At 59.5% G+C, this 56,398-nt stretch carries 56 protein-coding genes and 2 pseudogenes (2 of these 58 running past the window's edge); 27 read left to right on the top strand and 31 right to left on the bottom strand.

Annotated features, from left to right (window positions below; genetic code table 11):
• From nuoF to LVD08_RS15960, 15 genes are all read right to left on the bottom strand, one after another.
• On the bottom strand, window positions 1-843 hold the 5' portion of the coding sequence (gene nuoF, locus LVD08_RS15895) for an NADH-quinone oxidoreductase subunit NuoF (RefSeq protein ID WP_041073222.1). It extends 513 nt beyond the left edge of the window; only the first 843 of its 1,356 coding nucleotides appear in the window; its start codon is at window positions 841-843; the stop codon falls past the left edge of the window.
• Window positions 840-1,337, bottom strand: a complete 498-nt coding sequence (gene nuoE / locus LVD08_RS15900; RefSeq protein WP_003223804.1) for an NADH-quinone oxidoreductase subunit NuoE — start codon at window positions 1,335-1,337, stop codon at window positions 840-842. The genes nuoF and nuoE overlap by 4 nt, the downstream gene beginning before the upstream one ends.
• Window positions 1,338-1,339: 2 nt before the next feature.
• Entirely contained in the window at window positions 1,340-3,124 is a 1,785-nt protein-coding gene (gene nuoC, locus LVD08_RS15905; protein WP_247268612.1) for an NADH-quinone oxidoreductase subunit C/D, read from the bottom strand.
• Between the two features lie 69 nt (window positions 3,125-3,193).
• Window positions 3,194-3,868, bottom strand: a complete 675-nt coding sequence (locus tag LVD08_RS15910; protein WP_003223809.1) for a NuoB/complex I 20 kDa subunit family protein — start codon at window positions 3,866-3,868, stop codon at window positions 3,194-3,196.
• A 10-nt stretch (window positions 3,869-3,878) separates the two neighbouring features.
• The gene (locus LVD08_RS15915; protein ID WP_003223812.1) at window positions 3,879-4,292 is read right to left on the bottom strand and encodes an NADH-quinone oxidoreductase subunit A; all 414 of its coding nucleotides are present in this window, start codon (window positions 4,290-4,292) and stop codon (window positions 3,879-3,881) included.
• 645 nt (window positions 4,293-4,937) lie between these two features.
• Complete coding sequence (gene aceA / locus LVD08_RS15920) at window positions 4,938-6,263, bottom strand: isocitrate lyase (RefSeq protein WP_003223815.1); 1,326 nt, start codon at window positions 6,261-6,263, stop codon at window positions 4,938-4,940.
• A 473-nt stretch (window positions 6,264-6,736) separates the two neighbouring features.
• Complete coding sequence (locus LVD08_RS15925) at window positions 6,737-7,498, bottom strand: secretin N-terminal domain-containing protein (RefSeq protein WP_247268613.1); 762 nt, start codon at window positions 7,496-7,498, stop codon at window positions 6,737-6,739.
• Window positions 7,499-7,760: 262 nt separating this feature from the next.
• Window positions 7,761-8,186: a GNAT family N-acetyltransferase gene (locus LVD08_RS15930; RefSeq protein WP_003223818.1), complete on the bottom strand. Its 426-nt coding sequence runs from the start codon at window positions 8,184-8,186 to the stop codon at window positions 7,761-7,763.
• On the bottom strand, window positions 8,179-9,351 hold the full coding sequence (locus tag LVD08_RS15935; protein WP_003223820.1) for a ribosomal protein uL16 3-hydroxylase: 1,173 nt from the start codon (window positions 9,349-9,351) through the stop codon (window positions 8,179-8,181). The genes LVD08_RS15930 and LVD08_RS15935 overlap by 8 nt, the downstream gene beginning before the upstream one ends.
• A gap of 86 nt (window positions 9,352-9,437) precedes the next feature.
• Complete coding sequence (purB, locus tag LVD08_RS15940; protein ID WP_027614666.1) at window positions 9,438-10,808, bottom strand: adenylosuccinate lyase; 1,371 nt, start codon at window positions 10,806-10,808, stop codon at window positions 9,438-9,440.
• 127 nt (window positions 10,809-10,935) lie between these two features.
• Window positions 10,936-11,559, bottom strand: a complete 624-nt coding sequence (hflD, locus tag LVD08_RS15945) for a high frequency lysogenization protein HflD (RefSeq protein ID WP_003223824.1) — start codon at window positions 11,557-11,559, stop codon at window positions 10,936-10,938.
• Window positions 11,556-12,680, bottom strand: a complete 1,125-nt coding sequence (gene mnmA, locus LVD08_RS15950) for a tRNA 2-thiouridine(34) synthase MnmA (protein WP_027614667.1) — start codon at window positions 12,678-12,680, stop codon at window positions 11,556-11,558. The genes hflD and mnmA overlap by 4 nt, the downstream gene beginning before the upstream one ends.
• 59 nt (window positions 12,681-12,739) lie before the next feature.
• Window positions 12,740-13,186 (bottom strand): NUDIX hydrolase, encoded by a 447-nt coding sequence (locus tag LVD08_RS15955; RefSeq protein ID WP_007964846.1) that lies wholly within the window; start codon window positions 13,184-13,186, stop codon window positions 12,740-12,742.
• Window positions 13,187-13,255: 69 nt separating this feature from the next.
• Window positions 13,256-13,375, bottom strand: a complete 120-nt coding sequence (locus LVD08_RS28280) for a hypothetical protein (RefSeq protein WP_139054570.1) — start codon at window positions 13,373-13,375, stop codon at window positions 13,256-13,258.
• Between the two features lie 7 nt (window positions 13,376-13,382).
• Window positions 13,383-15,608 (bottom strand): NADP-dependent isocitrate dehydrogenase, encoded by a 2,226-nt coding sequence (locus LVD08_RS15960; protein ID WP_007964845.1) that lies wholly within the window; start codon window positions 15,606-15,608, stop codon window positions 13,383-13,385.
• Between the two features lie 481 nt (window positions 15,609-16,089).
• Here LVD08_RS15960 and icd point away from each other — a divergent pair, with 481 nt between their 5' ends.
• Window positions 16,090-17,346, top strand: coding sequence for an NADP-dependent isocitrate dehydrogenase (gene icd / locus LVD08_RS15965; protein ID WP_003223831.1), 1,257 nt, complete (start codon window positions 16,090-16,092; stop codon window positions 17,344-17,346).
• Between the two features lie 61 nt (window positions 17,347-17,407).
• On the opposite strand, the gene LVD08_RS15970 is transcribed toward icd, so the two are convergent.
• Window positions 17,408-17,689: a cold shock domain-containing protein gene (locus LVD08_RS15970; protein ID WP_247268614.1), complete on the bottom strand. Its 282-nt coding sequence runs from the start codon at window positions 17,687-17,689 to the stop codon at window positions 17,408-17,410.
• A 224-nt stretch (window positions 17,690-17,913) separates the two neighbouring features.
• Between LVD08_RS15970 and clpS the strand changes: the two genes are divergently transcribed.
• Complete coding sequence (gene clpS, locus LVD08_RS15975; RefSeq protein ID WP_027614670.1) at window positions 17,914-18,297, top strand: ATP-dependent Clp protease adapter ClpS; 384 nt, start codon at window positions 17,914-17,916, stop codon at window positions 18,295-18,297.
• Between the two features lie 30 nt (window positions 18,298-18,327).
• Window positions 18,328-20,598, top strand: a complete 2,271-nt coding sequence (gene clpA / locus LVD08_RS15980; RefSeq protein ID WP_097088113.1) for an ATP-dependent Clp protease ATP-binding subunit ClpA — start codon at window positions 18,328-18,330, stop codon at window positions 20,596-20,598.
• Window positions 20,599-21,684: 1,086 nt separating this feature from the next.
• On the opposite strand, the gene infA is transcribed toward clpA, so the two are convergent.
• The 4 genes from infA to trxB form a co-directional block, all read right to left on the bottom strand.
• Window positions 21,685-21,903 (bottom strand): translation initiation factor IF-1, encoded by a 219-nt coding sequence (gene infA / locus LVD08_RS15985; protein WP_002553999.1) that lies wholly within the window; start codon window positions 21,901-21,903, stop codon window positions 21,685-21,687.
• Between the two features lie 112 nt (window positions 21,904-22,015).
• Window positions 22,016-22,723 carry an arginyltransferase gene (locus LVD08_RS15990; RefSeq protein WP_027614671.1) on the bottom strand — a complete coding sequence of 236 codons (708 nt, stop codon included), beginning with the start codon at window positions 22,721-22,723 and terminating at the stop codon, window positions 22,016-22,018.
• Window positions 22,724-22,780: 57 nt separating this feature from the next.
• A complete protein-coding gene (aat, locus tag LVD08_RS15995) occupies window positions 22,781-23,461 on the bottom strand; it encodes a leucyl/phenylalanyl-tRNA--protein transferase (protein WP_247268615.1) in 681 nt (226 codons plus the stop codon).
• 62 nt (window positions 23,462-23,523) lie between these two features.
• Window positions 23,524-24,483, bottom strand: a complete 960-nt coding sequence (trxB, locus tag LVD08_RS16000) for a thioredoxin-disulfide reductase (RefSeq protein WP_247268616.1) — start codon at window positions 24,481-24,483, stop codon at window positions 23,524-23,526.
• A gap of 309 nt (window positions 24,484-24,792) precedes the next feature.
• Between trxB and LVD08_RS16005 the strand changes: the two genes are divergently transcribed.
• From LVD08_RS16005 to cysG, 6 genes are all read left to right on the top strand, one after another.
• On the top strand, window positions 24,793-27,201 hold the full coding sequence (locus tag LVD08_RS16005) for a DNA translocase FtsK (protein ID WP_095138945.1): 2,409 nt from the start codon (window positions 24,793-24,795) through the stop codon (window positions 27,199-27,201).
• Between the two features lie 67 nt (window positions 27,202-27,268).
• On the top strand, window positions 27,269-27,889 hold the full coding sequence (gene lolA / locus LVD08_RS16010) for an outer membrane lipoprotein chaperone LolA (protein ID WP_098968157.1): 621 nt from the start codon (window positions 27,269-27,271) through the stop codon (window positions 27,887-27,889).
• A gap of 150 nt (window positions 27,890-28,039) precedes the next feature.
• The gene (locus LVD08_RS16015; protein WP_003223849.1) at window positions 28,040-29,362 is read left to right on the top strand and encodes a replication-associated recombination protein A; all 1,323 of its coding nucleotides are present in this window, start codon (window positions 28,040-28,042) and stop codon (window positions 29,360-29,362) included.
• Window positions 29,362-29,736, top strand: a complete 375-nt coding sequence (crcB, locus tag LVD08_RS16020; protein ID WP_027614675.1) for a fluoride efflux transporter CrcB — start codon at window positions 29,362-29,364, stop codon at window positions 29,734-29,736. Before LVD08_RS16015 ends, crcB begins: the two co-directional genes overlap by 1 nt.
• 15 nt (window positions 29,737-29,751) lie before the next feature.
• The gene (gene serS, locus LVD08_RS16025) at window positions 29,752-31,032 is read left to right on the top strand and encodes a serine--tRNA ligase (protein ID WP_003223852.1); all 1,281 of its coding nucleotides are present in this window, start codon (window positions 29,752-29,754) and stop codon (window positions 31,030-31,032) included.
• Window positions 31,033-32,427, top strand: a complete 1,395-nt coding sequence (gene cysG / locus LVD08_RS16030; RefSeq protein ID WP_027614676.1) for a siroheme synthase CysG — start codon at window positions 31,033-31,035, stop codon at window positions 32,425-32,427.
• 118 nt (window positions 32,428-32,545) lie between these two features.
• Here cysG and LVD08_RS16035 read toward each other — a convergent pair whose 3' ends face one another.
• The 6 genes from LVD08_RS16035 to tusD all read right to left on the bottom strand — a co-directional run bounded on the left by LVD08_RS16035 (window position 32,546) and on the right by tusD (window position 36,011).
• On the bottom strand, window positions 32,546-33,547 hold the full coding sequence (locus tag LVD08_RS16035) for a glutathione S-transferase family protein (RefSeq protein ID WP_247268617.1): 1,002 nt from the start codon (window positions 33,545-33,547) through the stop codon (window positions 32,546-32,548).
• A 90-nt stretch (window positions 33,548-33,637) separates the two neighbouring features.
• Window positions 33,638-34,639, bottom strand: coding sequence for a glycosyl transferase family protein (locus LVD08_RS16040; protein ID WP_247268618.1), 1,002 nt, complete (start codon window positions 34,637-34,639; stop codon window positions 33,638-33,640).
• Entirely contained in the window at window positions 34,636-34,971 is a 336-nt protein-coding gene (locus LVD08_RS16045; protein WP_247268619.1) for a TusE/DsrC/DsvC family sulfur relay protein, read from the bottom strand. The genes LVD08_RS16040 and LVD08_RS16045 overlap by 4 nt, the downstream gene beginning before the upstream one ends.
• A complete protein-coding gene (gene tusB, locus LVD08_RS16050) occupies window positions 34,968-35,261 on the bottom strand; it encodes a sulfurtransferase complex subunit TusB (RefSeq protein WP_027614680.1) in 294 nt (97 codons plus the stop codon). The genes LVD08_RS16045 and tusB overlap by 4 nt, the downstream gene beginning before the upstream one ends.
• On the bottom strand, window positions 35,261-35,617 hold the full coding sequence (tusC, locus tag LVD08_RS16055) for a sulfurtransferase complex subunit TusC (protein ID WP_047295096.1): 357 nt from the start codon (window positions 35,615-35,617) through the stop codon (window positions 35,261-35,263). The genes tusB and tusC overlap by 1 nt, the downstream gene beginning before the upstream one ends.
• Before the next feature lies 1 nt (window position 35,618).
• Window positions 35,619-36,011, bottom strand: coding sequence for a sulfurtransferase complex subunit TusD (gene tusD / locus LVD08_RS16060; protein WP_027614682.1), 393 nt, complete (start codon window positions 36,009-36,011; stop codon window positions 35,619-35,621).
• Between tusD and LVD08_RS28065 the strand changes: the two genes are divergently transcribed.
• Window positions 36,010-36,144, top strand: coding sequence for a hypothetical protein (locus tag LVD08_RS28065; RefSeq protein WP_274621207.1), 135 nt, complete (start codon window positions 36,010-36,012; stop codon window positions 36,142-36,144). The genes tusD and LVD08_RS28065 overlap by 2 nt on opposite strands.
• A gap of 47 nt (window positions 36,145-36,191) precedes the next feature.
• On the opposite strand, the gene LVD08_RS16065 is transcribed toward LVD08_RS28065, so the two are convergent.
• Complete coding sequence (locus tag LVD08_RS16065; RefSeq protein ID WP_247268620.1) at window positions 36,192-36,896, bottom strand: YoaK family protein; 705 nt, start codon at window positions 36,894-36,896, stop codon at window positions 36,192-36,194.
• Window positions 36,897-36,921: 25 nt separating this feature from the next.
• Complete coding sequence (locus LVD08_RS16070; protein ID WP_027614684.1) at window positions 36,922-37,251, bottom strand: DUF6388 family protein; 330 nt, start codon at window positions 37,249-37,251, stop codon at window positions 36,922-36,924.
• A gap of 134 nt (window positions 37,252-37,385) precedes the next feature.
• Here LVD08_RS16070 and LVD08_RS16075 point away from each other — a divergent pair, with 134 nt between their 5' ends.
• Window positions 37,386-37,736 carry a hypothetical protein gene (locus LVD08_RS16075; protein ID WP_247268621.1) on the top strand — a complete coding sequence of 117 codons (351 nt, stop codon included), beginning with the start codon at window positions 37,386-37,388 and terminating at the stop codon, window positions 37,734-37,736.
• Window positions 37,737-37,846: 110 nt separating this feature from the next.
• Here LVD08_RS16075 and LVD08_RS16080 read toward each other — a convergent pair whose 3' ends face one another.
• Window positions 37,847-38,272, bottom strand: a complete 426-nt coding sequence (locus tag LVD08_RS16080) for a GNAT family N-acetyltransferase (protein WP_098968166.1) — start codon at window positions 38,270-38,272, stop codon at window positions 37,847-37,849.
• 147 nt (window positions 38,273-38,419) lie between these two features.
• Here LVD08_RS16080 and LVD08_RS16085 point away from each other — a divergent pair, with 147 nt between their 5' ends.
• The 3 genes and pseudogenes from LVD08_RS16085 to LVD08_RS16095 all read left to right on the top strand — a co-directional run.
• Complete coding sequence (locus tag LVD08_RS16085) at window positions 38,420-38,857, top strand: hemerythrin domain-containing protein (RefSeq protein ID WP_027614687.1); 438 nt, start codon at window positions 38,420-38,422, stop codon at window positions 38,855-38,857.
• Between the two features lie 222 nt (window positions 38,858-39,079).
• Complete coding sequence (locus tag LVD08_RS16090; RefSeq protein WP_027614688.1) at window positions 39,080-39,715, top strand: lytic polysaccharide monooxygenase auxiliary activity family 9 protein; 636 nt, start codon at window positions 39,080-39,082, stop codon at window positions 39,713-39,715.
• Window positions 39,716-39,755: 40 nt separating this feature from the next.
• Window positions 39,756-40,778: pseudogene (locus tag LVD08_RS16095) on the top strand (chitinase); the annotation flags it as partial.
• 127 nt (window positions 40,779-40,905) lie between these two features.
• On the opposite strand, the gene pdxR reads toward LVD08_RS16095, so the two are convergent.
• Window positions 40,906-42,351 carry a MocR-like pyridoxine biosynthesis transcription factor PdxR gene (pdxR, locus tag LVD08_RS16100; RefSeq protein ID WP_247268622.1) on the bottom strand — a complete coding sequence of 482 codons (1,446 nt, stop codon included), beginning with the start codon at window positions 42,349-42,351 and terminating at the stop codon, window positions 40,906-40,908.
• Window positions 42,352-42,539: 188 nt separating this feature from the next.
• On the opposite strand from pdxR, the gene LVD08_RS16105 reads away from it, so the two are divergent.
• The 11 genes and pseudogenes from LVD08_RS16105 to LVD08_RS16155 all read left to right on the top strand — a co-directional run bounded on the left by LVD08_RS16105 (window position 42,540) and on the right by LVD08_RS16155 (window position 53,749).
• Window positions 42,540-44,081, top strand: a complete 1,542-nt coding sequence (locus tag LVD08_RS16105; protein ID WP_115985548.1) for an FAD/NAD(P)-binding protein — start codon at window positions 42,540-42,542, stop codon at window positions 44,079-44,081.
• Window positions 44,078-45,289, top strand: a complete 1,212-nt coding sequence (locus tag LVD08_RS16110) for an MFS transporter (RefSeq protein ID WP_247268623.1) — start codon at window positions 44,078-44,080, stop codon at window positions 45,287-45,289. The genes LVD08_RS16105 and LVD08_RS16110 overlap by 4 nt, the downstream gene beginning before the upstream one ends.
• A 47-nt stretch (window positions 45,290-45,336) precedes the next feature.
• Window positions 45,337-46,530 (top strand): annotated as a pseudogene (locus LVD08_RS16115) (pyridoxal phosphate-dependent aminotransferase); the annotation flags it as partial.
• A 209-nt stretch (window positions 46,531-46,739) separates the two neighbouring features.
• A complete protein-coding gene (locus LVD08_RS16120; RefSeq protein ID WP_139054586.1) occupies window positions 46,740-47,519 on the top strand; it encodes a YqcI/YcgG family protein in 780 nt (259 codons plus the stop codon).
• On the top strand, window positions 47,519-48,358 hold the full coding sequence (locus LVD08_RS16125; protein WP_049827968.1) for an arginase family protein: 840 nt from the start codon (window positions 47,519-47,521) through the stop codon (window positions 48,356-48,358). The genes LVD08_RS16120 and LVD08_RS16125 overlap by 1 nt, the downstream gene beginning before the upstream one ends.
• Window positions 48,351-49,208, top strand: a complete 858-nt coding sequence (gene dapF, locus LVD08_RS16130; protein ID WP_247268625.1) for a diaminopimelate epimerase — start codon at window positions 48,351-48,353, stop codon at window positions 49,206-49,208. Before LVD08_RS16125 ends, dapF begins: the two co-directional genes overlap by 8 nt.
• Entirely contained in the window at window positions 49,195-50,157 is a 963-nt protein-coding gene (gene cysK, locus LVD08_RS16135) for a cysteine synthase A (RefSeq protein ID WP_247268626.1), read from the top strand. The genes dapF and cysK overlap by 14 nt, the downstream gene beginning before the upstream one ends.
• A 48-nt stretch (window positions 50,158-50,205) precedes the next feature.
• On the top strand, window positions 50,206-51,357 hold the full coding sequence (gene metX / locus LVD08_RS16140; protein WP_247268627.1) for a homoserine O-acetyltransferase MetX: 1,152 nt from the start codon (window positions 50,206-50,208) through the stop codon (window positions 51,355-51,357).
• Window positions 51,344-52,087 carry an SDR family oxidoreductase gene (locus tag LVD08_RS16145; protein WP_247268628.1) on the top strand — a complete coding sequence of 248 codons (744 nt, stop codon included), beginning with the start codon at window positions 51,344-51,346 and terminating at the stop codon, window positions 52,085-52,087. The genes metX and LVD08_RS16145 overlap by 14 nt, the downstream gene beginning before the upstream one ends.
• Window positions 52,088-52,135: 48 nt before the next feature.
• Window positions 52,136-53,050 carry an ATP-grasp domain-containing protein gene (locus tag LVD08_RS16150; protein ID WP_096795625.1) on the top strand — a complete coding sequence of 305 codons (915 nt, stop codon included), beginning with the start codon at window positions 52,136-52,138 and terminating at the stop codon, window positions 53,048-53,050.
• A 108-nt stretch (window positions 53,051-53,158) separates the two neighbouring features.
• Complete coding sequence (locus LVD08_RS16155) at window positions 53,159-53,749, top strand: NUDIX domain-containing protein (protein WP_096795624.1); 591 nt, start codon at window positions 53,159-53,161, stop codon at window positions 53,747-53,749.
• 128 nt (window positions 53,750-53,877) lie between these two features.
• Here the strand turns inward: LVD08_RS16155 and LVD08_RS16160 are convergent, their stop codons facing one another.
• Complete coding sequence (locus tag LVD08_RS16160; RefSeq protein ID WP_135295455.1) at window positions 53,878-54,393, bottom strand: methylated-DNA--[protein]-cysteine S-methyltransferase; 516 nt, start codon at window positions 54,391-54,393, stop codon at window positions 53,878-53,880.
• A gap of 150 nt (window positions 54,394-54,543) precedes the next feature.
• On the opposite strand from LVD08_RS16160, the gene ggt reads away from it, so the two are divergent.
• Together ggt and LVD08_RS16170 are read left to right on the top strand one after the other, a co-directional pair.
• Window positions 54,544-56,271, top strand: a complete 1,728-nt coding sequence (ggt, locus tag LVD08_RS16165; protein WP_097088076.1) for a gamma-glutamyltransferase — start codon at window positions 54,544-54,546, stop codon at window positions 56,269-56,271.
• Between the two features lie 69 nt (window positions 56,272-56,340).
• Window positions 56,341-56,398 carry the beginning of a cysteine hydrolase family protein gene (locus LVD08_RS16170; RefSeq protein WP_247268629.1) on the top strand. 476 nt of this gene lie beyond the right edge of the window, so the window shows 58 of its 534 coding nt (coding positions 1-58); it begins with the start codon at window positions 56,341-56,343; its stop codon lies beyond the right edge, outside the window.

Here is a 56,398-nt window from a genome sequence, read left to right on the forward strand (position 1 = left end):
GCGACCGGTGACGCCGAATGGCAGTTCCCACAGGCCCGGATTCTTGACCTTGCCGGAGAAGCCCATGAGCTTGGTGCCCATGTCTTCGCTGCCTTCGCGGGCCAACGATTTGTACCAGTCAACGCCGTCGGCAATGATCGCCGGCACGTTGCACAGGGTTTCGACGTTGTTCACGCAGGTCGGCTTGCCCCACACGCCGACGGCGGCAGGGAAGGGCGGCTTGGAGCGCGGGTTGGCGCGGCGGCCTTCGAGGGAGTTGATCAGTGCGGTTTCTTCACCGCAGATGTAACGCCCGGCGCCGGTGTGGACGAACAGTTCGAAATCGAAACCGCTGCCCAGAATGTTTTTACCCAGCAGGCCTGCAGCCTTGGCTTCTTCCACGGCACGATTCAAGTGCTTGGCGGCGGTGGTGTACTCGCCACGCAGGAAGATGTAGCCACGGTAGGTTTTCAGTGCGCGGGCACTGATCAGCATGCCTTCGATCAGCAGATGGGGCAGTTGCTCCATCAGCATGCGGTCTTTCCAGGTGTTCGGCTCCATCTCGTCCGCGTTGCACAGCAGGTAGCGGATGTTGATGGATTCGTCCTTGGGCATCAGGCCCCACTTCACGCCAGTGGGGAAGCCTGCACCGCCGCGGCCTTTGAGGCCGGCGTCTTTCACGGTCTGGACGATGTCGTCCTGAGCCATGTCGGCGAAGGCCTTGCGCGCAGCGGCGTAACCGTTCTTGGCCTGGTATTCGTCGAGCCACACGGCTTCGCCGTCGTCACGCAGACGCCAGGTCAGCGGGTGAGTCTCGGCCGAACGCTTGATGCGGTTGGCAGGACCGAAAGATGTCAGGGTCATACGTAGCCCTCGAGCAGTTTGGCCACGCCGGCAGGCTGCACGTCGCCAAAGGTGTCGTCGTCGATCATCAGCGCCGGTGCCTTGTCGCAGTTGCCGAGGCAGCAGACAGGCAGCAGGGTGAAACGACCGTCGGCGGTGGTCTGACCCAGGCCGATGCCCAGATTGTTCTGGATTTCGCTGACCACCGACTCGTGGCCACCGATGTAGCAGACCATGCTGTCGCAGACGCGAATGATGTGACGGCCGACCGGCTGACGGAAGATCTGGCTGTAGAACGTCGCCACGCCTTCAACGTCGCTGGCCGGGATGCCGAGGATCTCGCCGATTGCGTACAGGGCGCCATCCGGCACCCAGCCGCGTTCCTTCTGAACGATCTTCAGGGCTTCGATCGACGCCGCGCGCGGGTCTTCGTAGTGATGCAGCTCGTGCTCGATGGCCGAGCGCTCGGTTTCACTCAAGGTGAAACGGTCTGTCTGGATAAGCGTGCTGTTCATGCTTAGCGGTCCACGTCGGCCATAACGAAGTCGATACTACCCAGGTACGCAATCAAGTCCGCGACCATGCTGCCTTTGATCACCGAAGGGATCTGTTGCAGGTGCGGGAAGCTCGGAGTACGGATCCGGGTACGGTAGCTCATGGTGCCGCCGTCGCTCGTCAGGTAATAACTGTTGATGCCCTTGGTCGCTTCGATCATCTGGAAGGATTCGTTGGCCGGCATGACCGGGCCCCACGAAACCTGCAGGAAGTGCGTAATCAGGGTTTCGATGTGCTGCAGCGTGCGCTCTTTCGGCGGCGGCGTGGTCAGCGGGTGATCCGCCTTGTACGGGCCTTCCGGCATGTTGCGCATGCACTGGTCGATGATCTTGATGCTCTGGCGCATCTCCTCGACGCGGACCATGCAGCGATCGTAGGCATCGCCGTTGGTGGCCAGCGGTACTTCGAATTCGAAGTTCTCGTAGCCGGAGTATGGACGCGCTTTACGCAGGTCGAAGTCGCAACCGGTCGAACGCAGGCCGGCACCGGTGACGCCCCATTCCAGGGCCTCTTTGGTGTTGTACTGGGCGACGCCGATGGTCCGACCTTTGAGGATGCTGTTCTGCAGGGCCGCCTTGGTGTACTCGTCGAGGCGTTTTGGCAGCCATTCAACGAAGTCTTTCACCAGTTTGTCCCAGCCGCGCGGCAGGTCGTGGGCGACGCCACCGATGCGGTACCAGGCCGGGTGCAGACGGAAACCGGTGATGGCTTCGATCACTGTGTACGCCTTCTGGCGGTCGGTGAAGGTGAAGAACACCGGGGTCATGGCGCCGACGTCCTGGATGTAGGTACCCAGGAACAGCAGGTGGCTGGTGATCCGGAAGAACTCGGCCATCATGATGCGGATGACGTCGACCTTCTCCGGCACCTTGATGCCGGCCAGCTTTTCGACCGAGAGCACGTACGGCAGGTTGTTCATCACGCCGCCGAGGTAGTCGATACGGTCGGTGTACGGGATGAAGCTGTGCCAGGACTGACGCTCGGCCATCTTCTCGGCACCACGGTGGTGGTAACCGATGTCTGGTACGCAGTCGACGATCTCTTCGCCATCGAGTTGCAGAATGATGCGGAACGCACCGTGCGCCGAAGGGTGGTTCGGGCCCAGGTTGAGGAACATGTAGTCCTCGTTAGCCCCGGAACGCTTCATGCCCCAGTCTTCAGGACGGAAGCGCGCGGCTTCTTCCTCAAGCTGTTGCTTGGCGAGGTTGAGGCTGAACGGATCGAATTCGGTGGCGCGCGCCGGGAAATCCTTGCGCAGCGGGTGACCTTCCCAGGTCGGCGGCATCATGATGCGCGACAGGTGCGGGTGGCCTTTGAAGTCGATGCCGTACATGTCCCAGACTTCACGCTCGTACCAGTTGGCGTTTGGCCAGATGCTGGTGACGGTCGGCAAGCTCAGGTCGCTTTCGGACAAGGCGACTTTGATCATCACGTCACTATTACGCTCAAGCGACATGAGGTGATAGAACACGGTGAAGTCGGCGCCCGATGGCAGCCCTTGACGCTTGGTGCGCAGGCGCTCGTCCACGCCGTGCAGGTCATAGAGCATGACGTACGGCTTGGGCAGGTTGCGCAGGAAGGTCAGGACTTCGACGAGTCTGGCGCGCGCCACCCACAGCACCGGCATGCCGGTGCGGGTCGACTGAGCGGTGAACGCTTCGGCGCCAAAACGGTTGTTCAATTCGACGACCACATCCTGGTCGTCTGCCTTATAAGGCGGGATGTACAGAGCGCTGCCTGTAGTCATGGTTATTTTTTCGCTTTCGGTCAACGTAAAGAATGAAGCCAGCTTCTCGTTTCTTTGAAACAGACTGGATCAGACTTCGTCAGGGCTGCGCAGATTGGTGACTGCGATTCGCTGTTCGCGGCGCTGTTCCTTTTGCGAAGGCATGTCGGCGCGATAAACGCCTTGGTCGCCAACGACCCAGGAAAGCGGACGACGCTCCTGTCCAATCGATTCCTGCAACAGCATCAAGCCTTGCAGGAATGCTTCTGGACGAGGCGGGCAGCCAGGTACGTAGACGTCCACGGGCAGGAACTTGTCCACCCCTTGAACCACGGAGTAGATGTCGTACATGCCACCGGAGTTGGCGCACGAACCCATGGAGATAACCCACTTAGGCTCGAGCATCTGCTCGTAGAGACGCTGAATGATCGGCGCCATCTTGATGAAGCAGGTACCGGCGATAACCATGAAGTCGGCCTGACGCGGTGATGCCCGGATAACTTCGGCGCCAAAGCGCGCGATGTCGTGGGGCGCCGTGAAGGCGGTGGTCATTTCCACGTAGCAGCACGAAAGGCCGAAGTTGTACGGCCACAGGGAGTTTTTACGCCCCCAGTTGACCGCGCCACTCAGCACGTCTTCGAGCTTGCCCATGAAAATGTTTTTGTGAACTTGATCCTCTAACGGATCGGAAACGGTTTCCCGTTCGCCGATCGGATACTGCTCGTTAGGAGCATCGGGGTCGATTCTGGTGAGATTGTATTGCATTGCCAAAGCCTCATTGTTTCAGCTTCGCCTGCCGCTTGCGACGAGCTTCCGGAGCCCAGTCAAGGGCGCCCACTCGGAACAGGTAGACAAGACCTGCCAACAGAATTGCTATGAAAACGAGAGCTTCGACGAATCCGGTCCAGCCGCTTTCGCGGACGGACACAGACCATGCAAAGAGAAAGAGGGCTTCGATATCGAAGATCACGAACAGCATCGCGACCAGATAGAATTTGGCTGAGAGCCGCAAACGGGCGCCACCTGTAGGTAGCATGCCGGACTCGAACGGTTCGTTTTTGCTGCGGCCCCAGGCTTTTGACCCGAGGAGGCTGGAGACGCCAAGCATGAAGGCACACAGGCCGACGACACCCAGAAGGAAAATGGCAAAGCCCCAGTTGTGGGCCATGAGTCCTGTCGCTTCGGGCATGCTGGTAATCCTTAACAGAGAGCAAAGGTCTCTGAGCTTGATAAAGAAATAGGCAGTGACGATATGTCGCAGCAATCAATCGCGCTGATTTTATGGCTAAACACCCGGCAAGTAAAATTCCTATAGCGAAATTATTTATTGGAATAAGGACATAGCGTACCTCCAATGCCCTGCAGCCCATGCGTTGCGGGCATTAGCCGGGTTTATGCAAATAATGTTTTGTAGGGAATGTAACGAACATAGTTGCAGCTAAATGATAATTGATATCGTTTGGAGTGGTTTTGTAACTGTTTAGCGGTGCAGTAAACAGAAAGTTGTCTTATATGCCCGTTACTGCAAGTAGCGGTGGCGCCCGTTTTAGCTGATTTTTCTGACCTGAGTACTGGTCTGGATCAATGTTTTGTCGCACGGCCGGCGCTGAACCTTTGGGAGCGGGCTTGCTCGCGAATGCGGTGGGTCAGTCGCGCATGTGCAGGCTGACACTACGCTTTCGCGAGCAAGCCCGCTCCCACAAGGGGGGGCTGTGGTGTTTGGGGAATCAACGCGCAAAAAAAAACGCCCCGAACCAGTCGGGGCGTCAGTTTTGCGGCTTTGCGGTTAGCTTTCTATACGATCCGCAAAGGCCGTTTGCTCAGCGAAGCCGAATCAGTGGAACTGTTCTTCTTCGGTCGAACCGGTCAGCGCGGTCACCGAGGACGAGCCACCCTGAATCACGGTGGTCATGTCGTCGAAGTAGCCGGTGCCCACTTCCTGCTGGTGAGCCACGAAGGTGTAACCCTTGGCGGCGTCAGCGAATTCCTGCTCCTGCAGCTTCACGTAGGCAGTCATGTCGTTGCGGGCGTAGTCGTGCGCCAGGTTGAACATGCTGTGCCACATGTTGTGAATGCCGGCCAGGGTGATGAACTGGTGCTTGTAGCCCATGGCGGACAGTTCGCGCTGGAACTTGGCGATGGTCGCGTCGTCCAGGTTTTTCTTCCAGTTGAAGGAAGGCGAGCAGTTGTACGACAGCAGTTGATCCGGGTATTCCTTCTTGATCGCTTCAGCGAAGCGACGGGCTTCTTCCAGATCCGGTTTGGCGGTTTCGCACCAGATCAGGTCGGCGTACGGTGCGTAGGCCAGGCCACGGGCGATGGCTTGATCCAGGCCGGCACGAACCTTGTAGAAACCTTCCTGAGTACGCTCGCCAGTCACGAACGGCTGGTCGTACGGATCGCAGTCCGAAGTCAGCAGGTCAGCCGCGTTGGCGTCGGTACGCGCCAGGATGATGGTCGGCGTGCCGGCAACGTCAGCCGCCAGACGAGCAGCGGTCAGCTTCTGTACCGCTTCCTGAGTTGGAACCAGGACCTTGCCGCCCATGTGGCCGCATTTTTTCACGGAAGCCAGTTGGTCTTCGAAGTGCACGCCGGCGGCGCCAGCTTCGATCATGCTCTTCATCAGCTCGTAGGCGTTCAGTACGCCGCCGAAACCGGCTTCAGCGTCAGCCACGATTGGCGCGAAGTAGTCGATGTAGCCTTCGTCGCCCGGGTTCTTGCCGGCCTTCCACTGGATCTGGTCAGCACGACGGAACGAGTTGTTGATGCGCTTGACCACGGTTGGCACCGAGTCCACCGGGTACAGCGACTGGTCCGGGTACATGGATTCTGCGGAGTTGTTGTCCGCAGCCACCTGCCAGCCCGACAGGTAGATCGCCTGGATACCGGCCTTGACCTGCTGAACAGCCTGGCCGCCGGTCAGGGCGCCCATGCAGTTGACGAAATCTTTCTCTGGGCGGAAGGACGGCTTGGCACCCTGGGTCACCAGGTTCCACAGCTTCTCGGCACCCATTTTCGCAAAGGTGTGCTCAGGTTGAACCGAGCCACGCAGACGGACGACGTCAGCAGCGGAATAAGTGCGAGTCACGCCTTTCCAGCGCGGGTTTTCAGCCCAGTCTTTTTCGAGGGCTGCAATTTGCTGTTCGCGTGTCAGTGCCATGGAGATAAACCTCGTCGCGTCTTTATGAAAAGTTGTTCTGCGGTGGAAAATTCCTGCGCTCGCTGACCAGAAGCTTAGGTGGTCAAGTCGGATTCGGCGGGGGAGGCGACGGGATGAACGATGGGCTCGAGGGGAAGTGAGCAGGTAGTGGCGGACTGCGGGCGCATTCGGGCGTCGTGGGCCTTTATACGGACTACAGCGTGAAGCCGGGTTACCTAATTACGCTTCCGTCCCTCGGGACAACTTCGTTCCAGTCGGCAACCTCGTCAAACACACCTTGTGGGCGGTACAGACACGAAGCGGTTCGCGGGGTAGGTGCGAACGTCGCTTCGAAGGCCCTTGCCAGGGCCTCTGATTAGCGGGAGCGAGGCCATCATGCCTTCGCTTTTTTGGCTCGTCAAACGTTTTGTAGTGCTTTTTTTCAAGCACTACATCTTTCGTCTAATACGACTAATCAGTCAGTTTTCGGTGCTTTAGTCCAGGGCGTCGACTTTGACCCGTAAAGTCATGTCATCCCGGCCTTGAGTCGAGTAGCTGCGGGTCAGGCCCTGTTTGTCTGCCTGAGTCTGGCGATTTACGCCGGCGAGGGTGATCCATTCGCCCAGGCGTCCGCTGACCGTTGTGTCGGTACTTTGCACGTTCACTACATCGGCGCGTTCCTGGCTCATGCGGTCACGGTTGGTACTGATTGCCAGGTGAACGATGTCGCCGGTGACGCTGGCGGTGACGTAGAAGCCTTGAGTGACGTTGCGGTATTGGGTCTGGCTACTGTAGTCGCCGTAGGAGTTGGTCTGGCTGCTGGTGATCGGCACACTTTGGCCGACCTGAATCAGCGCCGGCATGCCGTCGGTGGCCTGTACTTGCTGCACGCCGCCGTCACGGCTGGCGGTGCTGCGGCTGATAATGCGGGTCTGATTCGGCTGCGCGCCGTTGACCGAGTAGCCTTCATCGCCGCGACCGTTGTTTTCATTGGTATCAACCGTGATCAACAGGCGTTTGGGCGCAGTATCGAGCTGGGTAATCAGCGCCTTGAGTTCCTGAATCTTGTCCGGCTCGGCCTTGATGATCAGTTGATTGCCATAGGCGCTGACCTGACCGTCCTTGCCGATAAAGTCTTGCGCCATCGGCAGCATGTCGGCGCTGGTGCGGTAGTTGAGGGGCACGATTTCTGTGGCTGCCATCACCGAAAAACTGCAACCGAGCAGCAGGGTGGTGAGCAGGGTGCGTAGGGACATGTCCGTTATCTCCGCTTTCGAAAGGCTTGATATTGCCAGTTTGTCGGCCCGGGGTGGGGCAAGTTGAATCGTAGACAGCAAAACGCCCCGGCATCTGAAGATGGCGGGGCGTTTTGAGGGTGCTCACATACCGCTTTTTGTGGCGAGGGAGCTTGCTCCCGCTGGGCTGCGCAGCAGACCCCAAATTTTCAGGGCCGCTTCGCGCCCCAGCGGGAGCAAGCTCCCTCGCCACAGGGTTTCACAGGTATGGGATCTCTGTTGGTCAAGCCGAATGCCGAACCATATCGACGTGCGGAATCCCCGCTTCAAGGAATTCCTCGCTGACCAGACTGAAGCCCAGGCGCTCATAGAACGCCGTGGCCTGTACCTGGGCGCTGAGCATCTGCTGCTGCAGGCCGCGGGCTTCGGCTTCGGCGATGACCGCTTGCATCAGCGCGTCGCCCACCTTCATCCCGCGCCAGTCCTTCAGTACCGAAACCCGGCCAATGTGCCCGTCGGGCAGCAGGCGGGCGGTGCCGATCGGAAAGTCGCCTTCGAACGCCAGAAAATGCACGGCGGTCGCGTCATCGGCGTCCCATTCAAGCTCGGGTGGCACCGATTGTTCGGCGATGAACACCGTTTCACGAATGCGCCGGATCTCGGCGTTGTCCTTTTGCCAGTCTGCGACACGTACGCGAATCTTATTCATCGGCAAATCCCAGGCTGCCTTGTTTGACCAGTTCGCACAGCAGGCCGCGACCGTCTTCGTCGTTGAGCCACTCGCCGAGGTTGTCGACATGCAGCGCATCGGCAGCGCAGATCATCTTCAGCAGCTCGCGCAGCTTGCCCGGCAGGTAACGGCTCTGGCCGCTGGCGAACAGCAGCAGATCGTCATCGACTTCCGACCAGGCCAGGCGCGCGCTCGGGTTGCGGATCAGCACGGCGCCGTCTTGCAGGGCGTTGAGGAAGTCGTCTTCTTCAACGTCTTCCGGGCCGACCACCAGTTCCGGGTAGCGCGGCTCGGTCATGTACTGGCCGAACCAGGTCAGCAGCAGGCGCTCGTCGCTCATGTGCTCGGCGAGCAGGCTTTTCAGGCGACCGAGTGCATCGTGCTGGATCTGATGCGGATCATCGCTGACCGGTTTCGCATCGGCGTCGGTGTAGCGTTCTTCGTCAGTCAGGAACTGGCTGAGGAAGTCGGTGAAGTGGGTCAGTACTTCCGAGGCGCTCGGGGCGCGGAAGCCGACCGAGTAGGTCATGCAGTTGTCCACGGCGACACCGCAGTGGGCCAGGCGCGGCGGCAGGTAGAGCATGTCGCCCGGTTCCAGCACCCATTCTTCGGTCTCGTGGAATTCGGCGAGGATGCGCAGATCCGCGTGTTGCAGCAGCGGACTTTCGGAGTCGCACATCTGGCCGATCTTCCAGTTGCGCTGGCCATGACCTTGCAGCAGGAACACGTCGTAGTTGTCGAAGTGCGGGCCAACGCTGCCACCCGGGGCGGCGAAGCTGATCATCACGTCATCGACGCGCCAGCTCGGCAGGAAGCGGAAGTTTTCCAGCAGCTCGCTGACTTCCGGGACGAATTGATCAACGGCCTGAACGAGCAGGGTCCACTCTTTTTCCGGCAGCTTGCTGAATTCGTCTTCGGCGAACGGGCCGCGACGCAGCTCCCACGGACGCTCGCCGTGCTCGATCACCAGGCGCGACTCGACCTCTTCTTCCAGGGCCAGGCCGGCCAGTTCGTCGGCGTCGATCGGGCTTTCGAAGTCAGGGATGGCCTGACGGATCAGCAGCGGCTTTTTCTGCCAGTAATCGCGCATGAATTCGCGCGCCGTGAGACCGCCCAGAAGTTGAAGAGGAGTATCAGGATTCATGTGTAACCTATTGAAAAAAAGCATTTTTCAGACGGGAATAAAAACGCCCGGCGCGGCCGGGCGTCTCAAACGGGTCAAGCGGTGAATCAGATGCGTTTGGCTTGCGCTACAGCGTTACCGATGTAGTTGGCCGGGGTCAGCTGTTTCAGCTCGGCTTTCGCTTCGGCTGGCATGTCCAGGCCGTCGATGAAAGTCTGCAGCGCTTCCGGGCTGATGCCCTTGCCGCGGGTCAGTTCTTTGAGCTTTTCGTACGGGTTTTCGATGTTGTAGCGGCGCATCACGGTCTGGATCGGCTCGGCCAATACTTCCCAGCAAGCGTCCAGATCGGCAGCGATCTTGTCAGCGTTCAGCTCAAGCTTGCTGATGCCTTTGAGGCTGGCTTCGTAGGCGATCACGCTGTGAGCGAAGCCCACACCGAGGTTGCGCAGTACGGTGGAGTCGGTCAGGTCGCGCTGCCAGCGGGAGATCGGCAGTTTGCTCGCCAGGTGCTGGAACAGTGCATTGGCGATGCCCAGGTTGCCTTCGGAGTTTTCGAAGTCGATCGGGTTGACCTTGTGCGGCATGGTCGACGAACCGATTTCGCCAGCGATGGTGCGCTGTTTGAAATAACCCAGGGAAATGTAGCCCCAGATGTCACGGTCGAAGTCGATCAGGATGGTGTTGAAGCGCGCGATCGCGTCGAACAGCTCGGCGATGTAGTCATGCGGTTCGATCTGCGTGGTGTACGGGTTGAAGCCCAGGCCCAGTTCGTCTTCGATGAAGGCGCGGGCGTTGGCTTCCCAGTCGATCTGCGGGTAGGCCGACAGGTGCGCGTTGTAGTTGCCTACGGCGCCGTTGATCTTGCCCAGCAGCGGAACGGCAGCGACTTGAGCGATCTGACGCTCGAGACGGTAAACCACGTTCGCCAGCTCTTTACCCAGAGTAGTCGGGGAGGCCGGTTGACCGTGGGTGCGCGACAGCATCGGCACGTCGGCGAAGCGGATCGCCAGTTCACGGATCGCGTTGGCAGTCTGGCGCATCAGCGGCAGCATCACGTCGTCACGGCCTTCGCGCAGCATCAGGGCGTGGGACAGGTTGTTGATGTCTTCACTGGTGCAGGCAAAGTGGATGAACTCGCTGACCTTGGCCAGCTCCGGCAGCTTGGCCGCCTGCTCCTTGAGCAGGTATTCGATCGCCTTGACGTCGTGGTTGGTGGTGCGCTCGATCTCTTTGACGCGCTCAGCGTGCTCCAGCGAGAAGTTTTCAGCCAGTTCATTGAGAACGGCGTTGGCCTCGGCGGAGAAGGCTGGCACTTCCGGGATACCGGCGTGGGCGGCCAGGCGCTGGAGCCAGCGCACTTCAACCAGGACGCGGGCACGGATCAGGCCGTACTCGCTGAAAATCGGGCGCAGGGCCTGGGTTTTGCCGGCGTAGCGGCCGTCAACAGGGGAAACCGCAGTGAGCGAAGAGAGCTGCATGGGGTGTTCTCGGACAGTCGGGCAACGAAATGGGGCGCGTATCATACATGAAAAAATCCGCCGGTCCGTTGCCAACTGACCGGCGTATTACGCGCTACAGACTACAAAACTTTTATTGCGCGACGATTTACTCGCTGCGCATCAACGGATACAGCTCTTTGAGCAGCTTGCGCCGACTGATCACCAACTGCCAGCGGTGGCCGCCGAGCTGCCGCCACAGGCGTGCCGAGCGGATGCCGGCCAGCAGCAGGGCGCGGATCTTCGAAGCGTTGCTCGGTTGCTGCAGGTTGCGCATGTCGCCATGCACCTGAATCCGCTGGCGCAGGGTGCTCAGAGTGTCCTGATACAGCGCACCACAGGCGGCGATCACGTTTTCGTGGGCCGGGCCGAAGTGCTCGACCTGCGACTGGATCTGCGGCAGGCGTTTGCCAATGGTGTCGAGCATGTCGTCACGTTTGGCCAGTTGTCGTTCCAGACCGAGCATCGACAGGGCATAGCGCAGCGGTTCGCGTTGCAGGGTGCTCGGGTCGCGCTCGAGGGCGCCGATCAATGCCCGATAGCCCTCGCGCAGATTGAGGTCGTCGCCGCCGTACACGTCCAGTGTGTCCTTCGGGTCGCGTACCAGCAGGCTGCCGAGCATGCAGCTCAGGCCGGCCTCGCTGGTCTGGCCGGTCTTGGCGATGCGGTCGACCAGCACCGCGGCGAGAAACACCCCGCCGAGTGCCGTCAGTTGCTCCTGAGTCGGGCTCATGCCTGGCCGCTCCACGGCTCGGCAACTTCGATCACGCCGCCACCGAGGCAGATTTCACCGTCATAGAACACCACGGACTGACCCGGGGTTACCGCGCGTTGCGGTTCGTCGAACACGGCGCGGTAGCCGTTTTCGGTTTTTTCCAGGGTGCAAGCCTGATCGCTCTGGCGATAACGCACTTTGGCGGTCAGGCGCAGCGGCTGGCTCAGGTCGATCGGATTGACCCAGTAGATTTCCGAAGCGAGCAGCGCGCTGGAGAACAGCCACGGATGGTTGTTGCCTTGGCCGACGATCAGCTCGTTGGTGTCCAGATCCTTGCGCAGCACGTACCACGGCTCGTCGCCCGCGTCTTTCAGGCCGCCAATGCCCAGGCCCTGACGCTGACCGATGGTGTGGTACATCAAGCCGTGGTGACGGCCGATGACTTCGCCTTCGGTGGTTTTGATTTCGCCCGGTTGCGCCGGCAGGTATTGCTTGAGGAAATCGCTGAAACGTCGCTCGCCGATGAAGCAGATCCCGGTGGAATCCTTCTTCTTGGCGGTCGCCAGCTCGTATTTCTCGGCAATGGCGCGCACTTCGGGCTTTTCCAGTTCACCGACCGGGAACAGGGTCTTGGCGATCTGTTCGCCGCCGACAGCGTGCAGGAAGTAGCTCTGGTCCTTGTTCGGATCGAGGCCCTTGAGCAGTTCGGTACGACCATCGATGTCGCGACGGCGCACGTAGTGGCCGGTGGCGATCAGGTCGGCGCCAAGCATCATGGCGTAGTCGAGGAACGCCTTGAACTTGATCTCGCGGTTGCACAGGATGTCCGGATTCGGCGTGCGACCGGCCTTGTATTCGGCGAGGAAGTGCTCGAACACGTTGTCCCAGTACTCGGCGGCGAAGTTGGCGGTGTGCAGCTTGATGCCGATCTTGTCGCACACGGCCTGGGCATCCGCCAGGTCGTCCATGGCGGTGCAGTATTCCGTTCCGTCGTCTTCTTCCCAGTTCTTCATGAACAGGCCTTCCACCTCGTAACCCTGCTCGATCAGCAGGAGAGCGGAAACGGAAGAGTCCACGCCGCCGGACATGCCGACAATGACGCGCTTCTTGGATGTGTCAGAAGGGGCTGGATCACGCATAGGGATTCAATGAGTGTCTTGAAAAAGGACGCGATTCTAGCAGGCTCACGGCCTCAAGGCTAAAGAGAAGGGCGGATCAGTTCGAGACTGAAGTGATGACCGGCCAGATAGTCGTCGATGCAGCGGATGATCAGCTCGCTGCGCCAGTTGTCGCGCTGAGCGATTAATTCGCTACGGGTCAACCACTTGGCGCCGACGATGCCGTCGTCCAGTTGATAGTCGGGGTGGTGTTTCACTGCTTTGGCGCTGAAGCACACGCGTTGATACGTCACCCCGTTGCTCGGCGCGGTATACAGATAAATGCCGATCACCCCGGTGGGTTCGACGTCCCAGCCGGTTTCCTCAAGGGTTTCGCGGATGGCGGCGTCGATCAGGGTCTCGTTCGGGTCCAGATGACCGGCCGGCTGGTTGAGCACATTACGCCCGGCTTTGTGCTCTTCGACCATCAGGAAGCGGCCGTTGTCTTCGACGATGGTGGCAACGGTGATGTGGGGGAGCCATTCCATAGGGTGTCCTCAAATATTGAATTGAAACCTAATCCCTGTAGGAGTGAGCCTGCTCGCGATAGCGCAATGTCAGCCACCATAATCGTTGAATGGTATACCGCTATCGCGAGCAGGCTCACTCCTACAAGGGGCTTGTGTTGTATTCGGAAACAGAAACCCCGGCACTGGGCCGGGGCTTCTTTGCAGCATTACAACCTTAAACCAGCGCAGCAATCGCCGCGTTGAAGGTTGCGCTTGGGCGCATGGCCTTGCTGATCAGCTCGGCGTCGGCGTGGTAGTAACCGCCGATGTCCACTGGCTTGCCCTGCACGGCGTTGAGCTCGGCAACGATGGTGGCCTCGTTCTCGGTCAGGGTTTTGGCCAGGGTCGCGAACTGCGCTTGCAGTGCAGCGTCTTCGGTCTGGGCGGCCAGGGCCTGAGCCCAGTACAGCGCCAGGTAGAAGTGGCTGCCGCGGTTGTCGATGTTGCCGACCTTGCGCGATGGCGACTTGTTGTTGTCGAGGAACTGGCCGGTGGCCTGATCCAGGGTTTTCGACAGAACCAGCGCTTTCGGGTTGTTGTAGTTCACACCCAAATGCTCGAGGGACGCTGCCAGAGCCAGGAATTCGCCCAGCGAATCCCAGCGCAGGAAGTTCTCTTCGACCAGTTGCTGCACGTGCTTCGGCGCCGAACCGCCGGCGCCGGTTTCGAACAGGCCACCGCCGTTCATCAGCGGCACGATCGACAGCATCTTGGCGCTGGTGCCCAGTTCCATGATCGGGAACAGGTCAGTCAGGTAGTCGCGCAGGACGTTGCCGGTCACCGAAATGGTGTCCTTGCCTTCGCGGGTGCGCTGCAGGGTGTACTTCATGGCGTCGACTGGCGCCATGATCTGGATGTCCAGACCGCTGGTGTCGTGATCCTTCAGGTACGCCTGAACCTTCTCGATGACCACGCCGTCGTGGGCGCGCATCGGGTCCAGCCAGAAGATCGCCGGGGTGCTGCTGGCGCGAGCACGGTTGACGGCCAGTTTGACCCAGTCCTGAATCGGCGCGTCTTTGGTCTGGCACATGCGGAAGATGTCGCCGGCTTCAACAGCCTGTTCCATCAGCAGGTTGCCCTTGCTGTCGGTGACGCGAACCACGCCGTCAGCCTTGATCTGGAAAGTCTTGTCGTGCGAGCCGTACTCTTCGGCTTTCTTCGCCATCAGGCCAACGTTTGGCACGCTGCCCATGGTGGTCGGATCGAACGCGCCGTTGGCTTTGCAATCTTCGATCACGGCCTGGTAGATGGTTGCGTAGCAACGATCCGGGATCACTGCCTTGGTGTCGTGCAACTGACCGTCGGTACCCCACATTTTGCCGGAGTCACGGATCATCGCTGGCATCGAGGCGTCGACGATGACGTCGCTCGGCACGTGCAGGTTGGTGATGCCCTTGTCGGAGTTGACCATCGCCAGGGATGGGCGAGCAGCGTAGACCGCTGCGATGTCAGCTTCGATCTGTGCTTGCTGCTCGGCCGGCAGGGCCTTGATGCGCGCGTACAGGTCGCCGATGCCGTTGTTCAGGTTGAAGCCGATCTGGGCCAGCACGTCAGCGTGCTTGGTCAGGGCGTCTTTATAGAACTCGGCAACGATCTGGCCGAACATGATCGGGTCGGAGACCTTCATCATGGTCGCTTTCAGGTGCACCGAGAGCAGTACGCCTTGCGCCTTGGCGCTGTCGATTTCAGCGGCGATGAACGCGCGCAGGGCGTTTTTGCTCATCACGGCGCAGTCGAGGATTTCGCCGGCCTGAACGCTGGTTTTTTCTTTCAGGACGGTGGCGGTGCCGTCTTTGGCGATCAGCTCGATTTTCACAGCGTCAGCGGCGTCGATCAGGGCAGCTTTTTCGCTGCCGTAGAAATCGCCGGTGCTCATGTGAGCGACGTGGGATTTGGAGTCTTTGGCCCAGGCGCCCATTTTGTGCGGGTGCTTGCGAGCGTAGTTTTTTACCGACAGCGGAGCGCGGCGGTCGGAGTTGCCTTCACGCAGAACCGGGTTCACGGCGCTGCCCTTGACCTTGTCGTAACGCGCCTTGGCTTCTTTTTCGGCGTCGTTGGTCACGGTTTCCGGGTAGTCCGGCAGGTTGTAACCCTGGGCTTGCAGCTCTTTGATCGCCGCTTGCAGCTGAGGCACCGAAGCACTGATGTTCGGCAGCTTGATGATGTTGGCTTCAGGCGTAACGGCCAGGTCGCCCAGTTCGGCGAGGTGGTCGGCTACGGCTTTGTCGCCCAGTTGCTCGGGGAAGCTGGCCAGGATGCGTGCTGCAAGAGAGATATCGCGGGTTTCCACGGCGATATCGGCCGAGGCGGTGTAAGCCTCGATGATCGGCAGCAGGGAATAGGTGGCGAGGGCTGGGGCTTCGTCGGTGAAGGTATAGATGATCTTCGAGCGGGTGGGCATATTCGGATTAACTCTCTCTTCTTTGCTAAAGCGTGCGCAGAAACTCGAGGGGCGCCGGGTAAGCGCGTTCGTTCAAAGTCATCCATGAACCGAATGTCGAGATTCTTCGCGGTGATGTTGGGTGCATCAGTAGAGCGTCAAGCAGTCGGACTGCGGTAACAACCCGACCAATCAGGCGGAAAGTCTCGTGCTAGAGAGGCCAGCCGTCGTGACCCTTTGGTCAGCGGGCGGCATTATACATAGGTAGCTGGCAATCTGCCGATGGTTCATATGCAACGATTCTCGTCCATTGGTCTAAAGGTCGCAGGGGCGGGTGGGGCGTAGAGTCGCTGCGAATGCTTGAGTTCGGCGCTTTTCCCTTTGCTTTCAGGCTTGTACGAAACCAGATGTAGCCGCGCCGTGAACAGAGGGTTTGCGTGTTGATTTAACTGGGTTACGCTCGAACCAAGCCAGATGTTCAATCCAAACAATGGAGTTCAGCATGGGTTACAAGAAGATTCAGGTTCCAGCCGTCGGCGACAAAATCACCGTCAATGCAGACCATTCTCTCAATGTTCCTGATAACCCGATCATCCCCTTCATTGAAGGTGACGGCATTGGCGTCGACGTCAGCCCGGTGATGATCAAAGTGGTTGATGCTGCCGTGGCCAAGGCCTACGGGGGCAAGCGCAAGATTTCCTGGATGGAGGTTTACGCTGGCGAAAAAGCAACTCAGGTCTATGACCAGGACACCTGGCTGCCCCAGGAAACCCTGGACGCCGTTAAAGATTACGTGGTCTCCATCAAGGGCCCGCTGACCACCCCGGTCGGTGGTGGCATCCGCTCCCTCAATGTCGCCCTGCGCCAGCAACTCGACCTTTATGTCTGCCTGCGTCCCGTGGTGTGGTTCGAAGGTGTGCCAAGCCCGGTGAAAAAGCCTGGCGACGTCGACATGGTGATTTTCCGCGAGAACTCCGAAGACATTTATGCCGGTATCGAATGGAAGGCCGGCTCCCCTGAGGCCACCAAGGTCATCAAGTTTCTGAAAGAAGAAATGGGCGTCACCAAGATCCGTTTCGACCAGGATTGCGGGATCGGCATCAAGCCTGTTTCCAAGGAAGGCACCAAACGTCTGGTGCGCAAGGCCCTGCAATACGTGGTGGACAACGACCGCAAGTCGCTGACCATCGTGCACAAGGGCAACATCATGAAATTCACCGAAGGTGCCTTCAAGGACTGGGGTTACGAGGTGGCGAAGGAAGAATTCGGCGCCGAGCTGCTCGATGGCGGTCCATGGATGAAATTCAAGAACCCGAAAACCGGCCGTGAAGTCATCGTCAAGGACGCCATCGCCGACGCCATGCTTCAGCAGATCCTGCTGCGTCCAGCCGAGTACGACGTAATCGCCACCCTGAACCTCAACGGTGACTACCTCTCCGACGCCCTGGCGGCGGAAGTGGGCGGTATCGGTATCGCGCCGGGCGCCAACCTGTCCGACACCGTGGCCATGTTCGAGGCGACCCACGGTACCGCGCCGAAGTACGCCGGCAAGGACCAGGTCAACCCGGGCTCGGTGATTCTGTCGGCCGAGATGATGTTGCGTCATCTGGGCTGGACCGAAGCAGCTGACCTGATCATCAAGGGCACGAACGGCGCCATCAAGGCCAAGACTGTGACCTATGACTTCGAACGTCTGATGGAAGGCGCCACGCTGGTGTCTTCATCGGGCTTCGGTGAGGCGATCATCAAGCACATGTAAATCGTGCAGGTACAAAAAAACCGCCTTCGGGCGGTTTTTTCATGACCGGGTGACGGTTGAGTCAGCCTGATACCGTTTCTGTATGAGGGGCATGCATAGCCGTTTCGCCTGCCACGGTTGCCGCTTTGATCTTTACCGCGTGCAGGCCTTTGGGCCCTTGGACGATGTCGAAACTGACGATCTGCCCGGCCTTGAGAGTTTTATACCCGTCCATCTCAATGGCCGAGTAGTGGGCAAAGAAATCGACCACTTTGCCGTCCTCGTCACGTCCTTCCCGGGCATCGGTGTTGATGAAGCCGAATCCCTTGGCATTGTTGAACCACTTGACCTTGCCGACAGCCATGCTCAAATCCCTCTGCAACAGACTCCATCGCTGGAGTATCATCCAGGACATCCGCAATCTAATCCGTTAAAAGGATTGACTCCGCGGATCTTTTTTACCCACTGTGGGCTCTATTGGTTGTAACACCGTTTTCCCGATAGTCAAGGTGACCGGGCAGTCGGAGTTGAAAAGGTGTACAGCCGCCCCCACCACTGTATTTGCACAACTGACGAACCTTTCTTTCCATGCATGCAATCAGCCAGATTCGACTAACATTCAATCAGGATCGCCCGCTTCTCCAAAAGGATCATCCAGAGGAGCACGACGACGATTCGGCAGGCGTTGCTGTTCAGGAAGCAAAGCCTGCGTTACAGGCGCCGCCGATGTACAAGGTGGTTTTGTTCAACGATGACTACACACCGATGGATTTCGTCGTCGAAGTGCTCGAGGTGTTTTTTAACCTGAATCGCGAGCTGGCGACCAAGGTCATGCTGGCCGTTCACACAGAAGGACGGGCAGTATGTGGAGTGTTTACCCGCGACATCGCCGAGACAAAGGCCATGCAGGTCAACCAGTACGCCAGGGAAAGCCAGCATCCGCTACTCTGTGAAATCGAGAAGGACGGTTAATCGCCGACCACTTGGGTATGAGGTGAAGCTATGTTAAACCGCGAGCTCGAAGTCACCCTCAATCTTGCCTTCAAGGAGGCTCGTTCGAAGCGTCATGAATTCATGACCGTCGAACACCTGCTGCTGGCCCTATTGGACAATGAGGCTGCCGCCACCGTATTGCGTGCCTGCGGCGCAAACCTCGACAAACTCAAGCACGACCTGCAGGAGTTCATCGACTCCACCACGCCATTGATCCCCGTCCACGACGAAGATCGCGAAACCCAGCCAACCCTGGGCTTCCAGCGTGTACTGCAACGTGCTGTCTTCCATGTGCAGAGCTCGGGCAAACGCGAAGTAACCGGCGCCAACGTGCTGGTTGCAATCTTCAGTGAGCAAGAGAGTCAGGCCGTATTCCTGCTGAAACAGCAGAGCGTTGCGCGCATTGATGTCGTCAATTACATCGCCCACGGCATTTCCAAAGTGCCAGGGCACGGCGATCACTCTGAAGGTGAACAAGATATGCAGGACGACGAGGGCGGTGAGTCTTCTTCTTCAGGCAATCCGCTGGATGCTTATGCCAGCAATCTCAACGAACTCGCGCGCCAGGGCCGGATCGACCCGCTGGTCGGCCGCGAGATGGAAGTCGAGCGTGTCGCGCAGATTCTCGCGCGCCGGCGCAAGAACAATCCGTTGCTGGTCGGCGAGGCTGGCGTGGGTAAAACCGCGATTGCCGAAGGCCTGGCCAAGCGGATTGTCGACAACCAGGTGCCGGATCTACTGGCCAACAGCGTCGTCTATTCGCTCGACCTCGGCGCTCTGCTCGCAGGCACCAAGTATCGCGGTGATTTCGAGAAGCGCTTCAAGGCGCTACTCAATGAACTGAAAAAACGTCCGCAGGCGATCCTGTTCATCGACGAGATCCACACCATCATCGGTGCGGGCGCTGCGTCCGGTGGCGTAATGGATGCCTCGAACCTGCTCAAGCCGCTGCTGTCGTCTGGCGACATTCGCTGCATCGGCTCGACCACGTTCCAGGAATTTCGCGGCATCTTCGAGAAGGATCGTGCGCTGGCACGACGCTTCCAGAAGGTCGATGTCGTCGAACCGTCGGTGGAAGACACCATCGGTATCCTGCGCGGCCTGAAAGGGCGTTTCGAACAGCACCACAACATCGAATACAGCGATGAGTCGTTGCGCGCCGCTGCCGAGCTGGCATCGCGCTACATCAATGACCGGCATATGCCGGACAAGGCCATCGACGTGATCGACGAGGCAGGTGCCTATCAGCGCCTGCAACCGGTCGAGATGCGCGTCAAGCGCATCGAAGTGCCGCAGGTTGAAGACATTGTGGCGAAAATCGCGCGGATTCCGCCGAAACACGTCACCAGCTCCGACAAGGAACTGCTGCGTAACCTGGAGCGCGACCTGAAGCTGACGGTGTTTGGTCAGGATGCGGCGATCGATTCGCTGTCGACCGCGATCAAACTGTCCCGTGCCGGCCTTAAGTCGCCTGACAAGCCAGTCGGTTCGTTCCTGTTCGCCGGTCCCACCGGTGTCGGTAAAACCGAGGCCGCGCGGCAACTGGCCAAGGCGTTGGGTATCGAACTGGTGCGCTTCGACATGTCCGAGTACATGGAGCGCCACACCGTATCGCGTCTGATCGGTGCGCCTCCGGGCTATGTCGGCTTTGATCAGGGCGGTCTGTTGACCGAAGCGATCACCAAGCAGCCGCACTGTGTATTGCTGCTCGATGAAATCGAGAAGGCGCATCCGGAAGTCTTCAACCTGCTGCTGCAGGTGATGGACCACGGCACGCTCACCGACAACAACGGGCGCAAGGCGGATTTCCGCAATGTGATCGTGATCATGACCACCAACGCCGGTGCCGAAACCGCGGCGCGTGCTTCGATCGGTTTCACCCATCAGGACCACTCGTCTGATGCGATGGAAGTGATCAAGAAGAGCTTCACGCCGGAGTTCCGTAACCGTCTGGACACCATTATCCAGTTTGGTCGCCTCAGCCATGAGGTCATCAAAAGCGTGGTGGACAAGTTCCTTACCGAACTGCAGGCGCAGCTGGAAGACAAGCGTGTGTTGCTGGAGGTTACCGATGCGGCGCGCAGTTGGCTGGCGGCCGGTGGTTATGACTCGGCGATGGGCGCACGTCCGATGGCCCGTCTGATCCAGGACAAGATCAAGCGTCCGCTGGCGGAGGAGATTCTGTTTGGCGAGCTGGCCGAGCATGGCGGTGTGGTGCACATCGACATCAAGGATGGTGAGTTGACGTTTGACTTTGAGACTACGGCGGAGATGGCCTGACGGTTGTTGGTCTGTTGTAAAGCGAAAGGCGCCTTCGGGCGCCTTTTTTGTTGTCTTATGGTTTTGGTGTGTATATCCGTTGCTGCGGGTGTTGCTGATTAGGGTTCCGCCCTTACGGCGGGTCACTTTTTCCAGACGCCGAAAAAGTAACCAAAAAGGCTTTACCCTGACGTTCGGCCCTCGCCTAGGCTCGGGTTCCTTCGCTGCGGGATTCATCCGGGGGGCAGCGCCTACGGTTTGCTTCGCTGCACCTCCTCTCGCTGTGTTTGGCTGCGCCAAACGGTCGCTGCGCTCCCACCCCCGGACAAATCCCTCCACTCAGCCTGCCGACGGGCCCTCAGATCAAAATCAAAAGCGGTACTCGAGCTAACGCTCATCGTGTTGAGTGGGGCGGCTTCGCCGCAGGGTTGCACGCTCTCTGAATTGTAGGAGCCAGCCTGCTGGCGATGGCGGCCTGACAGCCGACCAATCTCTTGCTGATGCCCCCGGCCCAATTGTGGGAGCTGGCCTGCCAGCGATGGCGGCCGACCAGTCTGCCAATCTCCAACTGCCTACCCCAATCCACTGTGGGAGCGGGCTTGCTCGCGAAGGCGGCCTACCAGCCGACCAATTTCTAACTGAATGCATCCAGTGCCATGCAGGAACTGCCGAAGGCTGTGATTTTTTGATCTGCTTTGGCTTTGGCTTTGGCTTTTGATGTGGCTTTTGATCTTCAGCCCCTTCGGCAGGCCGAGCGAAGGTGTCCATCAGGGGTAGGCGCGCAGCGCCATGCGGCGAAGCCGCATCCATCGAGAGGAGGTGCAGCGAAGCAAACCGGAGGCGATGCCCCCTGATGGGCACCGTAGCGAGGGAACACTGAGCCTCAGCGAAGTGCCGTACGCCGGGGGAAGCCTTTTTGGTTACTTTTTCGGCGTTTGGAAAAAGTGACCCGCCGTAAGGGCGGAACCGTAATCAGCAACCCCCGCAGCAACGGATATGCTCACAAACCCAAACCCAAACCCAAACCCAAACCCAAACCCAAACCCAAACCCAAATCGCAGACAAACAAAAACGCCCGGCAAAGCCGGGCGTCTTGTATTGACTTGATTAACGAGCGCGGTAAGTAATGCGCCCTTTGCTCAAGTCATAGGGCGTCAGCTCGACGCGCACTTTGTCACCGGTAAGAATACGAATGTAGTTCTTGCGCATCTTGCCGGAAATATGCGCGGTTACGACGTGCCCATTTTCCAACTCCACACGAAACATGGTGTTGGGCAGGGTGTCGACGACAGTGCCTTCCATTTCGAAGCTGTCTTCTTTCGACATGCAGTAAAGCCCTCGGTGTCCAATGAATGGCCCGGTGCAACTGCGCCAGGCAAAAGCGGCGTGCATTGTGCCCGAAAAAGGGGGTTTAAGCCAAGGGGTTTACGGCTTGCGATCAGTTAAGAATCACCCAGCGCTGATTAATCAGCAATTCAATGGGGCGATACTGGGTCTTGTAGTTCATCTTTTTGCAGTTCTTGATCCAGTAACCGAGATACACCGCCTCTAGCCCCAGGCGCTGGCTTTCGGTGATTTGCCACAGGATTGCGAAACGACCCAGACTGCGGCGCTCTTCGTCAGGTTCGTAGAAGGTATAGACCGCTGACAAGCCATTGGGCAGCAGATCGGTCACCGCGACGGCGAGTAACCGTCCGTCGAGACGAAATTCATAAAAGCGCGAGAAGGGCAGATCGCGCACCAGAAAGGTCGAGAACTGGTCCCGGCTCGGCGGGTACATATCGCCGTCGGCGTGTCGCTGCTCGATATAGCGCTGGTACAGATCGAAATATTCTTCGCTGAAGTGCGGTTTTACCGGGCGTACCTGCAGATCGGCATTGCGTTTGAAAATGCGTTTCTGCTGGCGGTTGGGCAGGAACTGCGCCACCGGGATGCGTGCAGGCACGCACGCATTGCAATTCTGGCAATGGGGCCGATACAGATGATCGCCGCTGCGACGAAAACCCATTTCCGACAGGTCTGCGTAGACATGCACATCCATGGGCTGACTCGGGTCGAGAAACAGCGTCGTCGCCTGCTCCTCGGGCAGATAACTGCAGGAATGAGGCTGAGTGGCATAGAACTTCAAGCGCGCCAACTCGGTCATGATCAACCCTCGGGATAAGCTGGTGAATTAAGTGTAAGCCACGCGCGCAAAAGTCGCTCAGCAAACCCAAGTGGCACGACTGGGTTGATCCAGGTGGCGAGCCAGATAGTCGGCGAATTCGTGGCGGGGGATCGCCCGGGCGCCGAGGCTGTGCAGATGGTCGGTCGGCATCTGGCAGTCAATCAGGACAAATCCGGCGTTTTTCAGATGCTGAACCAGCGTGGCAAAGCCATATTTCGAGGCATTGTCGGCGCGGCTGAACATCGATTCGCCGAAAAACAGCTGACCCATCGCCAGGCCATACAGGCCGCCGACCAGTTGGCCCTGATCCCAGACCTCTACTGAGTGGGCGAAGCCGCGGCGGTGCAGTTCGAGGTAGGCGTCCTGCATGGCTTCGGTGATCCAGGTGCCGTCGGCGTAATCCCTGGGGGCGGCGCAGGCACGAATCACGGCGTCGAAATCCTGATCGAAGGTCACCTGGTAGCGTTGCTTGCGCAGCAATTTGCCGAGGCTGCGCGAGACATGCAGTTCGTCGGGAAACAGCACGGTGCGCGGATCCGGTGACCACCAGAGGATCGGCTGGCCTTCGGAGAACCACGGAAAACAGCCGTGCCGGTAAGCCTGCACCAGCCGATCGGCGGACAGATCGCCACCGGCAGCCAGCAATCCATTGGGATCGCGCATGGCCTTTTCCAGGGGCGGGAAGGTCAGGGAATTGCGTTGTAACCAAGTCAGCATGGCGTCCAGGCTTGCAGAAGGGGAGGGCGGTGTGGGCGCGAGGCCCGCGATAAAGTGTGCCGTTAAATGACAGGAATGTCGTCCAGATACTTCTCCGCGTCCAGTGCCGCCATGCAGCCGGCGCCGGCCGAGGTCACGGCCTGGCGGTAGACGTGGTCGGCCACATCGCCGGCAGCGAAGACGCCGGGGATCTCGGTGGAGGTGGCGTCGCCGTCGCTGCCGCCCTTGACCAGCAGGTAGCCGTCGCGCATTGGCAATTGGCCCTGGAACAGGTCGGTGTTGGGTTTGTGGCCGATGGCGATGAACACGCCGGCCAGTGTCAGCTCGCGGGTCTGCCCGCTGTGGCTGTCACGCAGGCGCGCACCGGTCACGCCGCTGGCATCGCCCAGCACTTCGTCCAGGTTCTGGTTCCAGTGCAGGCGAACGTTGCCGTTGGCGGCTTTTTCGAACAGTTTGTCCTGAAGGATTTTCTCCGAGCGCAATTTGTCGCGGCGATGGATCAAATGCACCTCTTTGGCGATGTTCGACAGGTACAGCGCCTCCTCGACAGCGGTATTGCCGCCGCCCACCACGGCGACCACCTGATTGCGATAGAAGAAGCCGTCACAGGTCGCGCACGCCGAAACCCCTTTGCCGGCGAAGGCTTCTTCCGAAGGTAGACCCAGATACTGCGCCGAGGCGCCGGTGGCGATGATCAACGCGTCGCAGGTGTAAGTGCCGCTGTCGCCAATGAGTTCGAACGGGCGCTGCTGCAACTTGGCGGTGTGGATGTGGTCGTAAACGATCTCTGTGGCAAAGCGCTCGGCGTGTTTTTGCATGCGCTCCATCAGTACCGGGCCGGTCAGGCCTTCGACGTCGCCGGGCCAGTTGTCGACTTCGACGGTGGTGGTGAGCTGACCACCGGCCTGCAGCCCGGTGATCACCACCGGTTTGAGGTTGGCACGGGCAGCGTACACGGCGGCGCTGTAACCGGCAGGGCCGGAGCCGAGAATGATCAGGCGTGAATGCTTCGCTGCGTTCATCAAATACACCTCATAAGCCTTTGTCACAAAAGACAATGCATGCTCAAATTGAACCGCAGGATTTGTGCGCTTGGCTATGCTCAGCTATGGGTCTTGAAGCATGGCATCAGCCGCACAAACCCGTACAATGCCGGGCTGTTACAGAATATTTGTAGAGCGCTGTGTTTATGGCTGTGTTTATAAAAGCTGCGGCACAGTGTTAAAAGTAGTCTCAGATGCGCCGGTTCACTTTTTTACCTGCCTGGATTGGGCAGTTTTTTATCGACATTCAATAGATGGACGCGCCCCGGGCGCAGGAAAAGAAGCGTTTTGAAGAAATCCACCGCAGCACCAAAAACAGTCGTTCCGCTCTGGCGCCAGCAATTGCACTACCGGCTCAAGGAAGGTGCATTGATCGCCATCGGTGCCTTGTGCCTGTTCCTGATGATGGCCTTGCTGACCTACGGCAAGGATGATCCGGGCTGGAGCCACAACAGCAAGATTGACGACGTGCAGAATTTCGGCGGCCCCGCCGGTTCTTACAGCGCCGACATCCTGTTCATGGTGCTGGGTTACTTCGCGTACATCTTCCCGTTGCTGCTGGCGGTCAAGGCGTATCAGATCTTCCGTCAACGTCACGAGCCGTGGCAGTGGAGCGGCTGGCTGTTCTCCTGGCGTCTGATCGGTCTGGTGTTCCTGGTGCTGTCCGGCGCTGCGCTGGCGCATATCCATTTTCACGCCGCCACCGGTCTGCCGGCGGGTGCGGGCGGGGCGCTGGGCGAAAGTCTCGGCGATCTGGCGCGCAATGCCCTGAATATTCAGGGCAGCACGCTGTTGTTCATTGCGCTGTTCCTGTTCGGCCTCACGGTGTTCACCGACCTGTCGTGGTTCAAGGTGATGGACGTCACCGGCAAGATCACTCTCGACCTGTTCGAACTGTTTCAGGGGGCAATCAACCGCTGGTGGTCTGCCCGTACCGAGCGCAAGCAACTGGTCGCGCAACTGCGTGAAGTCGATGACCGCGTCCACGATGTGGTCGCCCCGACTGTCACCGACAAGCGTGAACAGGCCAAGGTCAAGGAACGTCTGATCGAGCGCGAGCAGGCCCTGAGCAAGCACATGTCCGATCGCGAGAAGCAGGTACCGCCGGTCATCGCCCCGGCCCCGGCCAAGGCGCCGGAGCCAAGCAAGCGTGTGCAGAAAGAGAAACAGGTGCCGTTGTTCGTCGACAGCGCCGTGGAAGGCACCTTGCCGCCGATCTCGATCCTCGATCCTGCGGAAAAGAAACAACTCAACTATTCGCCGGAATCCCTGGCAGCGGTCGGCCACTTGCTGGAGATCAAGCTCAAGGAATTCGGCGTCGAAGTCACCGTGGACTCGATCCACCCAGGCCCGGTGATTACCCGTTACGAAATCCAGCCTGCAGCCGGCGTCAAAGTCAGCCGCATCGCCAACCTGGCGAAAGACCTTGCACGTTCGCTGGCCGTGACCAGTGTGCGGGTGGTCGAGGTGATTCCGGGCAAGACCACGGTCGGTATCGAGATCCCCAACGAAGACCGGCAGATCGTGCGTTTCTCCGAAGTGCTGTCGACCCCCGAGTACGACAACTTCAAGTCGCCGGTCACCCTGGCCCTGGGCCACGACATCGGCGGCAAACCGGTCATCACCGACCTGGCGAAGATGCCGCACCTGCTGGTCGCCGGTACCACTGGTTCCGGTAAGTCGGTGGGCGTGAACGCGATGATCCTGTCGATCCTGTTCAAATCCGGCCCGGACGACGCCAAACTGATCATGATCGACCCGAAAATGCTTGAGCTGTCGATCTATGAAGGCATTCCGCACCTGCTGTGCCCGGTAGTGACCGACATGAAGGACGCGGCCAACGCCCTGCGCTGGAGCGTTGCCGAGATGGAACGTCGCTACAAGCTGATGGCGAAGATGGGCGTGCGTAACCTGTCCGGCTTCAACGCCAAGGTCAAGGAAGCGCAGGATGCCGGCGAGCCGTTGAGCGATCCGCTGTACAAGCGCGAAAGCATTCACGACGAAGCGCCGCTGCTGCAGAAGCTGCCGACCATCGTCGTGGTGGTCGACGAATTCGCCGACATGATGATGATCGTCGGCAAGAAGGTTGAAGAACTGATTGCGCGTATCGCACAGAAAGCGCGTGCCGCCGGTATTCACCTGATCCTCGCGACCCAGCGTCCTTCGGTGGACGTGATCACCGGTCTGATCAAGGCCAACATTCCGACGCGTATGGCGTTCCAGGTGTCGAGCAAGATCGACTCGCGGACCATCATCGACCAGGGTGGCGCCGAACAACTGCTCGGTCACGGTGACATGCTCTACATGCCACCGGGCACCAGCCTGCCGATCCGGGTGCACGGCGCGTTCGTTTCCGACGATGAAGTGCACCGCGTGGTCGAAGCCTGGAAACTGCGTGGCGCACCGGAATACAACGATGACATCCTCAACGGTGTCGAAGAGGCGGGCAGCGGTTTCGAAGGCAGCAGCGGTGGTGGTGACGGTGACGATCCGGAAGCCGACGCGCTGTATGACGAAGCCGTACAGTTCGTCCTGGAAAGCCGCCGGGCGTCGATTTCCGCGGTACAGCGTAAGCTGAAGATTGGTTACAACCGCGCTGCGCGCATGATCGAAGCCATGGAAATGGCCGGGGTCGTCACCTCAATGAACACCAACGGTTCGCGTGAAGTTCTGGCCCCGGGCCCGGTTCGCGACTGACTGCAAAAGCAAAAGGCGGGACAATGATGTGCCGCCGCTCTCCCAACGAGTATTCAAGAGGACTCCCATGCGTCTTATCCGCATGCTGTTGCCAGTACTGGCGCTGACCACGTTCACGGCCCACGCCGACGACAAGGACGTGGCGCGTCTGACCCAATTGCTGGAAACATCGAAAACCCTGACCGCGAACTTCTCGCAGCTGACCCTCGACGGCAGCGGCACGCAGTTGCAGGAAACTCGCGGTGATATGGTCCTGCAGCGTCCGGGCCTGTTCTACTGGCACACCGAAGCGCCAAACGAGCAGACCATGGTCTCCGACGGCAAGAAGGTCACCCTGTGGGACCCGGACCTGGAACAAGCCACCATCAAGAAGCTCGACGAGCGCCTGACCCAGACCCCGGCGCTGCTGCTGTCCGGTGACGTGTCGAAGATCAGCCAGAGCTTTGACATCAGCGCGAAAGAGGCGGGCGGCGTGATCGACTTCACCCTCAAGCCGAAGACCAAGGACACCCTGTTCGACAGCCTGCGTCTGTCGTTCCGCAACGGCCTGGTCAATGACATGCAACTGATCGACAGCGTTGGTCAGCGCACCAACATCCTGTTCACCGGAGTCAAGGCCAACGAAGCGGTGTCGGCGTCGAAGTTCAAGTTCGACATCCCGAAGGGTGCCGATGTAATTCAGGAATAAACGCATAACCTTGTGGGAGGGGGCTTGCTCCCGAAGGCGGTGGATCAGTCGCCATCGATGTCGAATGGCACACCGCTTTCGCGAGCAAGCCCGCTCCCACAGGGGTAAATGATCGGTCTCAAGATCTAATAGAGGTTTCAACGCTACGTGATGGATCTGTTTCGCAGTGCACCGATTGCCCAGCCACTGGCCGCGCGTTTGCGTGCGACCAATCTGGATGAGTACGTCGGTCAGGAGCACGTGCTCGCTCGCGGCAAGCCTCTGCGTGAGGCGCTGGAGCAGGGTGCCCTGCATTCGATGATCTTCTGGGGGCCGCCGGGCGTGGGTAAGACCACCCTGGCGCGATTGCTCGCGGAAGTCTCGGATGCGCATTTCGAAACGGTCTCGGCGGTGCTTGCCGGGGTCAAGGAGATCCGTCAGGCCGTTGAAATCGCCAAACAGCAGGCCGGCCAATACGGCAAGCGCACCATTCTGTTCGTCGATGAAGTGCACCGCTTCAACAAATCGCAGCAGGATGCGTTCCTGCCGTACGTCGAAGACGGCACGCTGATTTTCATCGGCGCCACCACCGAAAACCCTTCGTTTGAATTGAACAACGCGCTGTTGTCGCGGGCCCGCGTCTATGTGCTGAAAAGCCTCGACGAGACCGCGCTGCGCAAACTGGTACATCGCGCGCTCACCGAAGAGCGCGGGCTGGGCAAGCGCAACCTGACCCTCAGCGATGAAGGCTTCCAGATGCTGTTGTCGGCCGCCGATGGCGATGGCCGGCGCCTGCTCAATCTGCTGGAGAACGCCTCGGATCTGGCTGAAGACAACAGCGAGATGGGCACCGAGCTGCTGCAAAGCCTGCTCGGCGATACCCGACGGCGCTTCGACAAGGGCGGCGAAGCGTTCTACGACCAGATCTCCGCGCTGCACAAATCGGTACGCGGTTCCAATCCCGATGGCGCGCTGTACTGGTTTGCGCGGATGATCGATGGCGGCTGCGATCCGTTGTACCTGGCGCGGCGCGTGGTGCGTATGGCCAGCGAAGACATTGGCAACGCCGACCCGCGCGCCCTGAGCCTCTGCCTGGCGGCGTGGGAAGTGCAGGAGCGTCTTGGCAGCCCCGAAGGCGAGCTGGCGGTGGCCCAGGCCATCACTTATCTGGCCTGTGCACCGAAAAGCAACGCGGTGTACATGGGCTTCAAGACCGCGCTGCGCGCCGCTGCCGAGTACGGTTCGCTGGAAGTGCCGCTGCACTTGCGCAATGCACCGACCAAACTCATGAAGCAACTGGGTTACGGCGACGAATACCGCTACGCCCACGATGAACCGGATGCCTATGCCGCCGGCGAAGATTATTTCCCGGAAGAGCTCGAACCGATCCCGTTCTATCAACCGGTGCCCCGTGGCCTGGAATTGAAGATCGGCGAGAAGCTCAACCACCTCGCCCAACTCGACCGTTTAAGCCCAAGACAGCGGAGAAAATAGTGCTTCCATTGATCGTTGCGGTCTCCGTCGGCGGGATTGCCGGCACCCTGTTGCGCTTCGCCACCGGCAATTGGGTCAACGCCAATTGGCCGCGGCACTTCTATACCGCGACGCTGGCCGTTAATATCGTGGGCTGTCTGCTGATTGGCGTGTTGTACGGCCTGTTTTTGATACGCCCGGAGGTGCCGATCGAGGTGCGTGCCGGGTTGATGGTCGGCTTCCTCGGGGGGCTGACGACTTTTTCATCCTTTTCACTGGATACGGTGCGCCTGCTGGAAAGCGGGCAAGTGCCGCTGGCCCTGGGCTATGCGGCGATCAGCGTATTCGGCGGGCTGCTCGCGACGTGGGCCGGCCTGTCCCTGACCAAACTTTGATAACGAGAAACCGACATGCTCGATTCCAAACTGTTACGTAGCAACCTTCAGGACGTAGCGGACCGCCTGGCTTCCCGTGGCTTTGCCCTGGATACCGCGCGCATCGAAGCGCTGGAAGAACAGCGCAAGACCGTCCAGACCCGCACCGAAGCACTGCAGGCTGAGCGTAACGCGCGTTCCAAATCCATCGGTCAGGCCAAGCAGCGCGGCGAAGACATCGCGCCGCTGATGGCGGATGTCGAGCGCATGGCGGGCGAGCTGAGTGCCGGTAAAGTTGAGCTGGACGCGATCCAGACCGAGCTGGACTCGATCCTGCTGGGTATCCCCAACCTGCCGCACGAATCGGTACCGGTCGGCAAAGACGAAGACGACAACGTCGAAGTGCGCCGCTGGGGCACGCCGACGCAGTTCGATTTCGAAGTGAAAGACCACGTTGCACTGGGCGAGAAGTTCGGCTGGCTGGACTTTGAAACCGCGGCCAAGCTGTCCGGCGCCCGTTTCGCTCTGCTGCGCGGCCCGATCGCCCGTCTGCACCGTGCCCTGGCGCAGTTCATGATCAACCTGCACGTCAACGAGCACGGCTACGAAGAGGCCTACACGCCTTATCTGGTTCAGGCCCCGGCGCTGCAGGGCACTGGCCAGTTGCCGAAGTTCGAAGAAGACCTGTTCAAGATCGCTCGCGAAGGCGAAGCCGATCTGTACCTGATCCCGACCGCCGAAGTGTCCCTGACCAACATCGTGGCCGGTGAAATCGTCGACTCGAAACTGCTGCCGATCAAGTTCGTCGCGCACACCCCGTGCTTCCGCAGCGAAGCCGGTGCGTCGGGCCGTGACACTCGCGGCATGATCCGTCAGCACCAGTTCGACAAGGTTGAAATGGTCCAGATCGTCGAGCCGTCGACTTCGATGGAAGCGCTGGAAGGCCTGACCGCCAACGCCGAAAAAGTCCTGCAACTGCTGGGTCTGCCTTACCGCACCCTGGCGCTGTGCACCGGCGACATGGGCTTCAGCGCCGTGAAAACCTACGATCTCGAAGTGTGGATTCCGAGCCAGGACAAATACCGCGAAATTTCGTCGTGCTCCAACTGCGGCGACTTCCAGGCCCGCCGCATGCAAGCGCGTTTCCGCAACCCGGAAACCGGCAAGCCTGAGCTGGTACACACCCTGAATGGTTCCGGCCTGGCGGTCGGTCGTACGCTGGTGGCGGTGCTGGAAAACTACCAGCAGGCCGACGGTTCGATCCGCGTGCCGGACGTACTGAAGCCGTACATGGGTGGCCTTGAGGTCATCGGTTAAATGAAATATCTGCCGCTGTTTCACAACCTGCGCGGCAGTCGTGTGTTGGTGGTCGGTGGGGGGGAAATTGCCTTGCGCAAATCCCGCCTGTTGGCCGATGCCGGTGCGCTGCTGCGGGTGGTCGCACCTGAAATCGAAGCGCAACTGCGCGAACTGGTCAGCGCCAGCGGTGGCGAATGTCTGCTGCGTGGTTACGTGGAAGCGGATCTGGACGGTTGCGGGCTGATCATTGCCGCCACCGACGATGAAACGCTGAATGCGCAGGTCTCCAGCGATGCCCATCGGCGTTGCGTGCCGGTCAACGTGGTCGATGCGCCGCAGCTATGCAGCGTGATCTTCCCGGCAATCGTTGACCGCTCGCCGCTGATCATCGCGGTGTCCAGCGGCGGCGATGCGCCAGTGCTGGCGCGGCTGATTCGCGCCAAGATCGAAACCTGGATTCCTTCGACCTACGGCCAACTGGCCGGTCTTGCCGCGCGTTTCCGCAATCAGGTGAAAAACCTGTTTCCGGATGTGCAGCAGCGCCGTGGTTTCTGGGAAGACGTGTTTCAGGGCCCGATTGCCGACCGGCAACTGGCCGGGCAGGGCACTGAGGCCGAGCGGCTGTTGCAGGCCAAGATTGATGGCGAAGCGACTGTTACTACCGGCGAAGTGTATCTGGTGGGGGCAGGGCCGGGTGATCCGGATCTGCTGACCTTCCGCGCCTTGCGTCTGATGCAGCAAGCCGACGTAGTGCTGTACGACCGCTTGGTCGCTCCGGCGATTCTTGAGCTGTGCCGTCGCGATGCCGAGCGTGTCTACGTCGGCAAGCGTCGCTCTGATCACGCGGTGCCGCAGGATCAGATCAACCAGCAACTGGTGGATCTGGCCAAGGCCGGCAAACGCGTGGTGCGCCTGAAGGGCGGTGACCCGTTCATCTTCGGTCGCGGCGGTGAAGAAATCGAAGAGCTGGCGGCCCACGGGATTCCGTTCCAGGTGGTGCCGGGGATCACGGCGGCCAGCGGTTGCGCGGCGTATGCCGGGATTCCGCTGACCCACCGCGATTACGCGCAGTCGGTGCGCTTCGTCACCGGGCACCTGAAGGACGGTTCCACCGATCTGCCGTGGGCCGACCTCGTCGCCCCGGCGCAGACGCTGGTGTTCTACATGGGCCTGGTGGGCTTGCCGGTGATTTGCGAGCAGTTGATCAAACACGGTCGCAGCGCGGATACCCCGGCGGCGTTGATCCAGCAGGGCACCACGGTCAATCAGCGGGTCTTTACTGGCACGCTGGCCGACCTGCCACGTCTGGTAGCGGAGCATGAAGTGCATGCGCCGACGCTGGTGATCGTGGGGGAGGTGGTGCAGCTGCGCGAGAAACTGGCGTGGTTCGAAGGGGCTCAGGCGCAAGTCTGAAAACCGAGTTGCCCTCATTCGCGAGCAAGCCCGCTCCCACATTGGATCTGTGTCATGCACAAATCCAGTGTGGGAGCGGGCTTGCTCGCAAAGAGGCCCTCAAAAAACACCGAATCAATCAGCCTCTACGCCAAACCCCTTTCCCGTTGAGCCGCGCCCGATCATGCGCCCCGCTGAAATCCTGCGCCGGCCCCTTCGGCACAATCCCCGTCGGATTGATGGTCTTGTGGCTACCGTAGTAGTGGTTTTTGATGTGCTGAAAATCCACCGTCTCGCCAATCCCCGGCCACTGATACAGCTCACGCAGCCAGTTCGACAGGTTCGGGTAATCGGCAATCCGCCGCAGATTGCACTTGAAGTGCCCGTGGTACACCGCATCGAAGCGAATCAGCGTGGTGAACAGTCGCACATCGGCCTCGGTCAGGTATTCACCCGTCAGATAGCGATTGGCGCCCAGCACCCGTTCCAAGTGATCCAGCTCGGCAAACACCTCATCGAACGCCTCTTCATAAGCCTGTTGCGAGGTGGCAAAGCCGGCGCGATACACACCGTTGTTCACCGCCGGATAAATCCGTTCGTTCAGTGCATCGATCTCGCCGCGTAACGGTGCCGGGTAGAAGTCCAGTTCGTTACCGGTCAGGTCATCGAAGGCGCTGTTGAACATGCGGATGATTTCCGCCGACTCATTGCTGACAATGCGCTTGAGCTTTTTGTCCCACAGCACCGGCACAGTGACACGGCCGGTGTAGTCCGGCGTGTCGGCGGTGTAGCGCTGATGCATGAAGTCGAAGTGGTCGAGCTTGTCGCCGGTCGAGCCAAGGGTCTGGTCGAAGGTCCAGCCGTTTTCCAGCATCAGCCAGCTGACCACGGACACGTCGATCAGGCTTTCCAGACCTTTGAGCTTGCGCAGAATCAGCGTACGGTGCGCCCACGGGCAGGCGAGGGACACATAAAGGTGATAGCGCCCGGCTTCGGCGGCGAAACCGCCTTCACCGCTCGGCCCGGGCTGGCCGTCAGTGGTGACCCAATTGCGCCGTTGCGCCTGTTCGCGCTGAAAGGCGCCGTCTTTGCTGCTTTCGTACCACTTGTCCTGCCAGTGGCCATCGACGAGTAAACCCATGATCAAGACTCCTGATTCAATAAGCGTTGGAGCCGAGTCTATTCCGATGAGTTCGAACAAAAAGCGCAAAGATCGGGCGTCTATGATCGGTTAAATCGATTTGTTGCGCGCCGCCCAGTATTGCTCGGCGGTTGCGAACGCTTGCTCGCGGCTTTGACCGAGGCCGCGCAGGGCCAGGGCCATGGTCGAGATCAGGGCCATTTGCGGATAGCTGTCGACCACCTCGCCGCGCCACACCGCTTTCAAATGCTCGACATCCAGCGAGGCCGGTTTGACGTGGCGCTGGCTCGACAGCTGCGGCCATTCCTCGTCCCAGCTCTCGCCGCCCTTCGTGCCGTACAGATGACTGTCGGCATCCGGATTGATCTCGATTTCGCCGCCATCGCCCTTGACCACGATCGCCGTGTCGCCGAGCAGACCGCTGGCCTCGCGATGCACCGCTTGATAGCCCGGGTGGAAAATACTTTGCAGGCCACAACGGGCGCGCAGTGGATTGAGGATGCGTGCCAGCGAGTGAATCGGCGAGCGCAGGCCCATGGTGTTGCGCAGGTCGATCATCTTCTGCAACTGTGGCGCCCAGTCGATCAGCGGCATGAACGCCAGACCGCCGTGGTCCAGCGCGCTGCCGACCTGCGCCCAGGTGCGGCAGAGCGGGATGTTCAGCTCGCCAAGCAGTTGTTCGGTGTACAGACGTCCGGCGGTGTGCGCGCCGCCGCCGTGCATGAAAATCCGCACGCCGTTTTGCGCCAGGCACTTGGCCGACAGCAGGTACCACGGCAGATGGCGTTTCTTGCCGGCGTAGGTCGGCCAGTCCAGATCGACATTCAGCGTTGGCGCTGACAGGCGCTCGCGCAAGGCTTCGGTGAAACCGGCCATTTCCTCCGCGCTTTCTTCCTTGTGCCGTAGCAGCATCAGAAAGGCCCCGAGCTGGGTGTCTTCGACTTTGTCGTCGAGCACCATGCCCATGGCTTCCCGGGCTTCTTCACGGGTCAGGTCGCGGGCGCCGCGTTTGCCCTTGCCGAGGATCCGCACAAACTGTGCGAACGGGTGCTCGGCGGGCGTTTCGAGGGTCAGCGCTGGAAATTCGGTCATAAGCAATTCGTCGGTTTGGGCAGGCCCGCCAGTTTCGCGGCGAGTTTGGCAGGGGTGCCTTTGAACAGTCGGTTCAGGTGCAGGCTGTTGCCTTTGTCCGGGCCGAGTTTGAGTGCGGTGTACTTGATCAGCGGGCGGGTGGCTGGCGACAACTGGAATTCCGCGTAGAAACTGCGTAGCAGTTCGAGGACTTCCCAGTGTTCGGGGGTCAGTTCGATGTCTTCAGCGACGGCGAGGGCGCTGGCAACGTCATGGGACCAGTCGTCGAGGTCGACCAGAAAGCCGTCCTTATCCAGTTCGATGGCGCGGGCGCCGACAGTCATCGAGTTCATAGCCAACTGTTGACCTTGTCGTGGTGGATCGACAGTTCGACGAAGGCCGGGTAATCGATGGCTTCGGCCCAGTCGGGAGCAACGATGGCACGGGCCTGCAGGTCTTCGGCGAGGGCGAACAGCTTGACCCGGCGCTCGTTCAGCGTGGCGAATGGCGCAGTGCCCGGTTGCAGGGCGTAAACCGCATCACCGGATAACAGTAAGGCGTCGGCAGCGCCGATCACGCGCAGGCAACTGCTCAGGCGATCATCGCCGAACGGGGAATGAGACAACACATGCAAAGTCGACATCAGAGGGTGATCACCTGGTCGTAACGGTCAATAAGGGCGGTGATTTCGCTGGCGCCAAGCGGCTGCGCTTCGTCCAGCGACAGCGTGCTCAGGCCACGGGCGCTGGCGCTGTCGGTGCAGTAGAACAGTTCTTCAACGCCGAACATCGGCAGCGCCTGCAGATTGGCACTGAGGTCTTTCTGTTGCAGGGCCTTGGCGTTCTGCCCGGCGGCCAGTTGCAGCACGCCGTCATCGAGAAACAGCAGGCCGATCGGCAGATCGAACGCGCCGCCGGCCAGCACGATGTCCAGCGCTTCGCGGGCGCCGGGGCCGGACCATGGCGACTGGCGGCTGATGATCAACAGGGATTTGGCCATCTCACGCACCTCCGAAACAGATCAGTCGATCGGCGTCCTGCACCGCATCGTGCAACTGGCCGAGGCCGGACAATTCCCACGGCGCGCTGACCGCGACGGCATCACGCTGGTAGCGTTTGGCTTCTTCGTCATTCAGCACGCCACGGCGCAGGGCGGCGGCGATACACACCACACCGTCCAGTTGCTGCTCGCTGATGAACGCGCGCCACTGTTTGGGCAGATCCAGTTCGTCCTGCGGGGTGACCACCGCGTCGGAGGCGTTGTAGACGCCGTCCTGATAAAAAAACAGCCGGACAATCTCATGCCCGCCGGCCAGCGCAGCCTGCGCAAACAGCAGGGCACGGCGCGAGGAGGGCGCATGGGCGGCGGAAAACAGCGCGATGGCGAACTTCATGACGGACTCGATCAGCAAAACTGCGGCCATGATAAAGCTTTATGACGGCATCCGCGAAATCGAAGTCAGGCGCATGCCCTCTGTGGGAGCGGGCTTGCTCGCGAAGGCGTTGAGTCATTCAAAAGGTCTTTGACTGATGCACCGCTTTCGCGAGCAAGCCCGCTCCCACAGGATCGTATTTCAGCGCGGCATATAGCCCAGTTGCCAGCGCCGCGGAATGCTCAGGGACAGCACGCCCAGCACCGCCGCCAGCAAGCCGCTGGCGAACAATGCCCGAAGTCCGAAATGATGTTCCAGCACTGCGCCGAGTATCGCGCCGATGAACATCCCGCTCCACGGCACCAGTTGCACCCGCCAGCCATTACGCCGCTCGCCGAGCATCCAGCGCCCCAGGCCACGGCCGAACCGCGACAGCGCTCCGGTCACGTAAGTCAGGCCGACGGGCAGACCGTTCACTTCTTCGACCGCCGCGTTGAGCATGCCCATCGCGATGATCGCCGCCAGCAGCGCCGGCAGTTGCGTGTCATACGGCCAGGCGGCCGCCAGACAGAGCAGGGTGGCGATGCACAGCAACAAGGGCAATGTGCGCCGACCACCGAGGCGCCCGATCACGATCCCCAAGGCATTACCGATCACGAAGGTGACGACGAGGATGATCAGGCGCAAGGTCAGTCCGAGGTCGCCGTCACTGATCGCCACCGCCAGCCGCGTGGTGTTGCCGCTCATGAACGAAACGAAATCGCCGCTGGCCATGAAGCCGATTGCATCGGTCATGCCGGCGAGTACCGACAGGCTGGCCACCAGCGCCAGACCGATGCGCCCGCGCCATTTCTGCTGATGCAGATGCCCGGAGGTGGCGCGGTGAGTCGAAGTGGAGGGCAGCATCGGCGACGATATCCTTCAGCGGCGGTTACGGTTCCAGCCCATACAATTCGCAGTAATCTTCCCAGCGCATGTGGGCCATTTCCGCTACCTCGCGATGCACCTCCATGCGCTGGGCCTGATAGTCCTCGGGCGTTGCGGCCGTCAGGAGCAAGGTCAGTTCCCAGGCGAACAGGCCTTGATTCTCCGCCTCGGCCTCGAAGGCTTCGTGCAGACGTTCTTCACGATACTGCGCAGCGGTTTCACCCTTGGCCTGGGCCAGCAGCGGATTGAGATGATCGAGGGTTTCGCGCAATTCGGGGCGCGCGTCGAGAAACAATTTCAGGGCTTGTTCATGTCGCTGGTCGGTGGGCGCCATGTGTGTTCCTTGTGAGGCTGATGACCCTAGGGTGCCGGAGCGGCTGTCGCATGTCGCGCTATAAATGCAGTAAAGCAGAATGATTTTGCCTGTTGCGGTGATACAGTCCGCTTTTTTCTGAATGAGCGAATGCAATGCGAATTCTGATGGTAGCGCTGGCCGCGACCGTGCTGGCTGGCTGCGCGGGTTCGGTGATGGACGATTCTCGCACCAAAGCCCCGTACAAGGTTCTGGCTTCGGACAAGCCAGAGAAAGTTGTCGCTCAGTGCGTACAGTTCGGCTGGCAGGACGAAGCAGTGTTTGGCGTGGACGCCGGAGCGTATCTGCAACCGGGCAAGAAGGGTGGCTCGACGGTGTACACCCGTTCCGCAGAGTCATTTGTCGACGTGACCAGCGATGCGTCGGGAACCGTCCTCAACTACTACGCGCAGAAGGACGATTTTGTTGCCAAGCGCCGGTTGGCGGCGTTGGCGACCTGTCTTTGATATTGCGCTGAAGCGGCTGCCGTTATCGCCAGCAGGCTGGCTCCCACACTGGATTTGTGTTTGCCACCGATCCTGTAGGAGTGAGCCTGCTCGCGATGAGGCCAATGAATTCAACCGATCAAGCGCTTCTGGAAATAATGCCGGCTATGCCCCGGCGGGTAATCAACGATCTCGCCAAACTGGCTGAATCCCAGCTTCTCGTAGAACGCCGGCGCCTGAAAGTCGAAGGTGTCCAGCCAGATGCCGAGGCAGTTCTTCTCCTTGGCCAGATTTTCCGCCATGGCCATCAGTTCCGAGCCGATGCGTTGCCCGCGACCCTGTTCCGGGACGCACAGCAACTCGATGTACATCCACTGGAAGATCACCCGGCCGTACAAACCGCCGAGAATCGCGTCGTGTTCATCGCGCACCAGCAGGGCGAAAGGTTCAGATGTGGAACCACCGGTCCGGGCGTCGTTATACGCAATCAAAGGCTCGAGAATGGCCTTGCGTTGTTCTTCCGTGGGGTTCTGCGACAGCTCGATTCGCAACGTCATGTGCAACTTCCTTGTGAGATGAACCGCCAGCCTATCCTGCCCGGGGAGCGTCTTCCAAGTCCTTCCTCATCCCTTTGGAACCGCCGCTGTCGCGCCGGGGTCTAGCTTTTACAGCGTCATTCCGAACGCGGTTGATGAGGATCCCCCATGAATATTTTCGAAGCCCTTCGCGAAAGCCACGACCGCCAGCGCAGTTACGCCAAAGCCCTGGTCGAAACCAGCGGCGACACCCCGGAGCGGGTTGAAGCCTATAAACAGCTGAAAGCCGAGCTGCAGGCCCACGAAACCGCCGAAGAGCGCCACTTCTACATCCCGCTGATGGAGTTCGACAACGGTGTTGACCTCAGTCGCCACGCCATCTCCGAGCATCATGAAATGGACGAGATGATGGAAGAGCTGGACGAGACCGAGATGTCCAGCCCGGCGTGGCTGGCAACGGCGAAGAAGCTCTCCGACAAAGTCCATCACCATCTCAAGGAAGAAGAGCAGAAGTTCTTCCAGATGGCCGGCAAATTGCTCGATGACAAGCAAAAGGAACAACTCGCTGGCCAGTACGAAAAGGAGTACCAAGCGCAACTGCCATGAGTACTGAATGCCAGTTTTTGCAGTGTCGGCGTGTAGGCCTTTGGCCATGCGTTGGGTGGGTCTTGTCGTAATCAGCTGTATATTCATCCAGTGTTTTCGGCGTTTTTTACTTGAGACGCCGATTGACTGCGACAAAACCGCCGATGGACAAAAAAACCACCTCCGTTAGCTTGAAGGCCTCTCCTCGGACAGGAGAGTTCTTAAATCAACGGAGTGAAAAACATGAATCAACCACAAGCTCAAACCCAACTGCGACACGGTCGCGTCACCTCTCCAGCCAGCCGCGGTGCGGTAGCCATCGAGCAAGGATTGCTCGGTGCCTGGCAGGTCAACGAAATGGAAGGCGGCAAGAACTTCCCGGCGCTGACGGCAGGGCCTTTTCCTGCTCCCTATGGCAGCGACAGTGACAGTGTCACGCCGCCCGCCGACGGTTACATCCTCAGCGGTGGCAAGACCGATGCCCGTGACTGCGTGAACTTCACCGACGAGGAAATGAGCAAAAAGCTCAATCGTCCGTTCAGCTGGCCACTGCTCAGTGTCACCCCGGGCCAGACGCTGGAAGTGAAGTGGGAATACACCGCGCCACACACCACCCGTGGTTATCGCTGGCTGATCACCAAGGATGGCTGGGATCCGAAACAGCGCATTTCCCGTGCACAACTCGAAGCGCAGCCTTTCGCCGAAGACTTCTACACTCAAGTGCCGTATTACAGCTATCCGGGGGAATTGAAGGCCAAGGTCAATCATTCGGTGAAATTGCCGGCCACCAAAAAGGGCCGTCACGTCATCGTGCTGATGTGGATCGTCGCCAACACCGGCAACGCGTTCTATCAGGCGTTCGACGTCGACTTCAAATAACGGCGTTACGCTCAACCCACAGGTTCTGAAGGATTAGAACATGTCAAATATCGACTTCACGCTAGTGCAAAACCAGGCGGCCGACGCGGCCGCGCTGATGCCGAGCATCGCCGGCAAAAAAATACTCATGGGCTTCTGGCACAACTGGCCGGCGGGTCCAAGTGACGGCTATCGTCAGGGCCGCTTCGCCGAAATCGCTCTGGAAGCGGTGCCCAAGGAGTACAACGTGGTCGCGGTGGCGTTCATGAAGGGCAGCGGGATTCCAACCTTCAAGCCGTACAACGTCTCCGATGCCGAGTTCCGGCGTCAGGTCGGCGTGCTCAACAGCCAGGGGCGGGCGGTGCTCTTGTCCCTGGGTGGCGCCGATGCGCACATCGAGTTGCGGGCCGGACAGGAACAACCACTGGCCAATGAGATTATCCGTCTGGTGGAAACCTACGGCTTCGATGGGCTGGACATCGATCTTGAACAGAGCGCGATTGATTTCGCCGCCAACAAGACCGTGCTGCCGGCCGCGCTGAAACTGGTCAAGGATCACTACGCAGGCCAGGGCAAGCACTTCATCATCAGCATGGCCCCGGAGTTTCCGTACCTGACCACCAATGGCAAATACGTCGGTTACCTGCAGGCGCTTGAAGGCTATTACGACTTCATCGCGCCACAGTTCTACAACCAGGGCGGCGACGGGGTCTGGGTGCCGGAAGCCAATAATGGCAATGGTGCGTGGATCGCGCAGAACAACGATGCGCTGAAAGAGGACTTCCTCTACTACCTGACCGAAAGTCTGGTGACCGGCACCCGGGGCTTCACCAAAATCCCGGCGGACAAATTCGTCATCGGCCTGCCGGCCAACGTCGATGCGGCTGCCACCGGTTACGTGATCGACAGCACCGCCGTCGGCAATGCGCTCAAACGTCTGGCGATCAAAGGGCTGCCGATCAAGGGCCTGATGACCTGGTCGGTAAACTGGGACAACGGCGTCAGCAAGGATCGCGTGCCGTATGGCTGGGAATTCAGTCGGCGTTATGGACCGCTGATTCACGGAGCGAAAACAGCGACACAGGAAACGGATGACACGTTGTCGCGCGTCGCCCGTTAGCAGCAATTAAAGAGCCCGGTAGCGCTGCCGGGCTTTTTTGCGTGGGCCAGGCAAGCAATGCTCGGGTGTGAGTCATAGCGGAGCGAGTTGTTTATCCGATCGGGACGCGCTCGATACATTGAGTGAATGACTTGACGAGATCCAGCAAGCAGGCAGCCGCCTGATTGATTTGCGTATCGGTAAGCGCCGCGTAACCAATCAGCACGCCGGGTTTGACCGCGTGACTGCTGGTGAATGCGGATACCGGTTGCAGGCAAAGATTGAAGAGGGCAGCCCGTGCGCAGAATTCTCTTTCATCAATGTCTGCGGGTAACCAGAGCACAAAATGTAATCCGGATTGCTCGCCGGAAATCTGCAGATCAGGGTTTTCTCGCAGCTGTGAGATCAGCAAATCGCGTCGATGTTGATACGTCTGTCGCGAGATGCGCAAATGCCGTACATATTTTCCGGTGCAGAGAAACTGGTTGAGTGCGAGCTGACCCAGTATGCCGGGCGTCTGGCCGGTGTCTTCGATGAGGTTGATGACTTTCTTCTGTAAATGTTTGGGAATGACCATGAAGCCCAGACGAAAGTTGCTGAACAGGGTTTTATTGAAGCTGCCGCAGAAAATCACCCGGTCGTTTGTATCTATTGATTTGATGGCGGGCAGGGGAGCACTGCCATAGTTGTACTCGCTGTCGTAGTCGTCCTCGATGATGATCGCATTGGCTGCGGTCGCCGAGGCCAGCAGGGCCTTGCGGCGTGCCATGCTCATGCAGACACCCAAAGGAGCCTGGTGAGAGGGCGTGACATAAATGGCCTGAACCGGACTGGCGGGTGACAACGCTTCAACGATCAGACCTGCATCGTCCACTGGAATATCGATGATTGTGTTGCCGGAACAATTGAATATCCGCCGGGCCCAGTAATAGCCGGGATCTTCCATGGCAACGACGGCCTCTTTTCCCAATAATCTGCTGATGAGGTCGAGACAGTGCCTGATGCCGTGGGTAATCACGATGTCCTGAGGTGAGCAGTCAATTCCCCGGTAGATCTGGATATGGTCGCAAATGGACTTGCGCAAGTTCTCGTCACCGCCGAGTGACGAGGCCGATACTGCGGTGGCGAGGTCTTTGGCGGAAGGTGTGCATAACGACTTTACATCTTTTTCTTCGAGCAATCCCGGATCGGCCAGTCTGGCAATAAACGGTACATACGGCTGTAAATAAGTAATGGGGGCCGGTGAATCGGATGACCGGTGAGTATCAAGTTCGACTTGCAGTTCCTTAGTTCTGGCAGCGGCGATCAGATTATCCGGCAATGTTGCGCAGACCACCGAGCCGGCACCTCGCTTGCGAATGATGAAACCTTCTTCGCGCAATTGATCGAAAACAGTTTCCAGAGTCCCTCGGGAAACTCCCCATCTTTGCGCAAGCGTACGCGTGGAGGGCAGCGCTTCGCCGGATTGGAGCCGACCGGAACTGATCAGGTGTTCAAGGAAACGGCACAGAAGCTGATGTTTGGTGGACAGCGAATGTTCGGTCAATTCGAACGGCAAGACTAGGTCGAGGCCAACTGGCCGCTTACCTCTGGTCATAGTGGTACACACCAAAATCCATTTAATGGATCTTCATCTTAGCGCGGCATACAAATACGCTCAACGCCGCTCAAGCTAACGCGTTGAGGGGTGGCGCGCGAGTCATTGGGGTCAAGAGAAACTGGATTGGTATAGGGATATCGTCGGCAATGACTGCTTTTGAAAAACTGTCAACACTCAATAAGACTAATCATCGCGAGCCGCAACTAAAGATTGCGATAGTCGGAGGGGGTGCAACAGCGATTAGTGTAATTGATGCGTTGCAGCGCGACGTTAAGCTGAAAAATATGGATGTTGCAATTACCCTCTATGAGCCTGACAAGAAAATAGGTCCAGGTCGCGCTTATCAAAACGATGGTGATTATGGATTGATTAATCGCCAGGCCCGATTCATGTCCGTGAAAAGTGACGATCCCCGGCACTTTGTAGGATGGGTCACTCATAAATATGGAAGTGCACTGGCGCAACTTGATTTCTTGCCCCGTCACTATTTTGGTGAGTACCTGTCCGATTGTTTTGCCGAGCAAGTGGCGCTGGCGCGCGACCTCAAGCGGCCGATTCGAGTGATCGGGCAAAAGGTCACCAGCCTGACAATGCACGATGACAAAGCGGTCGTCGGTGTCGAAAACGGGCCGCAACAAGTGTTCGACCGGGTGATTCTGTGCATCGGTACCGCTGAACCGGCGGATATCTTCTCGTTGGCCTGCTCCCAAAACTACATCGGCAATCCGTATCCGATGTGGACCAGGTTTTCCGCGATTGGCGGCGACGATCAGGTGGCGATCATTGGTTCCAGCCTCTCCGCTGTCGATGCAGTCCTGGCCCTGAATGCCCAGGGACACCGCGGCAAGATCGTCATGCTGTCGCGCAATGCGCTGCTGCCAGCGGTGCGCATGCCGCATCACGACTTCACTTACAAGGTCATCACCCGCGAACGCATCGAAGAGCTGCGTGATGAAGCGGGGATGATCTCCTGGTCGAAATGGCTTGGCCTGATCACCTTCGAACTGACGGCCCAAGGCGTGGATCTGGAGAAGCTCAAGGCTGAACTGGCGCCAGGTCAACTGCCGTTCGAGCGGCTGGAGCGCCATCTTCAAGCATCGGCCCGTGGCGAAAAGTGGCTGTCCATCCTGATTGATATTGCCAACGACTACGTCGAACTGGCCTGGGACAGCCTGAGTGCGGGCGATCGCAGTTATTACATGGCCAACTATCACTCGATTTTCATGAGCCTGTGCAACCCGATGCCTCCGGCAACGGCCAACAAGTTGCGCAACATGCTCGAATCCGGACACCTCGTGATTCGTCCTGGCCTGAAGGGCGTGGAACTGAGTCCCGGTGGCGGTTTCGTCCTGAATTACCAGGCAGGCGCCTGTCATGCCGACTGGGTCATCAACGCCACGCGATCTGAAACCGGTGGTGTCGGGCAGACCGGTACCGAGCTGGTGTCTTCGATGGTCAACAATGGCGTCGCTCAGCACCATCCGTTTGGAGGCCTGCACGTGTCATTCGGTTCGCACAAGGTCATCGACCGCAGTGGCAAGGCCAGCGACGCTATTTATGCCTTGGGCCAACTGGCTGCCGGTAACCATTACTACACCAGTTCACTGGCCATGATCACACGTCAGATCGACCGGGTTCTGCCGCATTTGCTGACGACTGATCAATACCTCAAGGAGCTTTCTGCGTGAAATCCAGCCGCCCCGGAATCCTGTTACCTGCAGCGTTATTGACGGCTGTAATCGTGCCGCAGCTCGGACTCGGCCTGATGACGCCCACCGTTGCAAAACTGGCGGAGGAGTTTCGAGTCCCCCATGAGGCGATTCAGGAAACGTTTGTTGTTTACATGATCGGGTATGCGTTGTCCGTGGTATTGGCGGGGATTCTTGCCGATCGTATCGGAGCCCGTCGCGTACAGATTTCGGGGTTGCTGATTTGTGCTGTCGGGTGCCTGCTTGCAGCGTTCTCGGACTCCTTTTACCTGTTTGCGGTTGCGCGTTTCATGCAGGCCCTCGGAGGGTGTGTAGGGACCGTAACCACCAGGCTGATCGTGAAATCCGATTATCCGGAAAGCAAACGCCTGCGAATTCTCACCACTCTTGCCTCGGCGATAGCGCTCACGCCGTGTATCGCACCGTTGCTCGGCGGCATGTTGTTACCTTCGCTCGGATGGCGCTGGATGATGGGCGGCGTGGGGATGTTCAATCTCGCGGCATTGGTGCTTTTCTGGCACGTCGACACCTCTCCGGGGGCATCGGATTCGACGGGGCGCAGCATCATTGCCGTTTATGCCGCCAACTTCAAAAATGCGGATTATCTGGCTTATGCCGCCGGCATCAGTCTGGTGTGGATGAGTTACTTCGTGTTCCTGTCCTGTTCGACTTATGCGTTGCAGACGGAACTGGGCATGTCCAGCCTGGGTTACGGCGCGGTGATCTCCCTGTGCGCCGTCGGTTATGTGATTGGCAGTACGTTGGCGCGAGCATTGAGCGCCAGGTGGGCGTTGAACGAGATCCTGCTGCTTGGAAGCAGGGTAGGCATGGCCGGGTGCATGTTGCTGGGCATTCTGCTGTCGGTGTTTGGCAGTGTGCTGCCGGCGCTGCTGATTCCGATGGTGTTCATTCTGTTGTCGGTCGGGATGGTGATTCCCGCGACTCAGGCCGGGCTATTGAAGAGTGTCAGTCGTGATATCGGTATTTCCTCCGGGCAGTTTTTCTTTTTCCAGATGGCGGCGGGGGCCGGTTACGGTTTGCTGGTCAGTTCCTTTTCCGAACTGGGCGTTCGTGGCCTGGCACTGTTTATCGCCATTCCGATTGTCGTGTTGTTCGTTTTCCTGAATATGTCGCGGGCACTGTCGAAGTCCCCGGATGAGCAGTTGAAGGCAGTCTCTCGGACCTGAGTTTGCTGTTGCTGCGACCCTGATAAAAAAAACAAGGATGTGTAGTCGTGCAGTATCTGAAATCGCTGAAGTTGAACAGTGTGTGTTATGACATTCGTGGCCCGGCACTGGAGCAGGCCAGAAAGATGGAGGAGGACGGCCAGCGCATTCTCAAGTTGAATATCGGCAATCCCGCGCCCTTCGGTTTCGAGGCGCCCGACGAGATACTCCAGGATGTGATCCGTAATTTGCCGACGGCGCAAGGTTACAGTGACTCCAAAGGCTTGTTCAGCGCCCGCAAGGCCGTCATGCAGTACTGTCAGCAGAAGCAGATCGAGGGCGTCGGCGTCGACGATATCTACCTGGGCAATGGCGTCTCCGAGCTCATTGTGATGTCACTGCAGGCGCTGCTGAACAACCGCGACGAAGTGCTGGTGCCTGCTCCGGATTATCCGTTGTGGACCGCCGCGGTGAGTCTTGCCGGGGGCAATGCGGTGCACTACAGGTGCGACGAGCAGCAGGACTGGTGGCCGGACCTCGATGACATACGGGCCAAAATCACCCCCAACACCCGAGCGCTGGTGATCATCAACCCCAACAATCCCACCGGTGCGGTGTATCCGCGAGACGTGCTGCTGGGAATGCTGGAGATCGCGCGCCAGCACAATCTGGTGGTGTTCTCCGACGAGATCTACGACAAGATTCTCTACGACGAAGCTGTGCACATCAGCACCGCCTCGCTGGCGCCGGACTTGCTGTGCCTGACCTTCAACGGGTTGTCCAAGTCGTACCGGGTGGCCGGGTTCCGCTCAGGCTGGCTGGTGATTTCCGGGCCGAAGCAGCATGCCGCCGGCTACATCGAAGGCATCGACATGCTGGCGAACATGCGCCTGTGCGCCAACGTTCCGGCCCAGCATGCGATCCAGACCGCGCTGGGGGGTTACCAGAGTATCAATGACCTGGTCTTGCCTCAGGGGCGTCTGCTCGAACAGCGCAACCGGGTGCATGAACTGCTCAACGCTATTCCTGGCGTCAGTTGCGTTAAGCCGATGGGCGCGCTGTACGCATTTCCAAGGATCGATCCGAAAATTTGCCCGATCAAAGATGACGAGAAGTTTGTCCTCGAGCTGTTGATGTCGGAAAAGCTGCTGGTGGTCCAGGGAACCGCGTTCAACTGGCCCGCACCCGACCATTTTCGCGTGGTCACGTTGCCGGCATTGCCGGACATCGAAGACGCCATGGCGCGGATTCATCGATTCATCAGCAGCAGGTCAGTTAACAACCTGAGCGTTCGTCGAGTGGCGAATAACGCCCGGGACCTGTGGCCGGTCTTCTGATTCCAGAGGCAGATCAAGTAAGCAAGTTGTCATGCCAGACGTAAGTTCGTGGCAGGTGTGACAGCGCAAAGTGCCAGACGGCTGGATGCCACACTCGGCCATCTCTCTAAGTTGTGCAGCATAAAGGAATGAGTATGCGGAACTTTGATGCGCAGGTTTCTTATCGGGTCATGCTTTCTCAGGATGAGATTAATCATCGTGGGGCCGGTTGGGAAAAAGAGGCTTTGAATGAACTGGAAGAGCGACTTGGAGCAGGGTCCGACTTTCCCTGCATCTTTTCCAAGAATGCATTCAAGAAGTCTTCGATCAAGTTTGTATTTGTCGACACTTTGGATGCTCAAGGGCTGGCGAAACTGGCTGAAGGCTTGAAAGAGTATGTGACGCTTTCCAGAACATGGAGTGGTTCAATCGAGGACGCTTATCCGCTCATCGTGTTCTTTTCAACCGATGCGATATCGGCGAGTACCGCGCAGGAGTATCAGGCCGCCGGGTGGGGCGTGCTGCAGAGCCTGCACTGGCTGGATGAAAGCCCGTGGCCGGACAGCGTCGATGTCGACCCGGAGTCACCGTTCTGGTCGATGTGCTTCGCGGGAATGCAACTTTTTGTGAATATGAGTTCTCCCGCACACAAACTTCGCAAGAGCAGAAACCTCGGGTCGAGATTTGCGCTGGTGATTAATCCGCGTGAACGCTTCGATGTATTTGCCGGCGATACCGTGGGCGGACGTAATGTTCGCGCCAATATTCGCAAACGCATCCTTAAATATGATTCGGTGCCCCACGCCTTGCAATTGGGCGGCTTCGGCTCTGACGCCAAAGAGTGGTGGCAATACGGTTTGATTGAAGAAAATGCAGAGCGCACGGATGTTTGCCCGTTCAAACATTCCAGCCATGAAAATAAAGAGGAAGCCTGATGTTCAAGTTGATTGTATCCAACGGCAGAGTGGCAGACCGCACGGCATTTACCCGTATCGGCGCGTTGAAGGCCGCGTCGGCACTTGAAGCAAAGTACGGTGTAGCGCCGCTGTATATCGGTGACGGCAGCTGCGAGCCGGCGGCCGATGACTGGACAGTCAGTCTGCCGGCAGGACGTGAGCAGATCGATTCGCTGCATCGCGCCGTGGCCTGTGCGGTAGAGGAGCAGCAACTCACAGTGGTCATCAACGGCACCTGCCCGGCCAGCCTGGGCAGCGTACCTGCGGTGGCCAGACATTACCCGGACCTTTGTCTGGTGTGGGTCGATGCCCATGGTGACTTCAATATTCCGACGACCACTGACACGGGCTACCTGGGCGGGATGGTGGTGTCGGCATTATGTGGCCTCTGGGACAGCGGCTGTGGCGCCGGCGTGCGTGCAGAGAACGTCATTCTGGTCGGCGCGCGCGACATCGACGGGCAAGAGCAGCGTCTGCTGAGCGCCAATAATGTGCGCACGCTTTCTCCGCAGCAGGCAACCGCCGAAGCGGTGCGCAGCGCGATCGGCCAATCGAAGGTCTGGGTGCACATCGATTGGGACTCTCTTGAGCCTGGCTACGTGCCCGCCGACTACGCAGTGCCTGACGGTCTGCTGCCGCAACAGCTCGCGGCGATCCTGGGAGCAATTCCGCTGGAGCAGATCGTCGGCCTGGAAATCGCCGAGTTCAACGCCTCCTGCGATGCGGCGACGGCACAGCGTGCGACCCAGTGCATCATCGATATCGTTGACCCGCTCCTCTCCAAAGCGTGTCTTGAGGCGAGTGTGTGCCATGCATAAACCGCCTGCTGCTGACCGGCTGCGTTTCAGCAAGATGCACGGTGCGGGCAATGACATGATCATTCTCGATCTGCGTGATGCGCAGGATCCGTCGCGCGAATTGTGCAAGTACCTGGCTAATCGCCATAAAGGTATCGGCGCCGATATGGTCCTGGGCGTCAAGGCGGCGCGCAATCCATCGTCCGTGGCCTCGTTCGATATCTGGACGGCGCAGGGCGAGTCCTCCCGGCAATGCGGCAACGGCGCGCGGTGTGTCGCCGCATGGCTGGTTCGGGCAGGCCTGACGGAGGCGTCCGAGTTCACCCTCGACAGTCCCTCCGGTACCCACCGGGTCCGGGTCATGAAGGACGGCAACTATCAGATCAGCATGGGCGCACCGAATTTCTCGCCCGCCGCCATCCCGGTGTTCGGCTTCGACCAGGTGCAGTCGGCTTATCAACTCGAACTCGCCGGGCAACACCTGGCGTGTTCGGCGGTATCGATGGGCAACCCGCACGCGGTGATCGAAGCCGAGCGTGATCAGTATGAGATTCCAACTGTCGGCAGTGCCCTGCAAAACTCCGGGTATTTCTCCCCTGACGTCAACGTCGGGTTTGTACAGCTGCAATCGCGCAACAGGATAAAACTCAAGGTCTACGAATTCGGCGCAGGCGAGACGCTGGCCTGCGGCAGCGGTGCCTGCGCGGCGGTCGCGGTGCTGGCGCGGGCCGGGCGGGTCGACCGCTCGGTCGATGTCGAACTGCCCGGCGGAACCCTTGAAGTGACATGGGAGAGTGACTTGTCCGCGATGTACCTCTCCGGCCCTGCTGAATTCGTATTTGATGGAGAACTCGCTCATGCCGTTGTATGAAAGCATTCTGGACACGATCGGCCGTACGCCAATCGTCAAGCTGCAAAGGCTCGCCCCGGAACAGGTCAGCATTTATGTGAAGGTCGAGTCGTTCAACCCCGGCGGTTCGGTCAAGGACCGGCTGGCGCTGGCGGTGGTACTCGACGCCGAAGCCAGAGGCCTGTTGAAGCCTGGCGATACGATCGCCGAATGCACCTCCGGCAACGTCGGCATTGCGTTGGCGATGGTTGCCGCGGCGCGCGGCTATAACTTCGTGGCGATCATGTCCGACAGTTACTCGATCGAACGGCGCAAGCTGATTCGCGCCTATGGCGGCAAGGTTCTGCTGTTTCCTGCTCACCTGGGCAGCAGCGGCGGCAACCAGATTGCCGATGAACTGGCGCAGAAGTTTGGCTGGTTCAGATCGCGACAATTCGATAACCCGGCCAACCCTTCCTATCACCGCGAAACCACCGCCACCGAAATCCTCGGTGATTTCGCCGGTAAACGCCTGGACTACTTTGTCACCGGTTTCGGCACCAGCGGCACACTGACCGGCGTTGGCCAGATGCTGCGAGTCGCGCGACCCGCCGTGCAGATCGTTGCCGCAGAACCGGAAAATGCTGCGTTGCTGTCGGGCGGCACCTGGGGCGTGCACCAGATTCAGGGACTCGCGCCCAACTTCACGCCGACCATCATGGACAAGACCGTCATCGACAAAGTCCTGACCGTGAACGAGTACGAAGCACGTGACACTTCGCAGCGCCTGGCCAGGGAGGAGGGGATCTTCGTCGGCATTTCTTCGGGCGCCTCGGTCGCCGCAGCGTTGAAGGTTGCCGAGACCGCAGCGTCCGGTTCCGTGCTGCTGGCCATGCTGCCGGATACCGGTGAACGTTATCTCTCGACCTTCCTGATGGATGGCATCGCCGAAGGTTCCGACGATGACTGGTTGCAGTCGCTCGAGCCATAACAGGCAACCGGTTACTTGGCGAAGCAGGCGCTCTAAGGGATTAGCATCATGGTGGAAACTCTTCCGGCAGCAGATTACATCGAGTTCGCGCGCCCGTTTCCAATGCATCGTGGAGGTGTACTGGAAGATTTCAGGCTGACGTATGAGACGTTCGGGCAACTGAATGATCGTCGCGACAACATCGTCCTGGTGCTGCCCGGCATGTCCGCCAACAGCCACGTCTGCAGTGTCGCTCGCGATCCTGAGGCGGGCTGGTGGGAGGACTTTGCCGGTTCAGGCAAGCCGATCGATACAGACCGCTGGTATGTGATCTGTTTCAACTATCTGGGGGGTTGCAAGGGCTCGACGGGGCCGCTGTCCACCGAGCGGGCGAGTGGCAGGCCTTACCAGTCGCGCTTTCCCGAGCTGAGCATCGAAGACATCGTCGACACGATCGTCATGGCCGTGAAAGCGCTGGGCATGGCGCAAGTGACCTGCCTGATCGGCGCTTCGATGGGTGGCATGTGTGCGCTGGCCCTGTTGACCCGGTATCCGGGGTTTGTCCGGCATCACATCAACCTGTGCGGCGCGGCCAGTTCGCTTCCCGTGTCCACGGCCTTGCGTTCATTGCAGCGGGAAGCCATTCGCAGTGATCCGCTGTGGGCCGGTGGCGAGTATTCGCCGGATGCGCGCCCGATTCACGGCATGACGCTGGCCCGCAAGATCGGCCTGTTGAGTTATCGCTCCGGCGCGCAATTGAATCGCCGTTTCAGCCGCAGCGATCAGGCGGCGGGGAAATCCGCCGGCATGACCCACGACTTTGAAGTCGAGGATTATCTGCAGGCCAATGCCTGGCGATTCGCGCGGGATTTCGACCCTAACAGTTATCTGCAGCTAAGCCGCGCGATTGATCTTTATGCCTGTCTGACGCTGCCGCAGGGCGGTTTTCAGACTGCCGGGCTGGAGCAGGTTCTGGTGGTCGGCGTCGAGAGCGACACGCTGTTTCCTGTCGCGCAACAGCAGCACATCGCTCAAGGGCTCGAGCAGGATGGTGCCGAGGTGACCTTTGTCCGGCTCGATTGCCCGGACGGCCACGACGCCTTTCTGACCGATCTGCGGGCGTTCGGGCCGCTGCTGGAACATTTCATGAATCGTATTCGTTCCGTCCTTCCTGCGGGCAGGGCGGAGCGTTGTCTGGAGTTGCACGATGAACGATTTTGACAAGGTTGCATTGGTGACCGGTGCCAACCGTGGCATCGGTTTCGAGGTGGCGCGACAACTGGCCGCCGAGGGCGTGACGGTGGTACTCAGTGGCAGGAATTATCAGGCTGTCGCTCAGGCGGCCGACGAGTTGGTCGGCATGGGCCTGAAGGCGTTCCCGTGCCTGATGGATGTCACGGATGAAGACAGCATCGCCTCGGCGGTCAAATTGCTGGAGGCGAAGTTCGGTCGACTGGATATTCTGATCAATAACGCGGCGATCCGTATCGAATCATACGGGTTGAACCCTTCGCAACAACCACTTCAACAGTGGCGCCAGACGTTTGAAACCAACCTGTTCGGCATGGTCGCGGTGACCCAGCATTGTCTGCCGCTGATTCGCCAGTCTGCGGCCGGGCGCATCGTCAACGTATCCAGTCTGCTGGCATCGCTCACCACCCATACGGACGTCGATTCCTACGCCTATTCACCGATGTTCAAATCCTTGCCGGGCTACAGCGCCAGTAAAAGCGGGGTGAATTCGTGGACGGTTCATCTGGCATACGAGCTTCGCGATACGCCCGTCAAGGTCAATGCCGTGCACCCCGGTTACACCAAAACCGGCATGAATGACGGCGCCGGTGATCTCGATGTGCAGGAAGGCGCGCGGACCAGTGTCGCTCTGGCATTGATTGGTGCCGATGGCCCCACGGGCACTTACCGCCATCAGGACCGCGTGATTCCCTGGTGAGTCGTCGCTGTTTTTCTGCTTCCAACTGTTCAGTAGAAAGGATTCTTCATGATTAAGCTTGCACTCGTCACCGATAAGCCGAACCTGCACATTGACTACGACATGCCGCCATTGCTGGAAGCCTGCAAGCAACTGTCGATCAACGCCGATGTGTGTTTCTGGGACGATCCGTCAATCGATTGGGCGGCGTATACCGCCGTATTGATCCGTTCACCGTGGGACTGCATTGAAAACCTCGACGAATTCTTTGCCTGGTGCGACAAGGTGCATGCACTGACCTGCCTGTTGAACGTGCCGTCCGTGGCCCGATGGGGCTTGAACAAGTTGTACCTGAAGGACATTGCTGCGCGCGGTGTGCCGATTATTCCCAGTGTATTCCTGGCGCCCGACGACGCTCCCGAGGGTTATCTGGCTGACTTCCTCGACGCGAACACCGACAGCCACGAATTTGTCGTCAAACCGACGATCGGCTCGTATTCGCGCGGGGTGAAAAGATTTGTCCGTGGCGGTTCCGAGGCCGCGCTGGCACACATTCGCGCGCTGCAAAAGCGCGGTTCGCACGTGATCATTCAGCCGTACATCACCACCATCGACACTTACGGCGAGACGGACCTGACCTTCTTCGATAACACCTTCAGCCATTCCATCCGCAAGGGCGCCATGCTCATGGCGGACGGTACGGTGAACGTGCCGACCCCCGAATTTCGCCAGCCGCGCGAGGCGGATGCCGAGGAGCAGGCGGTGGCGCTATCGGCGCTGGTGGCTTCTGCCGAAGTGCTCGGGCTTGAGCTGCCGTTGCTCTACGGCCGGGTCGACGTGATCCGCGACTATGACGGTCGGCCGATGATCATGGAAATGGAGATCTGCGAGCCTTCGCTTAACCTGCCGTTTCGCGCCGACAGTGCGATGAACCTGATCAAAGGCGTGCTCAAGCGCATCGACCGGCACCTGGTCGATCTCTGACACCATCCGCGAACACCAGTAAACAAGCCCGACAGCATTGCCGGGCTTTTTTTGTGCGCGCGATTATTCGACTATGGGCGTTTTCCGATGGCACAAGGAACAGGCGTCATGACCAAGACAGCCGAGCGGGTCAACATTGTCGATACTCAGGTGTTGTCCCACGACTGGTATCTGTTGCAGAAAATCACCTTCGACTATCTACGCAACAACGGTGACTGGCAGCGGCAGACTCGCGAAGTCTACGACCGTGGCAATGGCGCGGCGATTCTGTTGTTCAACCGCGAAAAGCGCACGGTGGTGCTGACCCGCCAATTCCGCTTGCCGGTGTTCGTCAACGGCCACGACGGCTTGTTGATCGAAGTGGCGGCGGGGCTGCTGGAAGGTGCGGCGCCGGAACAGCGGATCCGCGACGAGGCCGAAGAGGAAACCGGTTACCGCGTGCATGAGGTGAAGAAGGTCTTCGAGGCCTACATGAGCCCCGGCTCGGTGACCGAGAAACTGCACTTTTTTATCGCCGAATACGACGCGAAGTCGAAGGTCAGCGAGGGCGGCGGCCTGGAAGAGGAAACCGAAGAACTGGAAGTGCTGGAGTGGCGCTTCGATGAGGCACTGGCGGCGTTTCAGCGCGGCGAGATCTGCGACGCCAAGACCATCATGCTGTTGCAGTATGCGGCGATGAATAATCTTTTCGACAGCTGATTCAGCGTCAATCCATTGTGGCGAGGGAGCTTGCTCCCGCTGTGCTGCGCAGCGGCCCCAGGTTTTTACCCGTGCTGCACACTGGAGCGGGAGCAAGCGCCCTCGCCACACATATGGCATTTACAGGGTTAAAACAGGTCGCCTGTTCTACCGACATCAGACCAGTCACCGCCCTCCAGCGTCAGCAACCGCTCTTTGGCCTCAAGCCCGCCCGCAAACCCGGTCAACTTCCCCGACGCGCCGATCACCCGATGACACGGCGCCACAATCGAGATCGGGTTACGCCCGTTAGCCGCGCCCACCGCACGCACCGCCGTCGGGTTGCCGATCTGCTCGGCGATCTGGCTGTAAGTGCGCGTCTCGCCAAAGGGGATGGTTAGCAGCGCCGCCCAGACCTTCTTCTGAAAATCGGTGCCGACAAAATCCAGTTCCAGGTCGAAGCGGTCACGCTTGCCGGCAAAATATTCCTCAAGCTGCTGCGCGGTTCGCTGCAGCAGCGGATTGTCCGGCGCTTCGCTCATCGGACCGAGGCGCACCCGGCCCGGTTTGTCGTTTTCCCAGAGGATGGCCGCCAGTCGTGAGCCGTTCGCAACCAGCTTCAATTCGCCGACCGGTGAGGGCAGGGTGATGAACGTGTACGACATGGGCAGAACTCCGGATCGGTACGGCGAGAGCGCCCAGCATACTGCCTGAGCGGGGAGGCGCAAATCGCAATAGCGACCATACTGCTTGGTGCTTTTGCTGCGTTCCCCTCTGTTCTGCACAGAACCCGAAAACAAAAAAGAGATCGACTCATGAAGTACGAACCTTTGGCCAAAACGCTGATTGCGACGTCACTGGCACTGAGCTGCCTCATGGCCCACGCCGCTTCCGTAGCACCGGTTGCCGCCGAAAACGGCATGGTGGTCACCGCTCAACACCTGGCCTCGCATGTCGGTGTCGATGTGTTGAAAAACGGCGGTAACGCGGTGGATGCGGCGGTCGCTGTGGGCTATGCGCTGGCGGTGGTGTATCCCGCCGCAGGCAACCTCGGCGGTGGCGGTTTCATGACCATTCAACTGGCGGACGGGCGCAAGACCTTCCTCGACTTCCGCGAAAAAGCCCCACTGGCGGCGACTGCCAACATGTATCTGGACAAGGACGGCAACGTCGTCCCGGATCTGAGCACTCGTGGTCACCTCGCCGTGGCGGTGCCGGGCACCGTGTCGGGCATGGAGCTGGCGCTGAGCAAGTACGGCACCAAACCGCGCAAGGACATGATCGCTCCGGCGATCAAACTGGCGGAAGACGGCTTCGAGCTGGAGCAGGGCGACGTCGATCTGTTGGACTACGCCACCGATGTGTTCAAGAAGGACATGCGTGATTCCGGCTCGATCTTCCTGCACAACGGCGAGCCGATGCAGGTCGGGCAGAAGCTGGTGCAGAAGGATCTGGCGAAAACCCTGCGCACCATTTCCGAAAAAGGCGCTGACGGTTTCTATAAAGGCTGGGTGGCCGACGCCATCGTCACGTCCAGTCAGGCCAACAAGGGCATCATCACCCAGGCCGACCTCGACAAATACAAGACCCGCGAACTGGCCCCGGTGGAGTGCGATTACCGTGGCTACCATGTGGTTTCGGCGCCACCGCCAAGCTCCGGCGGGGTGGTGATCTGCGAGATCATGAACATCCTCGAAGGCTATCCGATGAAGGATCTGGGCTTCCATTCGGCCCAGGGCATGCACTATCAGATCGAAGCGATGCGCCACGCCTATGTGGATCGCAACAGCTATCTGGGCGACCCGGATTTCGTGAAGAACCCGATCGAGCACCTGCTGGACAAGAACTACGCCACCACGCTGCGCAATGCGATCCAGCCGCAGAAGGCCGGGATCTCCGCCGAGCTGAAACCCGGCGTCGCCCCGCATGAAGGCAACAACACCACGCACTATTCGATTGTCGACAAGTGGGGCAACGCAGTGTCGGTGACTTACACCCTCAACGACTGGTTCGGCGCCGGGGTGATGGCGAGCAAGACCGGTGTGATCCTCAACGACGAGATGGACGACTTCACCTCCAAGGTCGGCGTGCCGAACATGTACGGTCTGGTGCAGGGCGAGGCCAATGCCATCGCCCCGGGCAAAACCCCGCTGTCGTCGATGAGCCCGACCATCGTCACCAAGGACGGCAAAGTGGTGATGGTGGTTGGTACGCCGGGTGGCAGCCGCATCATCACCGCGACCTTGCTGACCATGCTCAACGTCATCGACTACGGCATGGGCCTGCAGGAAGCGGTCGACGCGCCGCGTTTCCACCAGCAATGGATGCCGGAAGAAACCAACCTCGAAGACTTCGCCGCCAGCCCGGATACGAAGAAGATCCTCGAGAGCTGGGGCCACAAGTTCGCCGGGCCGCAGGATGCCAACCACATCGCCGCGATCCTGGTCGGCGCGCCGTCACTGGGCGGTAAACCCGTGGGCAAAAACCGTTTCTACGGGGCCAACGATCCACGGCGTAATACCGGGTTGTCATTGGGTTATTGAGCGGCGTAAAAAGGGCGGCGGGGCTTGGCTCCGTCCCCTGTCTCAAGGATCGATCAAGGAAGGCCCATCATGTCTAGCGCATTGCTGATCATCGACGTCCAACAGGCTCTCTGCTCGGGCGAGTATC

The sequence above is a fragment of the Pseudomonas sp. YL2 genome, from assembly GCF_023063025.1.
Taxonomy (GTDB): domain Bacteria; phylum Pseudomonadota; class Gammaproteobacteria; order Pseudomonadales; family Pseudomonadaceae; genus Aquipseudomonas; species Aquipseudomonas putida_A.

Coding starts and splice junctions, on each gene's coding strand:
- nuoE (WP_003223804.1), bottom strand. CDS start 1,337: ATGAACAGCACGCTTATCCAGACAGACCGTTTCACCTTGAGTGAAACC.
- nuoC (WP_247268612.1), bottom strand. CDS start 3,124: ATGACTACAGGCAGCGCTCTGTACATCCCGCCTTATAAGGCAGACGAC.
- LVD08_RS15910 (WP_003223809.1), bottom strand. CDS start 3,868: ATGCAATACAATCTCACCAGAATCGACCCCGATGCTCCTAACGAGCAG.
- LVD08_RS15915 (WP_003223812.1), bottom strand. CDS start 4,292: ATGCCCGAAGCGACAGGACTCATGGCCCACAACTGGGGCTTTGCCATT.
- aceA (WP_003223815.1), bottom strand. CDS start 6,263: ATGGCACTGACACGCGAACAGCAAATTGCAGCCCTCGAAAAAGACTGG.
- LVD08_RS15925 (WP_247268613.1), bottom strand. CDS start 7,498: ATGTCCCTACGCACCCTGCTCACCACCCTGCTGCTCGGTTGCAGTTTT.
- LVD08_RS15930 (WP_003223818.1), bottom strand. CDS start 8,186: ATGAATAAGATTCGCGTACGTGTCGCAGACTGGCAAAAGGACAACGCC.
- LVD08_RS15935 (WP_003223820.1), bottom strand. CDS start 9,351: ATGAATCCTGATACTCCTCTTCAACTTCTGGGCGGTCTCACGGCGCGC.
- purB (WP_027614666.1), bottom strand. CDS start 10,808: ATGCAGCTCTCTTCGCTCACTGCGGTTTCCCCTGTTGACGGCCGCTAC.
- hflD (WP_003223824.1), bottom strand. CDS start 11,559: ATGAGCCCGACTCAGGAGCAACTGACGGCACTCGGCGGGGTGTTTCTC.
- mnmA (WP_027614667.1), bottom strand. CDS start 12,680: ATGCGTGATCCAGCCCCTTCTGACACATCCAAGAAGCGCGTCATTGTC.
- LVD08_RS15955 (WP_007964846.1), bottom strand. CDS start 13,186: ATGGAATGGCTCCCCCACATCACCGTTGCCACCATCGTCGAAGACAAC.
- LVD08_RS28280 (WP_139054570.1), bottom strand. CDS start 13,375: ATGCTGCAAAGAAGCCCCGGCCCAGTGCCGGGGTTTCTGTTTCCGAAT.
- LVD08_RS15960 (WP_007964845.1), bottom strand. CDS start 15,608: ATGCCCACCCGCTCGAAGATCATCTATACCTTCACCGACGAAGCCCCA.
- icd (WP_003223831.1), top strand. CDS start 16,090: ATGGGTTACAAGAAGATTCAGGTTCCAGCCGTCGGCGACAAAATCACC.
- LVD08_RS15970 (WP_247268614.1), bottom strand. CDS start 17,689: ATGGCTGTCGGCAAGGTCAAGTGGTTCAACAATGCCAAGGGATTCGGC.
- clpS (WP_027614670.1), top strand. CDS start 17,914: ATGCATGCAATCAGCCAGATTCGACTAACATTCAATCAGGATCGCCCG.
- clpA (WP_097088113.1), top strand. CDS start 18,328: ATGTTAAACCGCGAGCTCGAAGTCACCCTCAATCTTGCCTTCAAGGAG.
- infA (WP_002553999.1), bottom strand. CDS start 21,903: ATGTCGAAAGAAGACAGCTTCGAAATGGAAGGCACTGTCGTCGACACC.
- LVD08_RS15990 (WP_027614671.1), bottom strand. CDS start 22,723: ATGACCGAGTTGGCGCGCTTGAAGTTCTATGCCACTCAGCCTCATTCC.
- aat (WP_247268615.1), bottom strand. CDS start 23,461: ATGCTGACTTGGTTACAACGCAATTCCCTGACCTTCCCGCCCCTGGAA.
- trxB (WP_247268616.1), bottom strand. CDS start 24,483: ATGAACGCAGCGAAGCATTCACGCCTGATCATTCTCGGCTCCGGCCCT.
- lolA (WP_098968157.1), top strand. CDS start 27,269: ATGCGTCTTATCCGCATGCTGTTGCCAGTACTGGCGCTGACCACGTTC.
- LVD08_RS16015 (WP_003223849.1), top strand. CDS start 28,040: ATGGATCTGTTTCGCAGTGCACCGATTGCCCAGCCACTGGCCGCGCGT.
- serS (WP_003223852.1), top strand. CDS start 29,752: ATGCTCGATTCCAAACTGTTACGTAGCAACCTTCAGGACGTAGCGGAC.
- cysG (WP_027614676.1), top strand. CDS start 31,033: ATGAAATATCTGCCGCTGTTTCACAACCTGCGCGGCAGTCGTGTGTTG.
- LVD08_RS16035 (WP_247268617.1), bottom strand. CDS start 33,547: ATGGGTTTACTCGTCGATGGCCACTGGCAGGACAAGTGGTACGAAAGC.
- LVD08_RS16040 (WP_247268618.1), bottom strand. CDS start 34,639: ATGACCGAATTTCCAGCGCTGACCCTCGAAACGCCCGCCGAGCACCCG.
- LVD08_RS16045 (WP_247268619.1), bottom strand. CDS start 34,971: ATGAACTCGATGACTGTCGGCGCCCGCGCCATCGAACTGGATAAGGAC.
- tusB (WP_027614680.1), bottom strand. CDS start 35,261: ATGTCGACTTTGCATGTGTTGTCTCATTCCCCGTTCGGCGATGATCGC.
- tusC (WP_047295096.1), bottom strand. CDS start 35,617: ATGGCCAAATCCCTGTTGATCATCAGCCGCCAGTCGCCATGGTCCGGC.
- LVD08_RS28065 (WP_274621207.1), top strand. CDS start 36,010: ATGACGGACTCGATCAGCAAAACTGCGGCCATGATAAAGCTTTATGAC.
- tusD (WP_027614682.1), bottom strand. CDS start 36,011: ATGAAGTTCGCCATCGCGCTGTTTTCCGCCGCCCATGCGCCCTCCTCG.
- LVD08_RS16065 (WP_247268620.1), bottom strand. CDS start 36,896: ATGCTGCCCTCCACTTCGACTCACCGCGCCACCTCCGGGCATCTGCAT.
- LVD08_RS16070 (WP_027614684.1), bottom strand. CDS start 37,251: ATGGCGCCCACCGACCAGCGACATGAACAAGCCCTGAAATTGTTTCTC.
- LVD08_RS16075 (WP_247268621.1), top strand. CDS start 37,386: ATGCGAATTCTGATGGTAGCGCTGGCCGCGACCGTGCTGGCTGGCTGC.
- LVD08_RS16080 (WP_098968166.1), bottom strand. CDS start 38,272: ATGACGTTGCGAATCGAGCTGTCGCAGAACCCCACGGAAGAACAACGC.
- LVD08_RS16085 (WP_027614687.1), top strand. CDS start 38,420: ATGAATATTTTCGAAGCCCTTCGCGAAAGCCACGACCGCCAGCGCAGT.
- LVD08_RS16090 (WP_027614688.1), top strand. CDS start 39,080: ATGAATCAACCACAAGCTCAAACCCAACTGCGACACGGTCGCGTCACC.
- LVD08_RS16105 (WP_115985548.1), top strand. CDS start 42,540: ATGACTGCTTTTGAAAAACTGTCAACACTCAATAAGACTAATCATCGC.
- LVD08_RS16120 (WP_139054586.1), top strand. CDS start 46,740: ATGCGGAACTTTGATGCGCAGGTTTCTTATCGGGTCATGCTTTCTCAG.
- LVD08_RS16125 (WP_049827968.1), top strand. CDS start 47,519: ATGTTCAAGTTGATTGTATCCAACGGCAGAGTGGCAGACCGCACGGCA.
- dapF (WP_247268625.1), top strand. CDS start 48,351: ATGCATAAACCGCCTGCTGCTGACCGGCTGCGTTTCAGCAAGATGCAC.
- cysK (WP_247268626.1), top strand. CDS start 49,195: ATGCCGTTGTATGAAAGCATTCTGGACACGATCGGCCGTACGCCAATC.
- metX (WP_247268627.1), top strand. CDS start 50,206: ATGGTGGAAACTCTTCCGGCAGCAGATTACATCGAGTTCGCGCGCCCG.
- LVD08_RS16145 (WP_247268628.1), top strand. CDS start 51,344: ATGAACGATTTTGACAAGGTTGCATTGGTGACCGGTGCCAACCGTGGC.
- LVD08_RS16150 (WP_096795625.1), top strand. CDS start 52,136: ATGATTAAGCTTGCACTCGTCACCGATAAGCCGAACCTGCACATTGAC.
- LVD08_RS16155 (WP_096795624.1), top strand. CDS start 53,159: ATGACCAAGACAGCCGAGCGGGTCAACATTGTCGATACTCAGGTGTTG.
- LVD08_RS16160 (WP_135295455.1), bottom strand. CDS start 54,393: ATGTCGTACACGTTCATCACCCTGCCCTCACCGGTCGGCGAATTGAAG.
- ggt (WP_097088076.1), top strand. CDS start 54,544: ATGAAGTACGAACCTTTGGCCAAAACGCTGATTGCGACGTCACTGGCA.